Raw genomic sequence first — 53,556 nt, forward strand, 5'->3', positions numbered from 1 at the left:
TCAAGATGATGCGGAAGCGACCGGCATGACCGCCCGACTGCCCGAAGGCGGCGAGTCGAGCCAGCCTGCGGACGAATCGAGCACAAAGGGCGAATGAGAGCATCCGCCCCGGTCTTCAATCGGGGCGGCGCTTTTGTTATATTGTGGCCATGGATCGCCGCAATTTCACGAAGTTCGCTTTAAGCGGACTCGCTTTTTCGTTTCTGTCGGACAGCATGGGACGGGCCGCGCTACCGACCGTGCCTCAACCCGCCAGCCCGGCTCCGGTTCCGGCCGTGCCCGCCACGCCCAAATCGGTGGCCGCAAAGCCCTATGCGCCGCTGCTGGAGCGGGCCAAGGCGGCGCTGGACAACCATGCCCATCATTTCGAGCTGCGCGACCGGGTGGCGATCGTCGATTTCGACGCGCCGTCGAAGGACATGCGGATGCATATCGTCGACCTGATCGGCGGGCAGACCAGTTCCTACCTGGTGTCGCACGGTCGCGGGTCGGACCCCGCCCATTCGGGCTGGCTCCACAGTTTTTCCAACGAACCCAATTCTCTGGCGAGCAGCCAGGGCGCGTTCAAGACGGGCGACATGTATTTCGGCCAGCATGGGCGCTCCATGCGGCTGATCGGGCTGGACCCGCAGAACAACAATGCGGAAGCGCGCGCCATCGTGATCCACGGCGCGGACTATGTGAGCGAGGACCATGTCGCCGCATGGGGCAAGTGCGGGCGCAGCGAGGGCTGCTTCGCGGTCGCGCCGCACATCGTGCCGCAGGTACTGGGCATGATGGGGCCGGGGCGGATGCTCTACGCCGACAAGCTGGGCATGGCCTGAGGCTTAGCCGTTCGCCGCGACCATGGCTTCCACAGTCGGCCGGTTGGCGGCGTCGATGGTGCCGTCCGCGATCATCGCCTTGCCCATGGTCAGCGCTTCTTCCAGCATCCCTTCCTCGGTCGAGGTCTGACCCGCGCCGATCAGCGCGGAGAGCAGGAGGTTGCGGCTGATAGTGTCCTGCGGCGCTTCCTCCACGGACTTGCGCGCGAGTTTCAGCGCTTCGGCATAATAGGGGTCAGCGCCGCCCCGGTCCTGGATCGCGAGCTTGCCGTTGCCCACCTGCACCAGCGTGCCGGCCAGGATGTTGCGGACGGTGGCGTCTTCGGGCTTCGCCTCCACCACCGTGCGCCAATGGGGCAGCGATTCCTCGTAGAGCGGCGCGACCTTGTCCATCTGCCCCAGCGCGGCATAGGCGGACGCGGCGGAATAGAGCGCGTTGGCGAGGAAGCCGGCATTGTCGATCGACGCCGGATCGGCCTCGACCGCGGTACGGATGGCCGGAAGCGCGGCGTCATATTTCGCGACCGCGCCCTGATTGTCGCCCGCCTTCTGCGCTTCCTGCCCGGCGTTGAAGGCATCGACCGCTTTGTTGAAGGCGGCGATTTCCGCCTTTGTGAGTTCGCGGGCGGCGGGCGCGGTTTCGGGGGCCGGCGCTTCGGCGGGGGCCGGCGCTTCGGGCGGGGCCTGTGGCGGTTCGATATCGGCAATCTGGGCGTGGGCCGGAACCGCTGCGGTCAGGGCCAGCAGCGCGGGCAGAACGGCCTTGGTCAGCAACTGGGCCAACGTCGCATCTCCTCGTGAAAGACGAAAAAGAAGGGGGCGAATCCTGCGCCCTCTTCTTCGCCCGCGATAATGCACGAACCTGCGGGCTTGTTCCTAATCGTTTCGGATGCGGCTCATCGTGCAGAAGGCTCCGGCGACGGCGAAGTCGGCGCGGCGGCGCTCGCTGCGGCCGGCGGCTTCGGCATCCTCGCCCCATTGTTCCACTTGCCAGGCCTCATCGATCTCCGCCGCCTGCCAGACCGCGTCGAGGTCATGGCCGCCCTCGACCACGGCGAGGCCGCAGACCAGCGAGCCGCTGAGCGTCACCAGCGTCGAGAGGCCGGTGAGGGCGAAGGGATCGAGCGCCGCCACCGCTGCGCCCAGCCGCGCCAGCGTCTCATCGGGCTGCGGCACGGGGATGATGCCCCGCGTCACGGCGAAGGCGACATCGTAGCGCGCCCGCGCCCAGTCGAGCAGCGGATCCCAGGCCGCCGCCTGCCGCGCGACCAGCGCTTCGGGGCCGTCGGCGCGGTAGCAGAGCAGGTCCGATTGCGCATAGCGGGCGACGCCGGCGGCGAAGTCCGCATGGTTGGTCGCGACATGATCGATCGCGGCATTGGCAAGGCCGGTCATCGGCATGGAGGCGGGGTTCACGTCCTCCCCCTGCGCGCGCCATTCGTCCGCCACCGCTTCGGCAAGACGCTGCGTCGGCAGCGTCAGGAGCGCGCGGGCGGGGGTGCGGATCGGGCGGCCGTCCAGCGCGATCGACCAGCCATCCTCGCCCAAGACGACGGCGGCATCCTTGTAGAAGCGCTTCATTGCGGCGGCCTCTTGCGGAACAGCGCGAGCAGCAGGCGCGGCACCAGGACGAACTGGAACAGGCCGGTCAGCACCATGATCGTGCCGAACGCCTTGGCCTTCGTCCCCTGCACCCAGGAAAAACGCTGCATGATCGCGAGGAAGCCGAACATCACGATGAATGCGCCCGACAGGCGGAAGAGCGAGATGGCGAAGTGGCGCTGGCGCGCGACCTTGTCGGGATCGGACGGCGGAATCGGAGCAATCATGGCGCGCCGATATGGGCGCGAAGCTGCGCGCTGTCCATGGCGACGGCCTGCGCCCCGGAAGCGAGCAGCCTGTCCGGGCGGTGATAGCCCCAGCCGACGCCGATGGCGCGCACCCCGGCCGCCATCCCCATGTCCATGTCGAAGCTGGTGTCGCCGATCATGACGGTGGTTTCAGGCGCCGCGCCCGTTTCCGCCATCGCGGTCAGCAGCATGGAGGGGTGCGGCTTGGACGGGTGGCGATCGGCGGTCTGGAGCGTCAGGAAACGGTCGATGACGCCATGATGGGAAAGGCAGAGATCCAGGCCCCGGTCCGACTTGCCGGTGGCGACGCCCAGCAGCCAGCCCGCCGCGTCCAGTTCCACGATCAGGTCGGCGATGCCGGGATAGAGCGGCTCCTGCACGCCCTCGTCGCGGCGGAGCGCCTGAAAGGCAAGCTTGTAGCGGTCCGCCAGATGATGGTGGAAGTCGCTTTCCGCTTCGGGCAGCAGTTGCGCCATCGCGTTGGGCAAGGACAGTCCGACGACGGACAGGATCGCCAGCCGCTCGGGCGGAGTCAGCTTCACATCCTCAAAGGCGCGAGCCATGGCGGCGCAGATGCTGTGCTGGCTGTCGACCAGCGTGCCGTCGCAATCGAAGACGACGAGAGGATTGCTCATCCCTTGCGCGCACCGCCCCTGGCGCGCCGTTCGCCCTTGCGGCCCTTGCGGATCTGCTTGGCGTGCTGGCGGGCGGCCTTCTTCTCATCCTCGCGCGTGGGGGTCCGATCGATCTCGTCATCGAGCGGCAGGTCGCCGAGATTGAGGTCGAAGCCGAGTTCGGCAAGGCTGTTGGCGAAATGGGCGGGCAGCTGCGCCGTCACATCGACGCGGCCGCCATCGGGATGATCGACCCGGATGCGGCGGGCGTGGAGGTGCATCTTGCGGCTGATCGTGCCGGACAGGAACGCCTCCTTGCCGCCATATTTGCCGTCGCCCACGATGGGATGGCCGATCGCCGCCATATGGACGCGCAGCTGGTGCGTGCGCCCGGTATAGGGTTGCAGTTCCACCCAGGCGGCGCGGTTGCCCGCACGTTCGATCACGCGATAGCGCGACCGGGCAGGCAGCCCTTCCTCCTGATCGACATGCATCTTTTCCCCGCCGGTGCCGGGCTGCTTGGCAATCGGCAGTTCGATCATGCCGTCTTCGATGCTGGGCACGCCCATGACCAGCGCCCAATAGACCTTCCGCGCGGTGCGGCTGGAGAAGGTCTTGGCGAAATGGGCGGCGGCGCGGCTGGTGCGAGCGAGCAGCAGCGCGCCGGACGTATCCTTGTCCAGCCGGTGAACCAGCTTGGGGCGGCCTTCGAGATCGTAGAGCAGCGCGTCGAGCAGCTTGTCGACATGGGCGTCGGTCTTCGTCCCGCCCTGCGTGGCGAGGCCGGGCGGCTTGTTGATGACGATGGCCTGCCCGTCGCGGTGGATCACCATGTCCTGCGCATAGGCGATCTCGTCCGGCGTCAGATCGACGACGCGGACGCGCCTGGGCTTGTCGGCCCCTTCCGGCTTCTGCTCGGCGGGCGGGACTCGGATCAGCTGTCCTTCGGCGATGCGGTCGCCCGGCGCGGCGCGCGCGCCATCGACCCTCAGCTGGCCGGTACGCGACCAGCGCGACACGAGGTTGAAGCCGACATCGGGCAGATGCCGCTGGAACCAGCGGTCGAGGCGGATGCCGTCATCGTCCGCCCCGACGCGGAACTGGCGGACATCGAGCGAGACGCCCTTGGCGGGACTGGACTTGGCGGGCGCGGCGGCCTTGGCCGGAGCGGGCTTTGCGGCAGACTTGGTCGCGGCGGGCGCTCTGGGCTTGAAGGCGGGCTTGCCGTCCCTGCGCGGCGCCCCTTCCTTGCGCGGAGCCTCCTTGCGCGGACCGGACGGCTTGCGGGGGCCGGAGGGCTTTGCGCCGCGCGGGCCGGCGCTCTTGCCGGGTGGACGGCCCTTCATGCGAGCGCGCTCCGCATGAGCGCGAGGCCGAGCGCCACGCCGCCGACCGCACCGATCACCGACGCGGCGACATAGGCGAGTGCGAGCGTGGATTGGCCGCGCTGGAGCATCAGCATGGTTTCCAGGCTGAAGGCGGAAAAGGTGGTGAAACCGCCAAGCACGCCGACGCCCAGCAGCAGGCGCATCGGCTCGCCCGCGCCCTGCCCCCCGCGCGCCAGCCAGCCGGCAAGCAGGCCCATGGCGAAGCCGCCGACCAGATTGGCGGCGAAAGTGCCCCAGGGCCACGCCGCGCCCGGCGCGATGCCGCCGACGAAGCGCCCGAGCTGATAGCGCAGGGCCGCGCCCACCGCGCCCCCGCCCATCACGAGAAACATATTGGTCATGGGCCAGCCCCTATCGCGAATCCGCCGATGGGGAAAGGCCGCATTCCCGCCGCCTTCTCGCAGCAGGCCGGCGGCCCGGTCTAGCGGCCCTTGTCGGCGATGATGTCGACGCTGGTCCGGCCGCCGGGTGCGTCGGTCAGCAGGATGAAATAGGCCGCGCCGTCGGCGGCGCGATTGCCGCCCAGTACATGGTCGCCGCCCATCAGCTTATGCTCGCCATCATAGCCCGCGCGACGGGCCAGCGTGTAATAATAGTCCATGACGCCCTGCTTCGGCGCGGCGGTGACGAAGCTGGCCGCGCGGAGGGTGCAGCCGTCCTTGTCGGCACCGGCCGCTTCGGTCAGTTGCGCGCCGGGATAGAGGGTGAAGGCTTCGGGCAGGCGCTGCGCCCATTCCGGGCCATAGACGAGCTTCTTGGCGCAGCCCGCATTGCCGCTGCCGCGCGCCACGGCGCCCAGCGTGACGGTGGAGTCGAGCGCCGCGCCGGCCGTGGCGGCAGGCGCGGTCAGCAGCTTGCCGCCCGCGCGGCGCACCGCGTCCGCCTGCGCCTTTGCCGCATCGGCCGGAAGCACCGGCAGCGCGCCGTCCGCTGGTCGGGGCGTGGAGCGCACCGCGTTGCGGTTGGACTGGCCCACAAGCTGCGGATCGACGACGATCGGATCGCCCAGCGCCCCTTTCACCGCCGGATCGACGGCATTGTTGGTGAGCTGCGCATCAAGTGTGGCAAGATTGGCTTCCTTGTCGCCCTTGCCACAGGCCGCCAGCGCGAAAGCCAGCGACAAGGTGCCGATGGTGACGGCGACAGACGAGATAGAGGCCATTCTTCACTCCTTCGTAAAGGATCGATGAAGAGAGAAAGTTAAGATTGCGTTAGGATATGTGGTGAATCGCGGCTGTTTTTGGGGGCAAGGCCAGCTTTGCCCGGGTGGCCCCCTTCCCCCGTCTTGTCCTGGCCCGAAATGAAGGTCATTTACAGGACATGCTCAACATTCTTTCCGCCCTTATCGGCCTTTTCACGCTGATCCTGATGATCCCCGCAGTCTTTCCGCTGCTGGGAGCGCTCAACTGGATCCTGGTGCCCATGGCGCTGTTCGGCGCGTTCGTGGGGCTGATGTCGTCGAAGAAGGGGGGCCAGAATTTCTGCCTGATCGTCGCGGCGTTCGGCGCGTTGCGGCTGTTCCTGGGGGGAGGCATATTCTGACACGGGATCAAAACCGGGCGCGCGAAGGGTTGATCGCGGGGGCGGCGGCCTATGGCCTGTGGGGTCTGCTGCCGCTCTTCTTCCGGCTGCTGCACCATGTCGATCCGACCGAGATCGTGACCCAGCGCATCCTCTGGTCGCTGCTGCTGATCCTGTTCATCCTGATGGTGCGGCGCGACCTGCCGGCCTTTGCGACGGCGATGCGCGACCGCAAGCTGGTCGTGCCGCTGGCCGCGTCGGCCCTGCTGATCGGCATCAACTGGCTGACCTATGTCTGGGCGGTCAACCAGGGCCATGTGGTAGCGGCGAGCCTGGGCTATTTCCTCAATCCGCTGATCGTCGTCCTGCTGGGCATGGTGGTGCTGAAGGAACGGTTGCGGCCGATGCAGATGCTGGCCATCGGCGCGGCGGCGGCGGGCGTCGCGATCCTGGCCGCGGCCGCGCTGACGACGCTGTGGATCAGCCTCACCCTGGCGCTGAGCTTCGCCTTCTACGGCCTGGTGCGCAAGCTGACGCCGGTCGCACCGATGACCGGGCTGGGCGTGGAGACGGCGTTGCTGACGCCGCTCGCTCTCGCCTATCTGCTGTGGGAGGCGGGGCATGGCGGCATCGGCTTCGGCAAGGACGCGCCGACGACGGCGCTGTTGATCCTGTCGGGCGCGGTGACGACGGTGCCCTTGGTGCTGTTCGCGGTCGCAGCCCAGCGGCTGCCGATGGCGACGCTGGGCCTGCTGCAATATATGGCGCCCACGCTGCAGTTCCTGTCCGGCATCCTGCTGTTCGGCGAAACGCTGAGCCCAGGCCAGATGCTGAGCTTCGGCCTGATCTGGGTCGGCCTGATCCTCTTCGCCAGCGATGGCGTCGTCGCCGCCCGGCGGAACCGGGTGGCGACGGCCTGACGCCCCATCGTCAGTTGAATTCGGTCGCTTCAAAGCGGACGGGTTCGCCGATCGCCGCGTTGGCAAGGGCATCTTCCCACATCACGCGGTTGCCGCGGATGATGGTGCCGATCGCCTTGCCGGTCAGGTCCATCCCCTCGAACGGCGACCAGTCGCAGCGCGAGGCGAGCCAATCCTTGCCCACGGTCCAGCGCTTTTTCAGATCGACCACGGTGAAGTCGGCGTCATAACCGATCGCGATCCGCCCTTTGCCCACCAGGCCGAACACGCGCTGCGGACCCGATGAGGTCAGTTCGATGAAGCGCCGCAGCGACAGCCGCCCCTCCGCCACATGATTGAGCAGCAGCGGCACCAGCGTCTGGACGCCGGGCATGCCGCTGGGGCTGGCGGGATAGGTCTTCGCCTTCTCCTCGACCGTATGGGGCGCATGATCGCTGCCCAGCACGTCCGGCACGCCCTGGTTCAGCCAGAACCAGAGGCCGTCGCGATGCGCGCCCGACCGGATCGGCGGGTTCATCTGCGCATAGGTGCCAAGGCGCGGATAGGCGTCCTCCCCGGCAAGCGTCAGATGCTGGGGCGTCACTTCGCAGGTCGCGATGTCCTTGTTCTGGCCGATATAGTCGAGTTCGGCCGGCGTCGTCACATGCAGGATATGGATGCGGCGGCGCGCCTTCCGGGCAAGCGCGATGATCCGCCTGGTCGCGATCATCGCGCTTTCATCGTCGCGCCAGACGGGGTGGGACGAGGGATCGCCCTCGACTCGCATATCCTTGCGCGCGTTCATCCGCGCTTCGTCCTCGGCATGGATGGCGACCCGGCGGGTGCCCGACGCCAGCACGCGCGACAGCGCATCGTCATCGTCGACCAGCAGGCTGCCGGTCGAGGCGCCCATGAAGATCTTGACGCCCGACGTGCCGGGAATCCGCTCCAGTTCCCTGAGCTGCTCGGCATTGTCCGCTGTCGCGCCGACATAGAAGGCATGGTCGCACCACATGCGATGATGCGCGCGGGCGAGCTTGTCATGCACGCGCTCGGCGGTGTCGGTGTTGGGATTGGTGTTGGGCATTTCGAACACGGCGGTGATCCCGCCCAGCACGGCGGCACGGCTGCCCGATTCGAGGTCTTCCTTATGCTCAAGCCCCGGCTCGCGGAAATGGACCTGGCTGTCGATGCAGCCGGGCAGGACATCGAGCCCGGTGCAATCGATCACCTCGCCCGCATCACCAAGGCCGGTGCCGATCGCCGCGATCCGGCCACCGCGCACCCCCACATCCACGCTTTCGGCGCCGCCCGGCGTGTGGACGGTGCCGTTCTTGAGGATCAGGTCAAAGGTTTGGGGCATGGCAAACTCCTGTCGGCTGCGACTGCGCGAACCGCTTGGCTAAGTCGTGTCGCCGTCCTACCTAAAGGCGATGACCCGCACCACCCTCACCGATCGCGCGCTGCTGAGAATTTCGGGCGAAGAGGCCCGCCCCTTCCTGCAGGGGCTGCTGACGCGCGACGTGCTGATGCTGGCGGAAGGCCAGCCGCGCTGGACCGGGCTGCTGACGCCGCAGGGTAAGGCGCTGTTCGATTTCATCCTGTGGGCGGATGGCGACGACGTGCTGATCGATTGCGAGCGCGATCAGGCCGATGCGCTGGCGAAGCGGCTGACGCTCTATCGCCTGCGCCGCAAGGTGACGATCGCGCGGGAAGGGGCGCTGGCGGTGCATTGGGCGCTGGAGGCCCATGGGCGGCCGCTCGACCCGCGCCTGCCCGCCCTCGGTTATCGCTGGCTCGCCTCTGCGGCAGAGGGCGACGCATCCGCGGCCTTCCGCGCGCATCGCCTGTCGCTGGGGGTGTTCGAGGGCGTGGCGGAGCTGGGCCAGGACGCCGTGCTGTGGCTGGAGGCCAATGCCGGGGAACTGAACGGCGTCGATTATGACAAGGGCTGCTATGTCGGGCAGGAGAATACCGCGCGGATGCACTATCGCAACAAGGTGAGCCGGCGGCTGGTGGCGGTGCCGCTGGAGCAGGCCGACGAGAAACGGCAGCGGGCGGTGCTGGCGGACATGGACCTGTCGATCGAACTGCGGCGGGTGGAGGCGCTGGACCCGACGAATTTGCCGGGCTGGCTCGCCGCAGCGGTGACGGCCACGCAGGCGGCGGAATGAGGCGCCTGCTCGTCGCGCTGGCGGGCGCGCTGCTCCTGTCCTCCCCTGCCCGCGCCGACACGCCCTGGACGCTGGTCGCGACCTACCCCCACGATCCGGCGGCCTTCACCGAGGGGCTCTTCTACCTCGACGGCATGCTCTATGAGAGCACCGGGCTGGAGGGCCGGTCCGACATTCGCAAGGTGACGCTCAAGACCGGCAAGGTCGTGCAGCGGCGCGTGCTCGACAGCCGCTATTTCGGCGAGGGGATCGTCAACTGGAAGGACCGGCTGGTGAGCCTGACCTGGCGGCACCGGCAGGGGTTCGTCTGGTCACTCGGCGACTTCAAGCCGCTGTCCAGCTTCCGCTACGAGGGCGAGGGCTGGGCGCTGACGCAGGACGGCCGCCACATCATCATGAGCGACGGCACGGCGCAGTTGCGCTTCCTGGACCCGGAGAGCCTGGCCGAACAAAGGCGCGTCACCGTCACCTGGAACGGGCGACCGGTCGATCGGCTCAACGAGCTGGAATATGTGAAGGGCGAGGTGTGGGCCAATATCTGGTACGACACGAAGATCGCGCGGATCGATCCGGCGACGGGCGCGGTCAAGGACTGGATCGACGTCGCCGCGTTGCGCAAGGCGGCCGGCGTCACCGACACCGAAGCTGTGGCGAACGGCATCGCCTATGACGCGGCGAAGGATCGCGTGTTCATAACGGGGAAGAACTGGCCCAAATTGTTCGAGATCACGCTGAAGCGTTAAAGCTCCAGCCCGACCAGTGTGCCGCTGCCGATGCGGTCGACATAGCGCTTGCCGTCGATTTCCAGCCAGTCGGGCGTCACTTCCAGCCGGCGGCCGCGGATGGTGGTGCGCAGATGCTCCACCGCGATCCGGTTGCGCGCCACGATGCGCAGGACGCAGAGGCCATCGCCGCGCGAGGCCATCATCGAATAACGGTCGCCGCGCAGCAGGAAGTGCCAGCCGCCGTCCGCCGGCATCCATTCATTGCCATCGACGACCTGCATCGGTTCGCCGTCCGGCGCGCCCAGCCGCACGCTGATGCGCGTCGCGCCGTTGGAGCGGCGCGGCGGGGCGAAGATCAGGATCGGCTCGCCATTCAGCGCGATGGGAATCGGCGTGTCGCGCAACATGCGCGATCCGCCGACGATCAGTTGCGGCAGCTCCGCGGAGAAAGGCAGGCGATCGCGCGCGAAATGCCGCTGCCGCACGACGGGATTGGCGTGGAAACTGTGGACCTGCGTCGATGTCAGCCGCCCTTCCTCCACCAGGCCGTGGCAGGTGGGGCACAACAGGGTCGCGGCCGGCCCGTCAGGCAGGCGCAGATAGCGGTAGATGGTGACGCCGCAGCGCACGCAGGCGAAGCCGCAGGCCTGGCGCACGTCCGCGCGCTGCTCCGCCGTCAAGTCCGGCAAGGACGGCATCACTCGCAAGCCCACCATGGCGACACCCCTTTTCGCCCCCGCTCGCACCGTTGCGACCGGGTGATCCCGTCCTGGCGTCCTCCTGGATCGGGGCTCTGCGGCGCCCGCTGTGACTATCGTTGAAATATATGGACCAAAGTCAAGGGGCTGATGGAAATAGTGTGTCGCGGTGGGGCGTCCGCCGCTGCGCGACCCGTCAGCGTTGGGGCAGCAGGTCGAGATTGCGGGAGGCCGCAATGGCCCGGATACGGTCGGGGCGGGGCATGTTCTTGATGGCGATTTCAGCGATATCGCCCGCACTGAACAGCTCGACATGGCCGACGCCGAACAGCCGCTGACCCAGCGTCTGGGTGATGCGCACGGACCGGATTGACGAGAGGGCGATTTCCGTCCGCTGCTTGGCGAGCAGGCCCCGTTCCAGCAGCACTTCCCGGTCGGACAGGGCCAGCCGCTCGCCCTTGTGCATAACCCACCACACCCCGATGGCAAGGATGCCGACCACCGATACGAGCAACAGCAGGAAGAGGAAAGGATGCGCCCGGAACATCGCGGGATGTTCGTCATACAGCCAGGTGTCGCTCACGCCGCCTCCCACAGGTTGGTCATCCAGACATCATCATGCGCCGGCGGGGCCGTCAAGCCGCGAGGCGGTTCAGCTCTCGTCGCCCATGCGCAGCGCGGCGATGAAGGCTTCCTGCGGGATCTGCACGCTGCCATATTCGCGCATCCGCTTCTTGCCTTCCTTCTGCTTCTCCAGCAGCTTCTTCTTGCGCGTGATGTCGCCGCCATAGCATTTTGCCGTGACGTCCTTGCGCATGGCCGCGATCGTCTCGCGCGCGATCACCTTGCCGCCGATCGCTGCCTGGATCGGGATCTTGAAGAGGTGGCGGGGGATCAAGTCCTTGAGCCGTTCGCACATATGGCGGCCGCGCGCTTCCGCGGCGCTGCGGTGGACGATCATGCTGAGCGCATCGACGGGTTCGTTGTTGACGAGGATGCTCATCTTGACGAGATCGCCTTCGCGGGTGCCGATCTGGTGATAGTCGAAGCTGGCATAGCCGCGGCTGATCGACTTCAGCCGGTCATAGAAGTCGAACACCACTTCGTTCAAGGGCAGGTCGTACGTCACCTGCGCGCGGCCGCCGACATAGGTCAGGTTCTTCTGAATGCCGCGCCGGTCCTGGCAGAGCTTCAGGATAGAGCCGAGATATTCGTCGGGGCAGTAGATCACCGCCTCGATCCACGGCTCCTCGATCATCTCGATATGGTTGGGATCGGGCATATCGGCGGGATTGTGCAGATGCTTCACCGTCCCGTCCTTCATGTGCATGTCATAGACCACCGAAGGCGCGGTGGTGATGAGGTCGAGGTCGTACTCGCGGGTCAGCCGCTCCTGGATGATCTCCAGATGGAGGAGGCCGAGGAACCCGCAGCGGAAGCCGAAGCCGAGCGCGGCGGAGGTTTCCATCTCGAAGGAGAAGCTGGCGTCGTTCAGGCGCAGCTTGCTGATGCTGTCGCGCAGCTTCTCGAAATCATTGGCGTCCACCGGGAAGAGGCCGCAGAAGACGACCGGCTGCACTTCCTTGAAGCCGGGCAGCGGCGCAGCGGCCGGGTTCTTGACCGTGGTGATGGTGTCGCCGACGCGAGTCTGGCTGATGTCCTTGATCTGCGCGGTGATGAAGCCGATCTCGCCGGGGCCAAGCTCGGGCAGCGCCTCGATCTTGGGACGCATGCAGCCGACGCGGTCGATCAGATGCTCGGTGCCGCCGATCATGAACTTGATGTTCTGGCCCTTCTTGATGACGCCGTTGACGACGCGCACCAGGATGACGACGCCGAGATAGGGGTCGTACCAGCTGTCGACCAGCATCGCTTCGAGCGGCGCGTCACGGTCGCCCTTGGGCGGCGGGATCTTGGCGACGATGGCTTCCAGCACCTCGTCGATGCCGATGCCCGACTTGGCCGACGCCAGCACCGCTTCCGAAGCGTCCAGGCCGATCACCTCCTCGATTTCGGCGCGCACCTTTTCCGGCTCGGCGGCGGGCAGGTCGATCTTGTTGAGGACGGGCACGATCTCATGGTCATGCTCGATCGACTGATAGACGTTGGCGAGCGTCTGCGCCTCCACGCCCTGCGCCGCGTCCACGACCAGGAGCGCGCCTTCGCAGGCGGCAAGGCTGCGCGACACTTCATAGGCGAAGTCGACATGGCCCGGCGTGTCCATGAGGTTGAGTTCATAGGTCTCGCCATTCTTCGCGACATAGTCGAGGCGCACGGTCTGCGCCTTGATGGTGATGCCGCGTTCCTTCTCGATATCCATATTGTCCAGCACCTGCGCGCTCATCTCGCGGTCGGAAAGGCCGCCGGTGCGCTGGATCAGACGGTCGGCCAGGGTGGATTTGCCATGGTCGATATGCGCGATGATGGAAAAATTGCGGATATGGCTAAGGTCGGTCATCGCGCGCCGATAGCAGCGATTCCCGGCCCTGTCAGCAGGATCGCGCGCCTGCGCCATTGCACGGTGCGGACCGGCGCGCCGCTTGGAAGCGGAGCGGCTTTATGGTAGGTCGGCGTCATAACAAGGGACGCGTCAGATCATCCTTCTAAACAGGGAAATGGGGGTTTTTATCATGCGTGGATTGAAGATGCTGGCCGCGGCAGCGGTCTGCTTCGCTACGGCGACGTCGCCTGTACTGGCCGCCGAAAAAGGATCGTCGGGCCGGCAGGCGCAGGTCAAGAAGCAGATGGAAATCCCCCATTGCACCAAGCGGCTGGGCACCGTCGCGATCGTCGAGCCCGACAATCAGTGGTGGCGCGAATTCAACCTGGGCAGCCCGGAAGCGATCATCAAGCTGTTCGTCCAGCAGTCCGGCTGTTTCGGTATCGTCAATCGCGGCCGGTCGATGGCGAGCCGCAACATGGAACGCGCGATGGCCGATTCCGGCGAATTGCAGGCGGGATCGAACCTGGGCAAGGGCCAGGTCAAGGCGGCGGATTATTTCATTCAGCCCGACATCGTGACCACCAACAAGAATAGCGGCGGCAATGCGCTGGGCGGCCTGGTCGGCGGGTTCCTGGGCGGGCGCACGCTCGGCGCACTGGCCGGCGGCATTTCCATCAAGAAGAGCGAGGCCAACGTCATGCTCTCGGTAGTGAATGCCCGCACCACCGAGGAAGAGGTGATGGCCGAAGGCTATTTCCGCAAGTCCGACCTCAGCTTCGGCGGCGGCGGTGGCCTCGGCTGGATGGGCGGCCTCGCGGCGGTCGGCGGTGGCGGCTACCAGAATACCGACATCGGCCAGGTAATCGTGCTCGCCTATCTGGACGCCTATACCAAGATGGTGACGCAGATGGGCGGCCTGCCCGACAACGCCGCCGCGGCGGCACCCGTCGCGAAATAAGCAAGGATTTGAGGGCGCTGCCGGCTGGCGGCGCCCCACATCCTTCAGCCTCCGCTGGGCAGGGCATCCGCGACCGTCGGATGCGCATGGCGGCGGCGCTTCCACCAGCGGAGGATCGCGTCTGCCGCCGGACGCTCGACGAGCCGGTTGATCGCAAAGCCCAAAGCCAGCGCGACGATAAACGCTGCGGTGAAGCCGATCCAGGGGCTGTAGCCAGCCCGGGCGAGTTCCAGCATCACGACGAAGCCGACATGCTGGTGGATCAGGTAGAAGGAATAGCTGATCCCGCCGAGCCACAGCAGCGGGCGGACGGCAAGGAAGCGCAGCCGCCCCCGGATCAGCCCGAGGAAAGCGACGAGCAGCACGCCGCCCATCAGCGTCACGTCCCATGTCTCCATCGTCGCCAGCGACAGGAGCGCGAGAACGGCATAGGGTGCCTGCTGCCGTGCGGTGCGCTGGCCGGACCAGAGGCGGTAGGCGAGCATCCCCAGCATGAAGAAGGGTGCGTAGCGCAACACGAGCAGCATGATGAGCCGTTCCGGCATGTCGGGCCACAGCCACCAGAGCCAGCGCAGCGCCAGCCACCCCGCGAGCGCGGGTTCCAGGCGGCGCAGGCCGACGAATTTCCATAGCGCGATCATGCAGAAGTAGAAAGCGATCTCCACCGTCAGCGTCCAATAGGCGCCGTCCACTTCAGGCATGAAGGCAAAGCCCTGCAACATGGTGACGTTGGCGAGGATCGCCGCAGGCCCGATCAGAAGGCGGGTCGCGTGGGCGAGATATTCGATGCCCAGCGTCAGCATCATCGCGGTCAGATAGGCGGGATAGAGCCGGGCGAAGCGGTTGACGAAGAAGTCGCTGACGGTGCGGATGCGGTCGAGCGTGAAGAAGATCGCAAAGCCAGAAATGGTGAAGAAAAGCAGCACCCGGTAATTGCCGCCGGGAAAGCTGAAGGGCACATGGGCGGCCTGCGGGAAGAGTTCATGGAAGCGGGTCGAATAGTGGAAGATCAGCACGCACAGCGCGCCCAGGCCGCGCAAGGCGTCCAGTTCTGACAGGCGGCCATGACGATGGCGATACGCATCCATGAGACACGCCATAGCAACAGGACAGCAATGAAGCTGCCAGGATCGTGGTTAACATGAGGGCCTGCGGAAGGGCTTTTGTCCCGATATGGCGCGTCCTAGCGGGCCGGCCTTTCCGCGGCGCGCTTGAGACCCGCCAGCTGCGTCGCCAGCACCTGATCGACGAGCGGCGCAATCGCGGCCGGACCGCCACGGATATAGCCGCCCACGACATAGGTCATCACGACCTTTGCGCCTCCGGCCGACGGCGTGACGGCGAAATCGAGCGTGCCGACCGCGCCCTCGCCCTGGAGTGGCCCCAGCGCGCCGGACAGTCGCAGCCGCTGGCCCGGCATCGCCTGGACGACGCGCGCATGTTCGACGGTTCCGGCAGGCCCGGCCTTTGCCGGGATCGCCTCGCAGAAGCAGCCGCCTGCGTGGAGGGCGATCGTCATATTGGCTGCGTCGCCGCTATAGGTATGACTGCCCTCCCACCAGCGGCCGGGCTGCGCCAATAGCGCATAGACGGCATCCGGACCGGCGGCGATCTCCACGCTGCTCTCGGTCGAGAAGCCCCACTGGCTGCTGCCCGTCACGGCCGCAGGGGCCGGCGCGGCCATCGCCGCACCAACCCCTGCCAGAAACGCCATGATGCGCATATGTCCTCTCCCCCGTCTGCGGAGGGCAAGGATAGCTCAGGCCGCGCCGCCATCCAAGATGGCGGCGACCGCGGTCGTCACCTCATCGATGTCGGCCATGCCGTCGACCCGCGAGACGATGCCGCGCGCTTCGTAGATGGGCAGGATCGGCGCGGTCTTTGCGCGATATTCGGCCATGCGGGTGCGCACGGTTTCCTCATTGTCATCGGGCCGGCGCTTGAATTCGTGACCGTGACACTTGTCGCACTCGCCTTCTACCTTGGGCTTGTGGAAGCTGTCATGATAGCCTGCGCCGCAGGTGGCGCAGGTGAAGCGGCCGGTGATGCGTTCGACCAGCGCGTCCTCATCCACTTCCAGTTCGATCACATGATCGAGTGTGCGGCCGCGTTCGCCCAGGATCGTGTCGAGCGAATGGGCCTGCGCCTCGGTACGGGGATAGCCGTCGAAGATGACGCCGGTATCGGGCGACAACGCATCCAAAGCCTCGCCGATGATGCCGGACACGATCTCGTCCGAGACCAGTTCGCCCGCTTCCATCACTGCCTTCGCCTTGAGGCCGATCGGCGTACCCGCCTTCACGGCGGCGCGGAGCATGTCGCCCGTCGACAGCTGCGCCATGCCCCGGCTGTCCACCAGGCGCGTCGCCTGCGTACCCTTGCCAGCGCCCGGAGGTCCAAGCAGAATGATGTTCATCGCGCGCATACTCCCCTGTTCGTGCGCTGTATGGAAGGGCTGGCTTAGCGCAGCCGCCCTTTCAGCTTCGCTTTCTTGATGAGATCGCCATATTGGTGGGCGAGCAGGTGGCTCTGGATCTGCGTCACGGTGTCCACGGTCACGTTGACGACGATCAGCAGGCTGGTTCCGCCAAGGTAGAAGGGGATGCCCGCACGCGCGATCGCGAATTCCGGCACCAGGCAGATGAAGGCCAGATAGGCCGCGCCGATGACGGTGATGCGCGTCAGCACATAATCCAGATAATTTTCGGTGTTCTTGCCCGGGCGGATGCCGGGGATGAAGCCGCCGTTGCGCTTCAGGTTATCGGCCGTCTCTTCCGGATTGAACACCACGGCGGTGTAGAAGAAGCAGAAGAAGACGATGCCAAGGCCATAAAGCGCCATATAGAGCGGCGTGCCATGGGCCAGATACTGGTTCAGCGTCAGAACGAAATCGCCCAGCCTGCTCTCCCCGGCCACGGTGTTGCCGGCGAATTGCGAGATGGTGAGCGGCATCAGCAGCAGCGAACTGGCGAAGATCGGCGGGATGACGCCGGCGGTATTGACCTTGAGCGGCAGGTGGCTGCGGTCCGCCTGCATCAGGCCCTGGCGCGTCTGGCGCTTGGGATATTGGATGAGGACGCGCCGCTGCGCACGTTCCATGAAGCAGATCAGCAGCACCAGGCCAGCGAGCGCGGCCACGATCACGAAGATCAGCAGGCCGGAGATTGACCCTTCGCTGCCCGACTTGAAGAGGTTGCTGAGCGTCACCGGCAGCTGGGCGACAATGCCCGCCATGATGATGAGCGAGGTGCCGTTACCGATGCCGCGCGAGGTGATCTGCTCACCCAGCCACATCAGGAACATCGTCCCGCCGATCAGCGAGACGACGGCGGTCAGGCGGAACAGCAGGCCGGGATCAACCACTGCCTGAAGCCCCTGCTGCGCGCCGAAGCCTTCAAGACCCACGGCGATGAAATAGCCCTGCACGGCGGTCAGGCCGACGGTGCCGTAGCGGGTATATTGGTTGAGCTTCTTGCGGCCGCTTTCGCCTTCCTTCTTGATCGCCGCGAGCTGCGGCGAGAGGCTGGCGGCCAGCTGCACCACGATCGACGCGGTGATATAGGGCATGACGCCGAGCGCGATGAGGCTCATGCGCGACAGCGAACCGCCCGAGAAGGTATTGAAGATGTCGAGGATGCCGCCATTGGTCTGGCTGTAGAGCTGCGACAGGGCAGTCGGGTCGACGCCGGGCAGCGGCACGAAGCTGAGGAAACGGAACACGATCAGCGCACCCAGCGTGAACCACAGGCGCTTCTTGAGGTCGGTCGCCTGGCTGAACTTCGCCAGGCTGAGATTGGATGCGAGCTGGTCGGCTCTCGATGCCATGGTGGCTGCCCTTCAAATCACTCTGCCGGAAGCCGGGGGCTCCGGTCGGAATCGCTCATCCCCTTAGCGGGGCGCTTTAGCCATGTCGAACGGGAGTTGTCACATAAGCGACAAATGACGCCCCCTTAAAGCACATGACCCCGCCGACCCATATCGGGCAGCGGGGTCAGGCTTGCAAGTATCAGGCGTACGATCAGCCCTGCTTGGCGGCCTTCTTGGCGGCGAGGGCGGTGCCCTTCTTCGCCTTCGCCTTGTCGGCGGCAGCGACGACTTCGATCACCTCGACCTTGCCGCCTGCCTTTTCAACGGCCTCGATCGCGCCCTTCGACGCGCCGGCGACCAGCAGGTTGACCTTCGCCGTCAGTTCACCCTTGCCGAGCAGGCGCACGCCGTCCTTGCCGCCACGGGCGAGGGCAGCGGCCTTGAGCGCCGCATGGTCGATGGTGGCGCTGCTATCCAGCTTGCCGGCGTCGATCGCCTTCTGCACCGCGCCCAGGTTCACGATCGCGTAATCCTTGGCGAAGATGTTGTTGAAGCCGCGCTTCGGCAGACGCATGTGGAGCGGCATCTGGCCGCCTTCGAAGCCGTTGATGCTGACGCCCGAGCGCGCCTTCGCGCCCTTCTGGCCGCGACCGGCGGTCTTGCCCTTGCCCGAGCCGATACCACGGCCGACGCGCATCCGGCCCTTGCGGGCACCGGCATTATCGTTGAGTTCGTTGAGCTTCATATCGTGCACTCGCTTTCGCTATGTTCGCGCGAAGGCCCGATCCACCGGGATCGGGCCGTAGCCCCAGCGCAGGCCGGGGCCTCGTGAAGCTGGGTCTATCCCTACCGAGGATATACCCAGCGGCCTGAGATCCCAGCATTGGCCTTCGGCCGCCCTTCGGGTCGCTGGGATGACGGTCTTTAGTCGACCACTTCCACCATGTGGGGCAGCTTCTTGATGGCACCGCGGACTTCCGCGGTGTCTTCCAGCTCCACCACGCGGTGCATCTTGCCAAGGCCCAGGCCGATCAGAATCTTCTTCTGGTCGGCGGGGCGGCGGATCGGCGAACCGATCTGCTTGATCTTGATCTTCGCCATACCTGTTACTCCGCAATCGCTTCGGCGTCGGCCTGCGCGACATCGGCCGAGGCACCACCGCGACGCAGAAGGTCCGCGACCTTCTTGCCACGACGCTGCGCCACCGACTTGGGGCTGGTCTGTTCGCCCAGCGCCGCGAAGGTCGCACGGATCATGTTGTAGGGGTTCGACGTGCCGTTCGACTTGGTCACGACGTCCGCGACGCCGAGGCTTTCGAACACGGCGCGCATCGGACCGCCCGCGATGATGCCCGTACCGGCCGGAGCCGAACGAACCGTCACCTTGCCGGCACCGAAATGGCCGAGGCCGTCATGGTGCAGAGTGCGGCCTTCCTTCAGCGGCACGCGGACCATGGCCTTCTTGGCCGAAGCGGTCGCCTTGCTGATCGCCTCGGGCACTTCGCGCGCCTTGCCATGGCCGAAGCCCGCACGACCCTTGCCGTCGCCCACGACGACCAGAGCCGCGAAGCCGAAGCGCTTACCGCCCTTGACGGTCTTCGAGACGCGGTTGATGTGAACCAGCTTCTCGATCAGCTCTTCGCCCTGCTCCTCGTCACGGTTGCCGCCACGGCGGTCGTCGCGACGGCCACGGCCGCCACGCTCGCCGCGGTTGCGATCGCCACCGCCACGATTGCCACGACCACGGCCGGGACCACGGTTTTCCGTCGGCTGTTCGCCGCCTTCGACGGCAGCGGGAGCGCCCGCCTGCGACTGGATTTCGTTTTCGTCAGCCATAATCAGAACTCCAGCCCGCCTTCGCGGGCGGCATCGGCCAGCGCCTTGACGCGGCCATGGAACAGGAAGCCACCACGGTCGAACACGACCTTGGTGACGCCGGCGGCGGTTGCCGCAGCGGCGACGCGCTTGCCGACATCGGCAGCCGCATCGGCGGTGGCGCCGGTCTTGCCGCGCACATCCTTGTCCAGGGTCGAGGCGGCGGCGACGGTGGTGCCGGCGACGTCGTCAATGACCTGGGCGTAGATGTGACGGCCCGAACGGTGGACGCTGAGGCGCGGCTTGTGGCCGGCGACCGCCTTGAGCGCGGTGCGGACGCGGCGACGACGCCGCGCGAAGAGGGAAAGCTTTGCCATCTTACTTCTTCTTCCCTTCCTTGCGGAAGATGAACTCGCCGTCATACTTGATGCCCTTGCCCTTATAGGGTTCGGGCTTGCGCCAGCGACGGATTTCGGCGGCGACCTGGCCGACCTTCTGCTTGTCGATGCCCGTGATCTCCACCGTGGTGTTGTCCGGGGTCTTGATCTCGATGCCTTCCGGCACCGCGAAATCGACATCGTGCGAATAGCCGAGCTGCAGCTTCAGGGTCTTGCCCTGGGCGTTGGCGCGGTAACCGACGCCGGTGATGAGCAGCTTCTTCGAGAAGCCCTCGGTCACGCCGGTGATCAGGTTCTGGATCAGCGTGCGCTGCATGCCCCAGAAAGCGCGGGCGCGCTTCGTGTCGTTGGCAGGCTGTACGGCGATCTTGCCGTCCTCGACGCTATAGGTCACTTCGTCGGCCAGCGGCATGGCGAGGGTGCCCTTGGGGCCCTTCACCGACAGCTGCCCGTCAGCGATGGATGCGGTCACGCCCGAAGGCACGGTGACCGGCTTTTTACCGGTGCGGCTCATCAGAACACCTCCGCCAGCACTTCGCCGCCGACATTCTGCTCGCGCGCTTCGGCGTCGGACAGAACGCCCTTGGGCGTCGAGACGATCGTGATGCCAAGGCCGTTGCGGATCACCGGAAGTTCCTTGGAACCCGAATAGACGCGGCGGCCGGGCTTCGACACGCGGGCTACATGCTTGATCGCCGGCTGGCCCTCGAAATATTTCAGCTCGATGCGAAGGCCGGCATGCTTGCCAAGGGTTTCCTCGGAATAGCCGCGGATATAGCCTTCGCGCTGGAGCACGTCGAGCACGCGGGCGCGCAGCTTGGACGCGGGGGAAACCACGCTGTCCTTCTTCGCCTGCTGCCCGTTGCGGATGCGGGTGAGCATATCACCCAGGGGATCGGTCAATGCCATCTCAAATGATCCTTACCAGCTCGACTTGGTGACGCCGGGGATCAGGCCCTTGTTGGCCAGATCACGCAGCTGCACGCGGCAGAGACGGAATTTGCGGTAATAAGCGCGGGGACGCCCCGTCAGCTCGCAGCGGTTCCGAATACGGGTCGGGTTGCCGTTGCGGGGGATCTCCGCCATCCTCAGACGCGCGATCAGACGATCGCTGTCGTCGGCCGCGGTATCATTCGCGATCGCCTTGAGCTTCGCATAGCGGCCGGCATATTTCTTCACCAGCTTCTTGCGGCGCTCGTTCTTGTTGATCGAACTCAGTTTCGCCATGACTTAAGTTCTCTTCCTTAGCTTAAGCGTTGGGAGAGAAGCGGGGCCTGGATCAGGCCGCCTGCTTCTCTTCGATCGGGAAGGGGAAGCCGAAGAGGCGCAGCAGTTCGCGCGCTTCATCGTCCGTCTTCGCCGTGGTGGTCACGATGATGTCCATGCCGCGCACCTTGTCGATGCGGTCATAGTTGATCTCGGGGAAGATGATCTGCTCCTTGATGCCGAAGGCATAGTTGCCACGGCCGTCGAAGCTCTTCGGGTTGAGACCACGGAAGTCGCGCACGCGGGGGAGCGCGATGTTGATCAGGCGATCCAGGAACTCGTACATGCGCTCGCGGCGCAGCGTCACCTTGGCGCCGATCGGCATGCCTTCACGCAGCTTGAACTGCGCGATCGACTTGCGGGCCTTGGTGATGACCGGCTTCTGGCCGGCGATCAGTTCCATTTCCTCGGCGGCCGAGGTCACCTTCTTCTTGTCCTGGGTCGCTTCGCCTACGCCCATGTTGAGCGTGATCTTCTCGATCTTGGGGACTTCCATGACGTTCTTGTAACCGAACTTCTCGGTCATCGCCTTGGCGATTTCGGCGTCATAGAGCGCCTTGGAGCGCGGAGTATATTTGTCGGCCATTACAGCACCTCACCGGACTTGACGGCGACGCGGACCTTCTTGCCGTCGCGTTCCTCGAAACGGACGCGGGTCGGCTTGCCGTCGGCACCGGCCACGGCCACGTTCGAAATGTGGAGCGGCGCAGGCTTGCGATCGATGCCGCCCTGCGGGTTCGACTGGTCGGGCTTGCGGTGGCGCGCGTGGATGTTGATGCCCTCGACGAGCACCTTGTCATCCTTGGGCATCACCTGAAGGACGGAACCGGTGCGGCCCTTGTCCTTGCCGGCCAGGACGACGACCTTGTCGCCCTTCTTGATCTTGGCAGCGCTCATTACAGCACCTCGGGAGCAAGGCTGATGATCTTCATGTGCTGCTTCGCGCGCAGCTCACGAACGACCGGGCCAAAGATACGGGTGCCGATCGGCTCCTGGTTCTTGTTGATCAGCACGGCGGCATTGCCGTCGAAGCGGATCACCGAACCGTCGGCGCGACGGATGTCCTTGGCGGTGCGGACGATGACGGCGCGGTGCACGTCACCCTTCTTCACCTTGCCGCGCGGCGCGGCTTCCTTGATCGAGACGACGATGATGTCGCCCACGCCGGCGAAGCGGCGCTTCGACCCGCCCAGCACCTTGATGCACTGGACGCGCTTGGCGCCGCTGTTGTCAGCGACGTCAAGATTGGATTGCATCTGGATCATAGATCCGGTTCCTTCTCATTTGGCCTACCGGGACAATTCCCGGCGGTTCCGAATTTCATGCGCTCGACCCGGTGAATCGAAATGCGCGAAGCGCGGGCCTGTACCTTCTCCGGAGGGAAAAGGCCAGCCCGCGTCCGAACTTTTTCGATCCCGCAGGATCAGTGACTGGTCACAAGACCGAAAGGCCTGCCCTTAGTGGGAGACTTCCGGCGACTTGTGGGTGTCCACGCGCTCGATGACCTTCCAGGTCTTGAGCTTGGAAATCGGGGCGGTCTCCTCGATGCGAACCGTCTCGCCTTCCTTGTAGACATTGCCCTCGTCATGGGCGTGGTACTTTTTCGACAGGCGGATGATCTTGCCGTAGAGCGCATGCTTAACCTTGCGCTCCACGCGAACCACCACCGTCTTGTCGGTCTTGTCGGAAACCACCGTTCCCGTCAGCACGCGCTTGGGCATCGTGTGATTTCCTTCTTACTTCGCAGCCGAGCGCGAACGCTCGGACTGAAGGGTCTTGATCTGCGCGATCGACCGGCGGACTTCACGCACGCGGCTGGGCTTTTCCAGCTGGTTGGTGGCCGCCTGGAAACGCAGGTTGAACTGCTCGCGCTTCAGGTTGTTGAGTTCGGTCGACAGTTCGTCGTCCGTCTTGGTCTTGAGGTCTGCGACGTTCGCCACGGCTTAACCCTCCAGGTGCGAGGTGTCGCCGAGGCGGGCAACGACCTTCGTCTTGATGGGCAGCTTCATCGCGGCGCGCGAGAAGGCCTCTGCTGCGAGCGGACCGGGCACGCCGTCCAGTTCGAACAGGATGCGGCCGGGCTTCACGCGGGCCGCCCAATATTCGACCGAACCCTTGCCTTTACCCTGACGGACTTCGGCAGGCTTCTTCGAAACCGGCACGTCGGGGAACACGCGGATCCACAACCGGCCCTGACGGCGGATGTGACGCGTGATGGCGCGGCGGGCCGCCTCGATCTGGCGGGCGGTGACGCGCTCGGGTTCCAGGGCTTTCAGGCCATAAGAGCCGAAGTTCAAGGCCGAACCGCCCTTGGCGTCGCCCTTGATCTTGCCCTTGAAGGCCTTGCGGAACTTCATCTTCTTCGGTTGCAGCATGACGCTATACCTACCTTATTCTCAGCGCGCCGGGCGCACGCCGGAGGTCTGAGCCTCCAGCATCAGCCGGTCGGTGGCCATCGGATCGTGACCAAGGATTTCGCCCTTGAAGATCCAGACCTTGATGCCGCACACGCCATAGGCGGTGTGGGCTTCGGCTTCGGCGTAGTCGACGTTCGCACGCAGCGTGTGAAGCGGAACGCGGCCTTCGCGATACCATTCGACGCGCGCGATCTCCGCGCCGCCCAGACGGCCGCCGCAGGTGATCTTGATGCCTTCGGCACCCAGACGCAGCGCCGACTGCACAGCGCGCTTCATGGCGCGGCGGAACGCGACGCGGCGCTCCAGCTGGTCGGCGATGCCCTGCGCAACGAGCTTGGAGTCGATTTCCGGCTTGCGGATCTCGACAATGTTCAGGCTGACGTCCGAAGAGGTCAGGCTGCCCAGCTTCTTGCGCAGCTTCTCGATATCCGCGCCCTTCTTGCCGATGATGACACCGGGGCGGGCGGCATAGATCGACACGCGGCACAGCTTGGCCGGACGTTCGATCACGACCTTCGAGATCGCAGCCTGCGGCAGGGTCTTCATGATATACTGGCGGATCTTCAGATCCTCCAGCAGAAGCCGGCCATAGTCCTGGCCTTCCGCGAACCAGCGGCTGTCCCAGGTGCGGTTGATCTGCAGACGCAGACCGATGGGGTTGCTCTTGTGACCCATGTGTTTAAGCCTCCGCTTCTTCGCCAGCTTCACGCACGACGATGCGCACGCGGCTGAAGGGCTTGAGGATCCGGGTCGACTTGCCGCGGCCGCGGGCGTGGAAGCGCTTCATGGTGAAGCTCTTGCCGACCGATGCTTCCGCGACGACCAGTGCGTCGACGTCCAGATTGTGGTTGTTTTCCGCGTTGGCGATGGCCGAAGCCAGCACCTTGCGCACATCGACCGCCATCGCCTTCTTCGAGAAGGCGAGGATGTTCAGCGCGTCCTCGACCTTGCGGCCGCGGATCAGCGTGGCGACCAGGTTCAGCTTCTGGGCCGAACCACGGATCTGCGTGCCGACGGCGAGCGCTTCATTGTCGGCGACGCGACGGGGAGCCTTTTCCTTGCTCATCAGCGCTTGCCCTTCTTGTCGGCGGCGTGGCCGGGGAAGTAGCGGGTCGGGGCGAATTCGCCCAGCTTGTGACCCACCATGTCCTCGTTCACCGAAACCGGCACATGCTTGCGGCCATTATAGACGTTGAACGTCAGGCCGACGAACTGCGGCAGGATGGTGGAACGGCGCGACCAGGTCTTGATCGGACCCGAACGGCCACCGGCGTCCTGCGCCACTTCCGCCTTCTTCAGAAGGCTGAGGTCCACGAACGGACCTTTCCAGACGGAACGAGCCATCTCGCTTACCTCTTCTTCTTCGCGTGGCGGCTACGGATGATGAACTTGTCCGTCGCCTTGTTGTGGCGGGTGCGCGCACCCTTGGTCGGCTTGCCCCAGGGGGTGACCGGATGACGGCCGCCCGAGGTCCGGCCTTCACCACCGCCGTGCGGGTGATCGACCGGGTTCTTCGCCACGCCGCGCGTCAGCGGGCGCTTGCCGAGCCAGCGGTTGCGGCCGGCCTTGGCAAGGTTGGTGTTGGCGTTGTCGGGGTTCGACACAGCGCCCACGGTGCCCATGCAGTCCGAGCGGATGTAGCGCTGCTCGCCCGAGGACAGGCGCACCATCACCATGCCGCGATCGCGACCGACGAGCTGGGCGTAGGTGCCCGCCGAACGGCAGAACTGACCGCCCTTGCCCGGCTTCATCTCGATATTGTGGATGATCGTGCCGACCGGCATCTGACCCAGTTCCATCGCGTTGCCCGGCTTCACGTCGGTCTTCTTGCCCGCGATGATCTTATCACCCGGCGCAAGGCGCTGCGGCGCCAGCACATAGGTCTGGGTGCCGTCGGGATAGTTGACCAGCGCGATGAAGGCGGTGCGGTTGGGGTCATATTCCAGACGCTCCACCGTGCCTTCGACGTCCCACAGGCGACGCTTGAAGTCGATGATGCGGTACTTCTGCTTGTGACCGCCCGCGATGCCGCGCGAGGTCACATGGCCCTTGTTGTTGCGGCCGCCGGTCTTGCGCTTGCCCTCGGTCAGCGCCTTGACGGGCTTGCCCTTGTGCAGGCTCGACTTGTCGACGAGGATCAGGCCACGCTGGGCGGGGCTGGTCGGGTTGTAGCTCTTAAGCGCCATGATCAGCGCACTCCTTCGGTGATGTCGATCGACTGGCCGTCGGCCAGGCGAACGATCGCCTTCTTCACGTCGCTGCGCTTGTAGGGCTTGCCCTTCCAGCGCTTCGTCTTGCCCTTGGCGACCAGCGTGTTCACGCTCTTGACGGTCACGCCCCAGATGGCTTCGATCGCGGCCTTGATCTCCGGCTTGGACGCATCGTTCGCGACCTTGAAGACCACGGCGTTGTTCTCGGAGAGAAGCGTCGACTTCTCGGTGATGACCGGCGCGACAACGACGTCATAATGACGGTTGTCCACGGTCGCGGCTTCCTTCTTAGCCATTGAAACGCGCCTCCAGCTTTTCGACCGCGGCGCGCGTCAGCACCAGCGAATCCGCCTTAAGGATGTCGTAGACGTTGGCGCCGACGGCCGGCAGCAGGTCCACGCCGACGATGTTCGCCGAAGCCTTCGCGAAGCTGACGTTCACCGCGTCGCCGTCGATGAACAGCGCCTTGTTAAGGTTCAGCTTGGCGAGGTGCGCGACCAGAGCCTTGGTCTTGCCTTCCGCCACGTCGAGATTGTCGAGGACGATCAGCGAACCGTCCTTCGCCTTGGCCGACAGCGCCATCTTCAGGCCCAGCGCACGCACCTTCTTGTTGAGGTCGTGGCCGAAGTCGCGGGCGCGGGCGCCGTGCGCCTTACCACCGCCGATGAACACGGGCGCCTTGCGGTCGCCGTGACGAGCGGTGCCGCCACCTTTCTGGCGGCCGAACTTCTTGCCGGTACGGGCCACGTCCGAACGCTCGCGGGTGGCGCGAGCGGGGGCGCGGCGCTTTTCCAGCTGCCAGGTAACGACGCGGTGCAGGATGTCGGTGCGGGGCTCGATGCCGAACACGGCATCGTTCAGCTCCAGCTCACCGGCGGCTGCGGCGTCGAGGGTCTGTACATTGACCTTCATGGTTTAGCCCTCCTGGCCTTCGGTCGCTTCGGGAGCGGCTGCTTCTTCAGCAGGCGTCTCAGCCGGAGCATTGTTGCTGTTGGCAGCAGCCTTGAGGCTGGCCGGATACGGCACGTCGGCCGGGCGCTTCACCTTGACGGCGTCGCAGACGGTCAGCCAGGTGCCCTTGGCGCCCGGAACGCTGCCCTTGACGAACAGCAGGCCGCGCTCGACGTCGGTGCGCACGATTTCCAGGTTCTGCTGGGTCCGCTCACGGTCACCCATGTGGCCCGCCATCTTCTTGTTCTTGAAGACGCGGCCCGGATCCTGGCGGTTACCGGTCGAACCATGGGCACGGTGGCTGATCGACACGCCGTGCGTGGCGCGCATACCGCCGAAGCCCCAGCGCTTCATGGCGCCGGCAAAACCTTTACCCTGGGTGTGGCCGGCGACGTCGACCAACTGGCCGGCGATGAAATGATCGGCCGCGATCTCGGCGCCGACATCGAGGAGCGCATCCTCGGCGACGCGGAATTCGACCAGGCGCGCCTTCGGCTCCACTTCCGCCTTGGCGAAGTGGCCGCGCTGCGGCTTGGCGACATTCTTGACCTTCGCGACGCCCGCACCGAGCTGAACCGCGACATAGCCGTCGCGATCGCTTTCCTTGCGGGCCACGACCTGATTGCCCTCAAGGGCCAGAACCGTAACCGGTATATGACGTCCGTCCTCCTGGAACAGACGGGTCATCCCGACTTTCTTAGCGATCACGCCTGTGCGCATCACTGATTACTCCCACAGAGGCCCACCGTAGCAGCGGGCGTATCCAACGAAAAAACCGCTCGGGATTCCTCCCGCGCGGTCCAACCCAAATGTAGCGATCACCCCGTCAGGGTTGGATGCCGATCCCTCTCGGGAAAGGCGACGGGGGACCAGGACCATGGACCTTTCCGGTTTACCGGAGCGGCCATGCGGTATCCCTTGTGTCGTTTGAGCTTCCACCAGAAGGGGAATGCCCGATACCCTGCCCTCCTTGCGGTTGGCAGGGACTTGTCGGCCTCAGGCCAACTTGATCTCGACGTTCACGCCGGCAGCCAGATCCAGCTTCATCAGCGCGTCGACCGTCTGCGGCGTCGGCTGCACAATGTCAAGCATGCGCTTGTAGGTGCGGACCTCGAACTGCTCGCGCGACTTCTTGTCGATGTGCGGACCACGGTTGACCGTGAATTTTTCGATGCGCGTCGGAAGGGGAATCGGACCGCGAATGAGGGCGCCGGTGCGGCGGGCGGTGTCGGCGATGTCGCCGGTCGCCTGATCGAGCACGCGATGATCGAACGCCTTGAGGCGAATGCGGATATTGCTGTCCATAGTTCCTGTACCGATGCGAAAGAGCCAAAAACCCACGCATTTTCAAAAATCAGCCGGAGCAGCCGATGATTTGCGAAAATGCGCTCACAAAAAATATCCGCCTCTTCTTGCCCTTCTAGCTTTTAGAAAGCCGGAGAAAGGCGATCCGAGGCGGTGAAAAATGCCGAGCGGCGCGAATCAGGCGATTCGCGCCGCTGCGGTCCTATATTACTTCGAGATCGTGCCGACAACCCCTGCACCGACGGTGCGGCCGCCTTCGCGGATGGCGAAGCGCAGACCCGAGTCCATCGCAATGGGAGCGATCAGCTTGACGCCGAGCTTCACATTGTCGCCGGGCATGACCATCTCGGTGCCTTCGGGCAGAACGACTTCGCCGGTCACGTCGGTGGTGCGGAAGTAGAACTGCGGACGATAGTTGGCGAAGAACGGGGTGTGACGGCCACCTTCTTCCTTCGACAGGACATAGACTTCCGCGTCGAATTCGGTGTGGGGAGTGATGGTGCCGGGCTTGGCCAGAACCTGGCCGCGCTCGACTTCCTCACGCTTCGTGCCACGCACCAGCGCGCCGATGTTGTCGCCCGCACGACCTTCGTCGAGCAGCTTGCGGAACATTTCCACGCCGGTGACGGTGGTCTTGGCGGTGTTCTTCAGGCCGACGATCTCGACTTCTTCACCAACCTTGATGATGCCGGTTTCGACGCGGCCGGTGACGACGGTGCCGCGACCCGAGATCGAGAACACGTCTTCGATCGGCATCAGGAAGGGCTTGTCGACCGGACGCTCGGGCTGCGGGATGAATTCGTCGACGGCAGCCATCAGCTTCAGAACGGCCTGCTTGCCGATCTCGTCGTTCGAACCGTCCAGCGCCTTCACGGCCGAACCGGCGATGACGGGGATGTTGTCGCCATCGAAGTCGTACGAGCTCAGCAGCTCGCGGATTTCCAGCTCGACCAGCTCCAGGATTTCCGGATCGTCGACCAGGTCGACCTTGTTCATGAACACGACGAGCTGCGGCACGCCGACCTGGCGGGCGAGCAGGATGTGCTCACGGGTCTGCGGCATCGGGCCGTCGGTGGCAGAAACGACCAGAATCGCGCCGTCCATCTGGGCGGCACCGGTGATCATGTTCTTGACGTAGTCGGCGTGGCCCGGGCAATCGACGTGCGCATAGTGACGCGCTTCGGTCTCATATTCGACGTGCGCGGTCGAAATGGTGATGCCGCGCTCGCGCTCTTCGGGAGCCTTGTCGATGTTGGCATAGTCGACGAAGGTCGCGCCGCCGGTTTCGGCCAGCACCTTGGTGATCGCCGCGGTCAGCGAGGTCTTGCCATGGTCGACGTGACCGATGGTGCCGATGTTGCAGTGCGGCTTGGTCCGCTCAAACTTAGCCTTAGCCATTTTTTCCTACCTTCTAATCAAATCCGTGTGGTTTGACCGCTCGGCCGCGCCTTGCGAAGGCGCGTCCATAGCAGCAAATTTCGATATTACCAGCCCCTAACCGAGCCGTTTTCACGGCCCGGCAGGAGAAAGTCGTCAGGCCATCTTCGCCTTGACTTCGTCCGCCACATTCTGCGGCACTTCGTCATAGTGCGAGAAGATCATCGAGTAGTTCGCACGCCCCTGGGTGAAGGACCGCAGCGAGTTCACATAGCCGAACATGTTGGCCAGCGGGACCATGGCCTCGACCACCTGCGCGTTGCCGCGGGTGTCGGTGCCCTGGATCTGGCCGCGACGGCTGTTCATGTCGCCGATGACGTCGCCCAGATATTCCTCCGGGGTGACGACCTCGACCTTCATGACCGGTTCGAGCAGCGTGATGCCCGCCTTCTGCGCCGCTTCACGCATCGCGGCGCGACCAGTGATTTCGAACGCCAGCGCCGACGAGTCGACGTCGTGATACGCGCCGTCATAGAGCAGGATTTCGAAGTCGATGATCGGGAAGCCGATCAGCGAACCGGTGGCCGCAGTCTCGCGCATGCCCTTTTCGATCGCGGGGATATATTCCTTGGGAATGTTACCGCCCTTGATCTCGTCCTTGAAGATGATGCCAGCGCCACGCTCGCCCGGCGTCAGCTTAACCTTGATGCGGCCGAACTGGCCGGTGCCGCCCGACTGCTTCTTGTGGGTGTAGTCGACGTCGACCGGCTTCTTGAGATATTCGCGATAGGCCACCTGCGGCGCGCCGACATTCGCCTCGACCTTGAACTCGCGCTTCATGCGGTCGACCAGGATTTCGAGGTGAAGTTCGCCCATGCCCTTGATAATGGTCTGGCCCGATTCATGATCGGTCGAGACGCGGAAGGACGGATCCTCGGCGGCCAGGCGGTTGAGCGCGACGCCCATCTTTTCCTGGTCGGCCTTGGTCTTGGGTTCCACCGACAGTTCGATGACCGGCTCGGGGAATTCCATCCGCTCCAGGATGATCGGCTGGCGCTCGGCGCACAGCGTGTCACCGGTGGTGGTTTCCTTCATGCCGGCCAGCGCGACGATGTCGCCGGCATAGGCCGTGTCAATGTCTTCGCGGCTGTTCGCATGCATCAGCAGCATGCGGCCAACCTTTTCCTTCTTGTCCTTGACCGAGTTCAGATAGGTGCCCTTGGTCAGCGTGCCCGAATAGACGCGCAGGAAGGTCAGCGAACCCACGAACGGGTCGTTCATGATCTTGAACGCGAGGCCCGAGAAGGGGGCGTCGTCAGCCGTGGCGCGGCTGTCGGGTTCCTCGGTGTCGGGGTTGATGCCCTGCACGTCGGGAATGTCGAGCGGCGAAGGCAGATAGTCGACGACCGCGTCGAGCAGCGGCTGCACGCCCTTGTTCTTGAACGCCGAGCCGCACAGCACCGGCACGAACGACTGGTTCAGCGTGCCCTTGCGGATCAGCTTCTTGAGCGTCGCGGTGTCGGGCAGGTTGCCTTCCAGATAGGCTTCCATCGCCTCGTCGTCCTGCTCGACGGCGAGTTCGATCAGCTTTTCGCGATATTCGGCGGCCTTGTCGGCCAGATCGTCGGGGATCGCCTCATAGGTGAACTCGGCGCCGAGATTCTCATCCTTCCAGATGATCGCGCGATCGTTGACCAGGTCGACCAGGCCCTTGAAGTCGCTTTCCGCGCCGATGGGCAGATAGAGGACAGCCGGGGTCGCGCCCAGACGGTCGATGATCGTCTGCACGCAATAATAGAAGTTGGCGCCGGTGCGGTCGAGCTTGTTGATGAAGCACATCCGCGGAACTTTGTACTTGTCCGCCTGACGCCACACGGTTTCCGACTGCGGCTCCACGCCCGCGACGCCGTCGAACGCGGCGACCGCGCCGTCAAGCACGCGCAGCGAACGCTCGACTTCGATGGTGAAGTCGACGTGGCCGGGGGTGTCGATGATATTCAGCCGGTGCTCAAGGCCCTTGCCCTCATCGGCTTTCCACACGCAGGTCGTCGCAGCCGAGGTGATGGTGATACCACGCTCCTGCTCCTGCTCCATCCAGTCCATGGTGGCGGCGCCGTCATGGACTTCGCCGATCTTGTAGGACTTGCCGGTGTAGTAAAGGATACGCTCGGTCGTGGTGGTCTTGCCGGCGTCAATGTGGGCCATGATGCCGAAGTTACGATAGCGTTCGAGCGGATGGCTGCGGGCCATGATGCTTCTCCGTTGCCGGCGCGCCGGCGGTTGGGGATTCGTTTAGGATGTGCGCGAGGCCCCTAAACCAATCCGTTCGCCATGGGTAGCACCCCTGGCGAACGGACCGATCTTCAGAAACCTGGTTGAGAGGCGGGCATATAGGTGCCCGCCCGCTCTTTTACCAACGATAGTGCGAGAAGGCGCGGTTCGCTTCCGCCATGCGGTGCGTGTCTTCGCGCTTCTTGACCGCATTGCCGCGGTTGTTGGCGGCGTCCAGCAGCTCGCCCGACAGGCGCGCGGCCATCGTGGTTTCGCTGCGGTTGCGCGCGGCGGTGATCAGCCAGCGGATGGCCAGCGCCTGCGCACGTTCCGGACGCACTTCGACGGGAACCTGGTAGGTCGCACCGCCGACGCGGCGGCTGCGGACCTCGATGCCCGGCTTCACATTGTTGAGCGCATCGTGGAACATGCCGATCGGATCCTTCTTGGCGCGGGTCTCGACGGTTTCGAGAGCGCCATAAACGATCGATTCGGCAACGGCCTTCTTGCCGTCCTGCATGATGCTGTTCATGAACTTCGACAGCACGATATCGCCGAACTTGGGATCCGGCAGGATGACGCGCTTTTCGGGGCGACGACGACGTGACATATTTCTGGTCTCCCCTTCTTACTTCGGACGCTTCGCGCCGTACTTGGAACGGCTCTGCTTGCGGTCCTTGACGCCCTGGGTATCCAGAACGCCGCGCAGCACGTGGTAACGCACACCGGGAAGGTCGCGTACGCGGCCGCCGCGGATCAGCACGACCGAGTGCTCCTGAAGATTGTGGCCTTCACCCGGAATATAGGTGATGACTTCGCGCTGGTTGACCAGACGCACCTTCGCCACCTTGCGGAGCGCCGAGTTCGGCTTCTTCGGGGTCGTCGTATAGACGCGGGTGCAAACGCCGCGCTTCTGCGGGTTCGCTTCCATGGCAGGGACCTTGGACTTGGTCTTCTGCAGTTCGCGGCCCTTGCGGACCAGCTGGTTGATCGTTGGCATGAAGCCCTTCACCTTTTCAGTTACTTTACCGGCATTCCCGTGTTCCAAGCCGCCTGCGAGGACGAAGATTCCTCCAAACGGCAAAGGCCCCGGTGGGCGTAAGCCCCCTGGAGCCGCAAGAGCACCCGGCAATGTTCAGCTCTAATGTCGCTCAGCCGATAGTCGCAGGGAGACGAGTCTTCGCACGCCAGGCCGCTGGGCAGCCGCGCCTATAGCGATGCGCGGGCGGACGGTCAAGCGACGGCGCGGAAGGCGCGCCAAGCTGCGAAAAATGCAAGGATTTAAGGAAATGATAACCATGTCGGCCTAGCCTTCGCCCCACCATAGGACAGGCGGCGCGTGACCCAGACTTCTTCCCTTACCGGCGAGTTTCGCAATCCCGCGCGGGAATCGGCATTCCAGGCCGATCACCTGCCGGAATCCCGTCGCAACGCGCGGCTGCTCTTCCTGCTGTCGGCGCTGCTGAACGCCCTCTTCCTGATCAGCGACTGGCGCTTTGCCGGCACGCCGCATTTCTGGGTGGCCATACCCGCACGCGTGGCCGTGGTGTTGTGGTCGCTCTTCTGCCTGTCCCTCACCCACCGGATGACCAGTTTCCGCGCGGTGGAACGCATCTGCTTTGCCTGGCAGCTGGTCACGGCGATCGGCGTCGCCTTCCTCGTCAGTTCGCGCAGCGACATCGCCATCTTCGTGCTCGTCATGCTGCCGCTCGTCTTCTACCTTGTGGTTCCGACCAGCTTTCGCGGCAATGTGTGGGGCGGCCTTGGCTGCGGCGTGTTACTGCTGATCGGATATGCGGCGCCTGCGCCCCTGTCCGCCACCATGCCGGGCATGGTGCTGGCCGTGGCGATCCTGCATTGCGGCATGTGGATAGCCATCGCGCGCGGCAATCGCCTGCAGCGCAAGGCCTGGACCGCCGGGCGGATAGCGCGGGAAGCGCAGGCGGCTCTCGCCAACAGCCGCGACACGTTGGAGCGCATGTTCATGGCTGTGCCCGTGCCGCTGCTGGTCACGCGTCAGGACGGGAAGGTGATCCGGCAGAACCGCGCCGCCGTGGACGCCTATGCGGCAGGCGGCACTGCCGTGCTGGACAATGTCGGCGAAACCTATGTCGACATGGCCGCGCGCGACGCCCTGTTCGCCCGGCTGAAGCAGGGCGAGGCGATCGATGCATTCGAATGCCGCGTCCGGCGCGGTGACGGGCTCGCGCGCAGCGTGCTGCTGTCCGCGCGCGCCATCCAGATCGACGGCGAACCCTGCGTGATGAGCAGCGTGGTGGACATAACCGAGCGCAAGGAGGGCGAGCGGCATCTGGAGCGGCTGGCCCTGTCCGACGCGCTGACCGGCCTTCCCAACCGCGCCCATTTCCTGCGCGCCCTGACCCGCGCCTGCCATCCGGCGGGCAAAGGGAGCGATCGTCCGCCGCGCTTCGCGGTGCTGGTGATCGACCTGGACGAATTCAAACGGGTCAACGACACCGCCGGCCATGATGCGGGCGACGCCTTGCTCTGCGCTGTCGCCGAACGCTTGCAACAGGCGGTGCGGCCCGGCGACATGGTCGCGCGCATGGGCGGCGACGAGTTTGCGGTGCTGCTCACATCCCTTCCCGGCGACGACGCCGTGGCCCGGATATTGACCCGGATTTCCGACCTGCTTCACGCGCCGCTGCAATATCGCGGCCGGTCGATCGACAGCAGGGTGAGCGTGGGCGTTGCACTGTATCCCGATCATGGCGGTGACGTCGAGACGCTGGTCAAACATGCTGATATCGCCCTGTATGACGCGAAAAATAACGGCCGCGGGCGCGCCACCCTGTTCAACGACGCGCTACTCGACAATTGGAACCGGGAAGCGGCGATGCTGGACCGGGCGCGCCAGGTCATCGCGCAGGAGAAGCCCTGCCCCTGGTATCAGCCCAAGGTCGCGCTCGACACCGGCAGGATCGTCGGGTTCGAGGCGCTGTTTCGGTGCCCGACGGAAGACGGCAGCGTCATCATGCCCGGCGACATCGCAGCGGCGTTCGAACACCCCGAACTGGGTCCGGCCATCACCCGGCTGATGATCGAGGGCATGCTGGCCGACTGCGCCCGCTGGCGGCGCGCGGGACTGGGTTTCGGGCATGTCGCCGTGAACGTGTCGGGCGCCGACCTCAATGACGAAGGCTTCGCCGGCTGGTGGCTGGAACGACTGGCGAGCGCGGGGCTGACGCCGTCCATGATGGAATTGGAAGTGACGGAATCGGTGTTCCTGGGCCGCAACGCCGACCGGGTCGCCCGCACGCTCCACCGTTTCAGCGAGGCGGGCTTCACCATCGCGCTCGACGATTTCGGGACGGGCTATGCCTCCCTGTCCCATCTCAAGCAGTTTCCGATCGACGTAATCAAGATCGACCGGCAGTTCGTCCGCGACCTGCATACCGATCCGGAGGACGCAGCGATCGTCCGGACGGTGCTGAACCTTGCCTACAGCCTTGGCATCCGCACCGTCGCGGAAGGGGTGGAGACGTCCACGCAGCTCGACTATCTGCGCGCGGGGGGATGCCATGTCGGCCAGGGCTATCATTTCGGCGCGGCGGTGCCGGCCGCGCAGGCGGAAGCCGCTCTGCGCGCCGACGCGCGCCGCCGCCGGGCCTGACGGATTTTTTTCATCGCGCGGGAACAAAAAGGCCGCATCTTCATTTCATCGCGCCAGTGATCCCGTTCGTCACGAGTCCGCGCAGGCGGATTCGCGCAGGCGGCCGCGCTTTGCTAGCGCCCCGACTCGTCGAATAAGAGTCGTGGGGTCGCTTTGTCGCAGCAGAAGAATAAGGGCCTGGCCGGCCTTCGGGACCGGCTGAACGCCCTTTGCCCTGAGCGGGAAATCTTCCTGCGGTCCGGTGGCGAGGTCAGATTCATCCGCATATCGCGCCGCGCGCAGATCGTCGGCGCCGGGATGCTGTCCGCCGCGCTGATCGGTTGGGGCGGCATGACCGTCGCGATGCTGGCGAACAATGCGCAGGTCGAGGCACAGCGCGTCGCGCTGGCGAAGGAGGGCAAGTCCGTTGCGAAGGCGGCGGACAAGGTGGCCGGCTATCGCAAGTCCGTCGAGGCGCTGGCGCAGGATCTGGAAGCGCGGCAGGATTTCATGGATGATCTCTACCGCGCCCATTTCGGGGACGATGGCAAGGACGCCGGCGCGGACCTGATCGGATCCGATAAGGATGAAGCGGCCGGGGCAAAGAAAAGCCCGGCTCTCCACGCCAAGATCAGCATTGCCCCGGAAGCCGCGCCGCTGGTGCGGCTGGAGCAAAGGCAGCGGCGCTTCGCGCAACTGCTGACCCGCGCGGTCGAACGCCGGTCCGACAAGGCGGCGGCCGCGATCCGCAGCTTCGGCCTCAATCCCGACACGCTCGCCCGGACGGCGGCGCGGGCGCAGGGCGGTCCCTTCGTGCCCTGGAAGGGCGAGAAGGGCACGATGTCGGGCGAGCTGGAGCATCTGGCGGACGCCATGAGCCGGATGGAATTTCTGGAGCGCAGCCTGCTCACCATTCCATCGGGCCAGCCCACCGCCGCGCCGATGATGACCAGTTCCTACGGTTATCGCCGCGATCCCTTCAACGGCCATGCCGCCTTCCACGCCGGTATCGACTTTCCCGGCCGTTATGGCCAGCCGATCAACGCTGCGGCGGCCGGGCGCGTCACCTATGTCGGCCAGCGGCAGGGCTATGGGAAGGTCGTGGAAGTCGAGCATGGCAACGGCCTCATGACCCGCTATGCCCACCTGTCCGGCTTCGTCGCCCACAGCGGCGACAGAATCGCGCGGGGCGACACGATCGGGCGCATGGGCTCGACCGGCCGGTCGACCGGCACCCACCTCCATTTCGAAGTCCGGCTGAACGGCCAGGCCATCAACCCCCGCCGTTTCCTGGAGGCGCGCACGGACGCGCTGCAAACCCAGCGGATCGCGACAGCGCGCGTGGCGGACCTTCGCGGCCGGGGCTGAAAGGCGGCGGTGAGCTGCCTTTAACGATCCAGCCGCTTATAGGCGCGCACCAGCCACAGCCCGACAAGCACCGCCACCGTAATGGCGCGCGCCGGCAGTTCGTACAGCGCATGACGCGGAGTCCAGAACGCTGCGTCACCCACCGTCAGCAGCGTCAGGACGACAAGGCCGAACATTACGGGCGGCAGGATGAGGCGGGCTGGCATCGCCGGAATCTACCATGCCGGTTTGCCGCGCGCCAATGTCCCTCCGGGCAGCCCGTCAGTTCACCGGCGCGCGTCGGCGATAGCTGAGCGCTTCGGCGACATGGACGCGGCCGACCCGGTCCGCGCCCGCCAAGTCCGCAATGGTCCGCGCGACTCGCAACACGCGCGTATAGCCGCGCGCCGACAGCTTCATCGCGGCGGCTGCCTGCGCCAGCAACTGCCGTCCCGCTTCGTCCGGCCCGGCGACCTCCTCCAGCCGCTCTCCGTCGACTTCCGCATTGGTCCGGGTCGCGCTGCCGGCATAGCGCGCATGCTGCACCGACCGGGCAGCGGCCACCCGCGCCGCGACTTCGGCGGACCCTTCCGCAGGAGGCGGCAGGACGAGATCGGCGGCCGTCACTGCCTGCACCTCCACATGCAGGTCGATGCGGTCGAGCAGCGGCCCCGACACCTTCGCCTGATAGTCCGCGGCGCAGCGCGGCGCGCGCGAACAGGCCAGCGCCGGATCGCCCAGATGGCCGCAGCGGCACGGGTTCATCGCCGCGATCAACTGCACCCGCGCCGGAAAGGTTACATGCGCATTGGCCCGCGCCACCGTCACCTCGCCGGTTTCCAGCGGCTGGCGCAGCGAATCCAGCACCGTGCGCTGGAATTCCGGCAGTTCGTCCAGGAACAGCACGCCCAGATGCGCCATGCTGACCTCGCCCGGCCGGGCCTTCAGCCCGCCACCGACCAGCGCTGCCATCGACGCGCTGTGATGCGGATTGCGGAAGGGCCGCGCCCGGCTGATCCGGCCTCCCTCCAGTGTGCCGGCGACGCTCGCCACCATGGAGCTTTCCAGCGCTTCGGCCGGCGTCATGTCCGGCAGGATGCCGGGCAGGCAGCTCGCCATCAGCGACTTGCCCGCGCCGGGCGGCCCCACCATCAGCAGGTTGTGGCCGCCCGCCGCCGCGATCTCCAGGGCGCGCTTGGCGACTTCCTGGCCCTTCACCTGACGCAAGTCCGTCGTCCGCACCGGAGCCTCCACCGCGCCCGGCTGCGGCGGCGAGAGGGCGGCCGTGCCTTTGAAATGGTTGAGCAGGCTTAGAAGATCGGGCGCGGCGACGACCTCCACCTGGCCCGCCCAAGCCGCTTCACTGCCCTGCGCCGCCGGGCAGACCAGCCCCTTCTCCTGGCCCCCCGCATGCAGCGCGGCAAGCAGGACGCCGGGCGACGGCGCGGTGCGGCCATCCAAACCCAGTTCGCCTACGACGATATAGCCGGCCAGCGTCTCCGCATCGATCACGCCCATCGCGCCGAGCAGCGCCAACGCGATCGGCAGGTCGAAATGCGATCCTTCCTTGGGCAGGTCGGCCGGCGACAGGTTCACCGTGATGCGCTTGGGCGGCAGCGACAGCCCGATGGCGGCGATGGCGTTGCGCACCCGCTCGCGGCTTTCGGCGACCGCCTTGTCCGGCAATCCGACCAGGATGAAATTGGGAAGGCCGGGGACCAGCTGGCACTGCACCTCGACCCCGCGCGCCTCCAGCCCGAGATAGGCGACCGTCGAAACCGTTGCGACCAAATGCCCCCTGCCCCCTAATCGTCAGCCCGGATCGGCCGGTGCCTCTGGCCTGCCCTTGAACCCCTGCGCCACCACATACCATTCGACGCTGCCCTTGCGGCTTGCCGGGGGCTTCGCATGTTTGATGGTGGTGAAATGCCTTTTGAGCAGCGCCAGCAATTCCGCATCGGTGCCGCCCGCGAAAACCTTCGCGACGAAGGCGCCGCCCTTGCGCAGATTTTCGACCGCGAACCAGGCCGCCGCCTCGACCAGCGCCATGGTGCGCAAATGGTCGGTCTGGGCATGACCCACGGTATTGGCGGCCATGTCGGATATGACGAGGTCCGGTTGCTGCCCCAGCGCCTCGCGCAGCAGGTCGGGTGCCTTGTCGTCCATGAAGTCCATTTCGAACAGGGTGACGCCCGGGATCGGATCGGTCGGAAGCAGGTCGATGCCCACCACCGCCGCCTTGGGCGCCATCTTGCGCACGACCTGCGCCCAGCCGCCCGGTGCGACCCCCAAGTCCACGACCGCCTTCGATCCCTTTACGAAATGGAATTTTTCGTCCAGCTCGATCAGCTTGAAGGCGGCGCGGCTGCGCCATCCTTCCGCCTTGGCCTTGCGGACATAGGGATCGTTCAGGTGCCGCTCCAGCCAGCGCACCGATTGCGCGGTGCGGCCCTTGGCGGACTTGACCCGGACCTTGCCCGCGCCCGCCTCTCTCACATCACCCTCCCGTCGCGGTCCATCAGGCCGCGCAATATGCCTTCGCGGATGCCCCGATCGGCGACGCCCAGCCGCTCCGCCGGCCAGATGTCGAGGATGGATTCCAATATGGCGCAGCCCGCCACGACCAGGTCGGCGCGCTCGGTGCCGATGCAGGGCAGCTTCTGCCGGTCGGCAAGGCTCATGCCCGATAGCCGATCCGATATGGCACGCATCGATTCGCATGGCACGATCAGGCCGTCGATCGCCTGCCGATCGTAGCGCGGCAGGCCAAGGTGCAGGCTGGCAAGCGTGGTGACGGTCCCCGACGTTCCGAGCAGGCGGATGCCCTCCGCATCGCGCGGCAGGCGACGGGCGAGCGGCAGGAAGGCTTCGGCCACGCGCGCGCGCATCCGGCCATAGGCGGCGAGCCGCTCCGCCGCATCGCCATGGTCGAACGCCTCGCTCTCCGTCAGCGACACGACGCCCCAGGGTGCGCTCACCCAATCGACGATATGCGGCGCGCCGTCGCCATGCGCGTCCACCAGCACCAGTTCGGTCGATCCGCCGCCAATGTCGAAGATCAGCGCCGGGCCGTCCCCCGGCTCCAGCAGAGCGTGGCAGCCGAGCACGGCAAGCCGCGCTTCTTCCTGCGCGCTGATGATGTCGAGCGCGATGCCGGTTTCCCGATAGACGCGCTGGATGAAGTCCGCGCCGTTGGACGCCCGGCGGCAGGCTTCGGTCGCGACCGACCGGGCCAGTGTGACATGGCGGCGGCGCAGCTTGTCGGCGCACACCGACAGGGCGGCGATGGCGCGATCGATCGCCGCGTCGCTGATCCGCCCGGTCGCAGCCAGCCCTTCGCCCAGGCGGACGATCCGGGAAAAGGCGTCGATGACGATGAAGCCGTCGGAGGAAGGCTTAGCGATCAGCAGGCGGCAATTGTTGGTGCCAAGGTCGATGGCGGCGTAGGAGCGCCGATCGCGCGGGCCATGCGCGCCAAGGCCCCGCTTCGACGGGGGAGGACTGGCCGCAGCCTTGCTCCCACTGTCCGGACCGGAACGGGCGTGCTTTCCCGCGTTGAGGCCGGATGGGCCGGAACTCTGCGGCGATGGGCGGCTATGCTGCACCAGGGCCGTAACTTTCTGTTATCGCCAGGCCCGAGACGGGACCGGAACTTGCCCTCTGTCTTAGGCAGATATGCAGGCGTGCGCAAGGCTGGCGCGCGATGGCGGGACCAGCGATCGATGTGGCGCTTATGTAACAGTCGTAAAGTTTCGCAGCACCCGGATTGTCTTGCCCCTTTCGTCTGTTAGCCTCGCCGCCGGGTCTTTGGGGAGAGTTTTACATGCACATTCGCAAGAATGGTGCGGGCCTGTTGGCGCGCATCGGTCGTCCTGCACTTCTGGCATCTGCGGCGATGGGGGCTCTTGTGGCTCCTGCGGCGCAGGCGGTGGTTCCGAACGACAGCAAGACGCCGGCGCAGATAGTGGACAGCGGCGTCAACGGCGTCGGCATCATGTATCGCGCGGACGGCTTCGTCTGCACCGGCACGCTCGTGAACCCGCGCACGGTCATCTTCGCCGCGCACTGCGTCAACGATCTCGATACGCCAGACTATTCGACCGTCAACGGCGGCGTTCCGGTGGCCTTTGCCTTTCAGACGGATGCGCGGCCCGGCCTCATCAATTGGCTGAACAACAATTACCGCACCAACACCGCGCTCAGCGTCTACAACGTCAACAACATCGCCTATCATCCGGAATCGCTCGATCCCAACGCCTTGAGCTTCCTGTTCGGCGACGTTGCCATGGCGACGCTGGACACGCCGGCCAAGAATGTGCCGACCTGGACGATGCTGTTTTCCGCGCTGCCCGCGCCTTCGAGCATCAGCGACACGACCGGCAGCAATTACCATGTGACGATCACCGGCTACGGCCGGACCGGCAGCGGCACGTTGGGGCAGAATGTCGGCATCGATTTCCGCCGCCGGGTGGCGGAGAATTTCCTCGGGATGCTGGGGTCGCTGGACGACATCGACAGCTTCCTGTTCGGCGCGCCGAGCGGACTGCCGCAAAATCTCTACCAGCTCGACTTCGACGATCCCAACCGCACCAATCCTTATGACTTCAACGTCTTCAAGGATGACGCCCTGCCCAATGAAGGCGTGACGGCAAGCGGCGATTCGGGCGGTCCGCTGATCCTAGACCGCACCTTTGCCGAAAAGACGGTGATCGGCGTCCTGTCGGGCGGCAGCCGCTATTTCCTGGGCCAGCCGCAAAGCTCCTATGGCGGCTCCTCCTTCTACCAGCCGCTCTACCTCTTCTGGGACTGGATCGCGGCCAACAATCCCTATCGCTATGCCACCGCCAAGGCAGGCGATGGCAAATGGAGCGACCCCAATCACTGGGTGACGGCGCTCGACCCCAATTATCGGGTGATCGACAACACGGGCAAGCTGGTGAACGGCGTGCCCACCACGACGGGCGCAGGCGCCTATGGGGCCGACGCCGCCAGCAAGTTCGGCCAGATCTGCTACGATCCCGACGGCATCTGCTATGACGTGCGCACCGGCGAACTGGTCCCGAGCGGCGCAACCGTCTCCAGCGAGGGGCAGGCTGCGGCGAAGGGCGGGGCTTCGACCGTCAGCGACAACAAGGGCAAGGTCGAGATCGCCGACCGCAGCGCGACGCCTGAAAATGTGAGCCTGAGCGGCGAAGCGAGCGCCACCAGCGCCGCCACCCCCAGCGGCAGCATCAAGGAGGCGCAGGCGAGCGGCCCGCTTCCCGTCGCGACCGTCGCCAACGGGCTGCCGGGCGCGAGCAACTTCATCCCCAACAATATCGCGCCGCTCGCTTCGGCCGGGGTCGTGGGCCGCTATTATGACGTGACCCTGTCCGCCAACGGCCGCACGACGCTCGACACCAGCGCCACCGTCGATCGCTTCGGCATTGCGGGGACGGGCGCGACCCTGGACGTGACCTCGACCGGATCGCTCACCAGCCTCATGGAAATCTCGCAGCTTGCGGGCACGGTGAACGTCAACGGCACGGTATCGACGCCAGGCGACTATTTCCTGCTGACCGGCCTGCTTTCGGGCAGCGGCACGGTGCGCACGCCGTTCCTGACCAACGTGCGCGGCGCAATCGCGCCCGGCGGTGTGGGCAGCATCGGCACGCTGACGGTCGAAGGCAACGCCATCCTCTCGTCGGGCAGTCTGCTTGCGATCGACCTTGGCAACAACGGCGTGTCGGACGTGCTGGCGGTGCGCGGCACGGGCGCGGGCCAGGCCAATGTCGGCGGCACGGTCGCCTTCTCGGCGGCGAGCGGCGCGCGGGTGCGGTTCGGCAACCGCTACACCTTCCTGACCGCGACCGGCGGCGTCACCGGCACCTTCGCCGCGCCCACCGCGCTCAGCGCGATCCTGCGCCCGGTGCTCAGCTACTCGGCGAACGCCGTGTCGGTGACGATCGACGCGGGCCGTTACGCCGACGTCGTCAACGGCGCGTCGCAGACGCAGGTGTCGTTTGCTCGCCTGCTCGACCAGAATCGCGGCAACTACAGCCGCCTTGCCGGTCTTTACGGCGAAACCGACCTGCTCTCGGTCGCCGGCATCCAGGCCGCGTTCGAGGCGATGGCCCCGCGTACCGAAACGCTCAAGACTTCGATGGGCGAAACGCTCAATGACAATATGGCGCGTTTCTATCGCGATCGCCTGACCAAGATCGACGGCGGGGCGATGGGCGGCACGCTGACCATGGTGGGCCAGCCGCTCCAGCTTGCCGCCGCCAGCCTCGACAATATGGACCTCGGCCTCGATCAGGGCGGCGACGGAGCCACCCAGACGCGCGAGGGCGTGTTGCCCGAGGATGTCAGCGCCTTCCTGGCGGGCGGCTATATCGACGGCAGCGCCCGTCCGATGCGCTCGATCACGCCGCTCGGCCGCGACCAGTTCGACGGCTGGTACGCGGCGGCGGGCGTCGAGAAGGCGTTCAACGACAGCGGCGTCATCGGCCTGTCGGCGTCCTTCAGCCAATTGAAGGGCAACACGGCGGTCAACGACACGGCGCGCGCGCGCCTCTATCAGGCCACGGTCTATGGCGCGTTCGACCTTGGCGGGCTGAAGCTCGACGCGGTCGGCAGCGCAGGCACGCTCGCGACGAAGTCGCGCCGGGCCTTCACCGTTGGCGCGACGCCCTACACGCTCAACGGATCGGATCAGGAACTGGCGCTTTCGGGCGAACTGGGCCTCAGCAAGACGCTGGGCACCGACGCCTTCGCCATCGTGCCGCGTGCGTCGATCCGGGGTGCGTATATCAGCGGCGGCAACTTGGCCGAATATGGCGGGGACGCGGCGCTGGTCATCAAGCGGCACGCGATCCAGAGCGCGCAGGGCCGGCTCGGCGCCACGGTCAAGGCGAACGGCAGCGGCTTCAAGCCCTATGTCACCGCCAACTATGTCCATGAGTTCCGCGATCAGCCGGCGTTCCTGCTGGCCAATCTGGTCGGCGGCTCCGGCCCGCTCGCGCCCTTTGCGCTGGGCGGTCAGGACCGGAACTGGGGCGAAATCGGCGGCGGCCTCACCATCGCGACGGGCAATGTCGACCTCAGCCTGTCGGCCGACACGACCGCCTGGCGCAAGGACGTCAAATATCAGAGCTATCGCGCGTCGGCGAAGATCCGCTTCTGATCTCCACGACCCCCGCCGGAACAAGGAAGGGCCGCTCCACCGGGCGGCCCTTTTTCTTTGGGCGAAGATCGCCTGCTGCCCCTTAACTTCGCATATGTCCCGCAGATTTTGAGAGAGAATTGCGCGAGTGGGACATTTGCTTTCCTACTCCACCCTTACGATCCTGTGCGTACCCTGCCCTCCGGAAGGGCGATAGGACAGGTCGCTCAGAGCGGCAGCAGCGCCGCCACGATCCAGCGATCCTCGGCGCGCAGCACGCCCCATGCGCGCGCGGCGGCGCGGCTGTCCATCGCTTCCACGCCGATGCCTCGACCCTCCAGCGCCCGGATGAAGGCGCGGGGCGGCTGGCGCAAGCCGCCGCCGGTGCCCAGCAGCAGGAATTCAGGCGCGGGACCGAGCAGCAGCAGATCGCCCAGTGCGTCGGGCGTCAACGCATCCACCGCCGGCGCGTCGACCCAGGCCAGCGCGCGGACGGGGCTGAGCAGCAGGCCGTCGGGGAACACATCGTCGCGTACCCGGAAGCCCCGACCCTGAAAGCCGGTGACGATCGGCCCCTGCCCGCTGTCGTCGCGGCGGACCTGGATGCCGATATCCGTCAGGGCCGCGCCCCGTCATCGCGGGGGCCGACGCGCTCGGCATTGCCGGCATAGCCCTTCTTCGACGCCTTCTTCTCCGCCGCCGCCGGGGTCAGGCCCAGCGAGATCAGCAGCGAGGAGGAGACATAGATGGACGAATAGGTGCCCACCACCACGCCCAGCATCATCGCGGCAGTGAAGCCGCGCAGCACATGGCCGCCGAACAGCAGCAGCGCGCCAAGCGCCAGCAGGATGGTGACGGAGGTCATGACCGTGCGCGGCAGCGTTTCGTTGACGGACAGGTCGATCAGCGCCTTCATGTCCATCTTGCGATATTTGCGCATATTTTCACGGATACGATCGTCGATCACCATCTTGTCGTTGATCGAATAGCCAACGATCGTCAGCACGGCAGCCACGATGTTCAGGTCGAATTCCAGCTGCGTCACCGCGAAGAAGCCCAGCGTCATCAACACGTCGTGCATGATAGCGACGAAGGTCGAGACGCCGAACTGCCATTCGTAGCGGAACCAGGAAAAGATCGCGATGCCGATCACCGCCAGCATGACCGCCAGCACGCCCGTCTGGATCAGCTCGCCCGACACCTTGCCCGACACGGTGTCGTAGCGGGAGAAGGTGACGCCGGGAAACTCCGCTTCCATCGCCTTCCGAGTCTTTTCGACCACGGCGTTGGATGCGCCCGCGCCGCCCTGTTCTGGCAGGGGCAGGCGGATCTGCACCGTCTTGGGATCGCCGAACTGTTGCAGCGAGCTTTCGCCGACATTCAGGGCAGCGATGGTCGAGCGGACCTTGTCCGTTTCCACATTCTGCGGAAACTTCGCCTCGATCATCAGGCCGCCGACGAAATCGACGCCCATGTTGAGGCCCCGGTGCAGGGTCGCGCCGATCGCCAGTACCGTCAGCAGCGCGGTGAGCGCGAACGCCCATTTGCGCATCGCGACGAAGCCGATGTTGGTGTTGTCGGGGACGAGTTTGAGCAGTTTCATGACGTTTCTCTCCCGCCCCGTCAGATGACGATTTCGGTCGGGCGCTTGGTACGGACCCAATGGGCCACCAGCAGGCGCGTGAAGGTGACGGCCGTGAACACGCTGGTCGCGATGCCGATCAGCAGCACGATCGCGAAGCCCTTGACCGGTCCCGATCCCAGCGCCAGCATGATGCCGCCAGCGATAGCGTGGGTGACGTTCGCTTCGAAGATGGTGCGGCTGGCTTCCTTATAGCCATGTTCGATCGACGCGACGATGTTACGGCCCCGCCGCCTTTCCTCCCGGATGCGTTCGTAGATCAGCACGTTGGCGTCCACTGCCGTGCCGATGGTCAGCACGAAGCCGGCGATGCCGGGCAGGGTCAGCGTCGCCCCCAGCATCCCCATCACGCCCAGGATCACCAGCACGTTGATGGTGACGGCGATGTTGGCATAGACGCCGAAGCGGCCGTAGCTCACGAACATGAAGGCGGCAACCGCGACGACGGCAATGATCGATGCGATCAGGCCGGCGCGAATGGAGTCGGCGCCAAGGCCCGGACCCACGGTCCGTTCCTCCACCACCGTCAGGTCGACCGGCAGCTTGCCCGATCGCAGCGCGATGGCGAGCTGGTTGGCGCTTTCCACCGTGAAGTTGCCGCTCACCTGCGCGCTGCCGCCCAGGATCGGCTCGTTGATGTTGGGGGCGGACAGCACTTTGCCGTCCAGGATGATCGCGAAGGGGCGGTTGACGTTCTGCGACGTCACCTGGCCGAACTTGCGGCCGCCCGACCCGTTGAAGCGGATGTTGACGATCGGCTGGTTGTTCTGGTCATAGCCTTGCGTGGCGTCGGTCAGATCCTCGCCCGACACCATCACCTGCCGCTTGACCGCGATCACCGGTACGCCCGCGGGATTGCCAGGATAGGGCAGCACTTCGCTGCCCACCGGTGCGCGGCCCTGCGCTACTTCGGCCGGGTTGGCGTTGACGTCAACCAGCTTGAATTCCAGCTTCGCCGTCTGGCCCAGCAAATCCTTGAGCGCCTTGGGATCCTGAAGGCCGGGCACCTGCACGACGATGCGGTTGCTGCCCTGCTGCTGGATGGTGGGTTCGCGCGTACCCATTTCGTCGATGCGCTTGCGGATCACCTCGGTCGCGACTTCCATAGCGCTCTTGACCGCATTGTTGATGCCCGCATCGGTCGGGGTGACGACGATGGTCGTGCTGTTCACCACCTCGACATTGAAGTCGCGCTGTCCGGTAAGGCCCGCGCCCTGCGTCAACGGACGAATGCGTTCCACCGCGGCATCGACCTGGCTGGCGTCGCGCACCATGAAGCTGAGCTTGCCATCTCGGGCGGAAATGTCGCCAATCGCGATCCGGGGATCGGTTCGCCGCAGCTCCGTGCGGATCTGCTCCTCCATGTTGGCGAGCCGCTGCTTCGCCACGTCCTGCGTGGATGCTTCCAGCAGCAGGTGGCTACCGCCCGCAAGGTCGAGGCCGAGGTTGACGCGCGTCTGCATGAAGCCGGGCAGCTTCGCCACGGTCGCTTCGGGCAGGAAGGTCGGGATGGCGCACAGCGCGCCGATCGCCAGCGGCAGGAGGATCGCGAAGATCGCCCAGCGGGAAAAGTTCAGCATGGGTGCGTTCAGTCGTTCGCAGGCTTGGCGGTGGCCGGATCGATCACCTCGGCAAGGGTCGACTTGACCGCCTTCACCTTCATGCCGGGCGCCAGTTCGATGTCGACATAGATGTCGTCCACGCGCGCCACCTTGCCGACCAGCCCGCCGCCTGTGACGACCTGATCGCCCTTTTTCACCGCATCGATCTTGGCCTTATGCTCCTTCATCTTTTTCTGCTGCGGACGGATCAGCAGAAAATAGAAGACGACGAAGATCAGGACCAGCGGCGCCATCTGCACCAGGATACCGGCACCGGACGCTTGCCCGCCCGCAGTCTGGGCCAAGGCTGGGGTAATGAACATGGGTGGACTTTCGCCTTGTTTTCTGTCGGGCGCGGACGGCCTTGCGGCATCCACGCATCAAGCGCGGGCGGCTAACACAGACAGGGGGCAAGAGGCAATATGATTAGGGCACGGGACCAGTTGCGCGTCGCGGCGAGAACAGCCCTTGCAACTTCGTCCCGCTGCTTCTAAAGGGCGCCCTCCGGTCGGGACGTAGCGCAGCCTGGTAGCGCATCACACTGGGGGTGTGGGGGTCGGAGGTTCGAATCCTCTCGTCCCGACCAAGGAAAACCGCCGTTCCTTAGCATCATGCAAGGGACGGCGTTTTCGTTTTCGAGCCTTATGCGGGGCCGGTCAGCATCTTCTGCGCGCTCGTGCGGATGAAGTCGGAAATCGGGCCGGACATCATCTTCAGCATCATCGGCACATCGACCGTGGCGCGGATGTTGGCATCCTCGATCAGCAGCCGGGTGGGAATGGACTGGCCCATCACGTCGATGCGCATGTCGAGCACATCGTCCGATGGCCAGTGCGCCGTTACCGTGCCACCGCCGGGAATATGCTTCTCCAGCTTGGGCAGCCCCGCCTCAACGCGGCGCTTCGCCTCGGCCTTGCCCAGCTGATGCGGTATGTCGATGTCCATGGCGGTCCTTCCTGTTACTGCGTCCAGCCTTAGCGGCGGCCTGACTTGACCGGAAGAGAAAGTGATCCATGGAACCCGCTGTCCTACAGATAACCATATGGGATAAATGATCCGCCTCATCATCCACACCGGAGGCACGGCATATGGACATTCACGATCTGATCGACGAGGTCATCGCCCGCGAAGGCGGCTATAGCGATCACCGCGCCGACCGGGGCGGGCCGACGAACATGGGCATCACCCGCGATGTCGCCCGCGACAATGGCTATTTCGACGATATGAAGGCGCTGCCACGCAGCTTTGCCGAGTCGGTGTACCGGCGACTTTACTGGGATCAGCCCGGCTTTACCTTTGTCGCGGAGATCAGCTGGGCAGTGGCGGCGGAACTGTTCGACACCGCAGTGAATATGGGCCCGGCGACCGCCATCGGCTTCCTCCAGCGCGCGCTCAATGCGCTCAACCGCAACCAGCAGGACTATCCCGACCTGAAGCTGGACCGGCAGATCGGCGCGCGGACGCTGGGCGCGTTGCGGCGCTTCAGAGCATTGCGCGGCCCCGGCGGCGACAAGGTGATGCTGAAGGCAATGGAGGCGTTGCAGGGGGAACGCTATATCGCGCTGGCAGAGAGCCGGCCCGGCAACGAAGCCTTTCTATACGGCTGGCTCGCGAACCGAATCGGTTAGGATGGCCATCCCTCCACCCGACCCGCCGGACGAAAGCGACCCGTGGACGCGGCGCGCCCGTCCCGCCTTCCTCTACCTCATCTATGCGCTGCTGCTCTGGTCGATCCCCGTCGGCCTGCTCGGCGGATGGCGGCCGGCGCTGGCGGCGGCGATCACCGCAGCGATGCGCGCCTATCTCAATGCCCTGCCCGAACCGCTCTACGCGCTCTTTGGCACCGGCTATCTCGGCTACACCGCCGCCCGCGCGTGGGACAAGGCGAAGGGCGGAAAGTCTTAGCGGCTTCGTGTGGCCGTTGCGCCCTAATGTTCGGCGCAGCGCGGTAGCCCTTCTCCCCTCGGGGGAGAAGGATAAGGAGCCTTATGAGCGGAGCGAATTAGGCGGAGTTGGAAGAGGGGGCGGTGCGTCGATCCCTCTCTCCTAGCTGCGACTAACTTCGCTTCGCTCAGCAAGTCTCGCTACCTCTCCCAAAGGAGGAGAGGGAATATCAGCCGACAGGCACGCACCACGCTCCCACCTCCCAAAAAATGAGAGGGGCCGCCGGGTGCGAAAGCCCCGACGGCCCATCATTGACATGGTCAGCGGCCGGAAGTGCCGCCCAAGGAGAATGTCTGTTCGCGCTATCCTGTCCTGCGACGAGCGACGGCCTGTGTGCCGGCTCTCACATCGTCATCGTCATGGAAAGGATCGACGCAGCGGCGTCGCTCAGCGGCGCATTCCCCGAATGGACTTGACCGACCCCATTGCTGAACCATGAGACATCGGATCACCTCCTTTCGCTATGTTGAAGCCCGCGTGGCCGTCGCCGGTTTCAAGCCTTTGTTCGGCCACGACATCATAGTGAATCAGACGCAGGCGGCGATCAAGGCTTGTAATTTTCTTTTTTCGAATCATACTTTCGCGTCCGCGAAGCGCAGCGAAACGGCTCAGCCGCGACAATCCTCGATCACTCGACCGATTTCCGCCCAAGCGGGCAGGATCAGCGCAGGCTGACCGGCGCTTTCCAGCGCGAATTTGCCGCGGCTATAGGCCAGTTGATCCAGAACCGCGTCGGATGCCGTCCGCGTGGCGACCATTTGCGGCGACGCCCCGCCCATGAAGGTTGCGGGCCAGACAACCGCGCCATAGCTGGTGCGCAGCGTGATCGCATTGGCATTGCCCAACGCCTGCCCCGATGCCGCCCGTCCAAGGCTGATCCGCCGGCTGGCCCGATCGCACCGAAGCGTGACGGTCTCAGCCCCGGACCCGAAGGTCGCCACCGAACCATTCCCTTCCACCCGATAGGTCCAGGAACCGGGCACGACCGGACGATATTGCCATTCCGTGAGGCCAGCATCGCTTGCCTGTTCAGCGACAGACGCGGGCGGTGGAGCCGGACGCGCGGGTTGGGGCGTGGCCCGAGCAGGCGCGGGCGCGGGCGCGGCCCTGTCGGCCGGCGGCCCGACGCAGGCGGAGAGGAGCAACGGAACGGGCGAGAGCATCGTCCATGAAAGGGTGAAACCCCGTGTCCGCCGATCTCTCACATCCATGCTCCCAAGCCTGCCGCCGCGCGCCTGCATCTATACCGCGATCAGCGCATAGGGCCGGCCGAACTGTTCCGACACCACGAACTGCGCGCAGTTATAGACCGGCACGCCGCGCGGCGTCTTCCCCTCGAAGGTGCCGCGATGGGCATGGCCATGGACCGCGAAGCGCACATTGTCAAAACGGTCGATCGCGTCTGCAAGGCGCGATGACCCCAGAAAGGGGAAGATTTCCGCCGGTTCCCCTTCCACCGTCTGGGCAATCGGCGCATAGTGAAGCACCGCCACCACGCGCTCGGTACGCAGCGTGCGCAGCGCATTTTCCAGCTTGCGCGCCTCGTTGATGGATTCCTCGACGAAACCCTTGATGGCGCGCTCTCCGAACGCGCCCAGCTCGCCCCGGCCGAAGCCGCCGACGAAACCCTTGACCCCCGCAAAGCCCACCCCCTTTATCTCGACCGCCTGCTCGTCCAGCACGGTGACCCCCGCGCAGTTCAGGATGCGGGCCACTTCCTCGGGCTGGCCGCATTCATGGTCGTGATTGCCCAGCACGGCGACGATGGGAATGGAACAGGCGCGCAGATCCTCCGCCAATATCTCCGCCTCGCGCGTCTTGCCGAAATTGGTGAGGTCGCCGCACAGCGCCAGCACATCGGCCTTGTCGGAAATTTCAGCGAACAGATCGCGATATTTATGCTCCTGCTGGTCGGTCACATGCAGGTCGCCGATGGCGGCGACGGTCAGGCTGCCCGGTGGGCCAAACCTCGCTGCGTTCTCACTTGTTGCGATCATGGCTTTCCTCCAGTCCCTTGCCGACCACGTCGGCGAAGCCCCATTCGGTGATGTCGACCAGATAGTCGCGTGGAGAGAGCAGCCTGCCCCTGCATACGCGGATATTGGGCACCGGCAATTCGGCCCGCGTCTGCAACCGGCCCAGCAGTTCCTCGAACAGCCAGAGCGGGATGCAATGCCGCTCGGTCGGATAGATGAAGCGGAAGTTGAGCAGGTGGATGAGCAGCACCTCCCAGTGCAGCTCCACCGCATCGAGCAGCTTCTGCCAGTCGATCGCCTCATGCTGTTTCAGGATCATGTGCGCGACATCCGCGCCATCATAGCGATAGCGATCCTGGATGAATATCTTCGACAGGATGAATTCGGTCGGCGGCGTGATGCGCACGCGGATGCCATAGACATCGGCGTGGGACGCGTCGCGGAACCATTCCTCCGTCACCGGCAGGCTGGCCGAGGAGATGTTGTAGATGACGTCGAAGAAATTACCGTCCTTCCACACCTTGCCGATCCAGCGCTCGTCCTCGAACTCGACCTCATGGCCCAGATGCCGGAAATGGGCGAGGATGCGGGGCGCGTCGCCCGCCTTGCAGAACACGTCCAGATCCTTGGTCGGGCGAACTATGCCCGTGTGGCAGCCGAGCGCATAGGTGCCCGACAGCATGAACGGGATGCCGGACGACACCAGTTCCCTAAGGCTGTCGGCATAGAATTGCTTCGCCTCTGGCGGCGGATCGAAGGCGGTTGGATCGCAGGTCATCGGGCACTCTGGTTGCGGCGGGAAGGAAGCAACGGGCGGCGGGCGGGTTGCGTTCCGTTTTGACGGGGCGAGCGGTTGTCTTTCGGGTCGGGCGGCTTAGGGTGACAACCGAGCTAATTTCGGAGCTGGCCATCTGCTCGGCCGTGCACGGCCGTTCGGGGCCAGGTCTTCCAGCATCTAGTGAGGCGACATGATCCGACACCTGCCCTGGATATTGACGGCGATCGTCGGCGCGGTGGCGCTCGCGGTATTGGCGATTTCGCGCGGGGAGAATGTGAACGCGCTCTGGATCGTGGTCGCGGCGGTCAGCTGTTTCCTGGTCGCCTACCGCTATTATGCGCTGTTCATTGCGCGCCATGTGATGCGGCTCGATCCCGCGCGGCCGACGCCGGCCATCCGCCGCGCCGACGGGCTTGACTATGTCGCGACCGACCGCACCGTGCTGTTCGGCCATCATTTCGCGGCGATCGCAGGTGCGGGGCCGCTGGTGGGACCGGTGCTCGCGGCGCAGATGGGCTATCTGCCCGGCACGTTCTGGATCATCGCCGGCGTCGTGCTGGCCGGCGCGGTGCAGGACTTCATGGTCCTCTTCATCTCCATGCGCCGCGACGGCAAGTCGCTGGGCGAACTCATCCGCATGGAAATGGGGCAGGCGGCCGGCGCCATCGCGCTGTTCGGGGCCTTCATGATCATGGTCATCATCCTGGCGGTGCTGGCATTGATCGTGGTCAAGGCGCTGGCCGAAAGCCCCTGGGGCATGTTCACCGTCGCCGCCACCGTGCCGCTCGCGATTGCGATGGGTGCTTACACGCGCTGGATCAGGCCGGGCCGCATCGGCGAAGTATCCTTGCTCGGCCTGGTCGGCCTGCTCGCCGCGATCGTCTATGGGCAGGCGGTCGCCGCCTCGCCCGTCTGGGGGCCGGCCTTCACCTTCACGCCGGTCCGGCTTTGCTGGATCCTGATCGGCTATGGCGCGGTCGCCTCCGTCCTCCCCGTCTGGCTGCTGCTGGCGCCGCGCGACTATCTCTCGACCTTCCTCAAGATCGGCGCGATCGCGGCGCTCGCGATCGGCATCGTCATCATGGCCCCGCCCTTGAAGATGCACGCCGTCACCCCCTTCGTGAACGGCAACGGCCCGGTCTGGGCGGGCGGACTTTTCCCCTTCCTCTTCATCACCATCGCTTGTGGAGCCGTGTCGGGCTTCCATGCCCTGATCGCCAGCGGCACCACGCCCAAGCTGATCGCCAGCGAAGCCGACGCCCCGCTGATCGGCTATGGCGCGATGCTGATGGAAGCGTTCGTGGCGATCATGGCGCTGGTGGGCGCGTCGATCCTCGATCCCGGCATCTATTTCACGATGAACAGTCCCGCCGCGCTGATCGGCACCGACGCGGCGAGCGCGTCCGCCGCCGTCACCGCCATGGGCTTCCCAATCTCGCCCGACCTGATCGCACAAACGGCCAAGGACGTGGGCGAACATACGATCATCAGCCGCGCGGGCGGCGCGCCGACGCTGGCGGTCGCGATGGCGGAAATCTTCAGCCATGTCGTCGGTGGGCCGGCGATGAAGGCCTTCTGGTATCATTTCGCCATCCTGTTCG

At 65.5% G+C, this 53,556-nt stretch carries 66 protein-coding genes and 1 tRNA gene (2 of these 67 cut by a window edge); 14 read left to right on the forward strand and 53 right to left on the reverse strand.

Annotated features, from left to right (window positions below):
• Together ACFQ24_RS18460 and ACFQ24_RS18465 are read left to right on the forward strand one after the other, a co-directional pair.
• A protein-coding gene (locus ACFQ24_RS18460) for a hypothetical protein (RefSeq protein ID WP_380913917.1) crosses the window boundary here: on the forward strand, positions 1–97 show its final stretch. 215 nt of this gene lie to the left of the window's left edge; the window shows 97 of its 312 coding nt (coding positions 216–312); the start codon falls outside the window, past its left edge; it ends in the stop codon at positions 95–97.
• Between the two features lie 52 nt (positions 98–149).
• Positions 150–824 (forward strand): murein L,D-transpeptidase catalytic domain family protein, encoded by a 675-nt coding sequence (locus tag ACFQ24_RS18465; protein ID WP_380913919.1) that lies wholly within the window; start codon positions 150–152, stop codon positions 822–824.
• A 3-nt stretch (positions 825–827) separates the two neighbouring features.
• Here ACFQ24_RS18465 and ACFQ24_RS18470 read toward each other — a convergent pair whose 3' ends face one another.
• The 7 genes from ACFQ24_RS18470 to ACFQ24_RS18500 form a co-directional block, all read right to left on the reverse strand.
• Positions 828–1,598, reverse strand: a complete 771-nt coding sequence (locus ACFQ24_RS18470; protein ID WP_380914373.1) for a hypothetical protein — start codon at positions 1,596–1,598, stop codon at positions 828–830.
• Between the two features lie 102 nt (positions 1,599–1,700).
• Positions 1,701–2,405 carry an ATP12 family chaperone protein gene (locus ACFQ24_RS18475; RefSeq protein WP_380913921.1) on the reverse strand — a complete coding sequence of 235 codons (705 nt, stop codon included), beginning with the start codon at positions 2,403–2,405 and terminating at the stop codon, positions 1,701–1,703.
• Positions 2,402–2,653, reverse strand: coding sequence for a hypothetical protein (locus ACFQ24_RS18480; protein WP_380913923.1), 252 nt, complete (start codon positions 2,651–2,653; stop codon positions 2,402–2,404). The genes ACFQ24_RS18475 and ACFQ24_RS18480 overlap by 4 nt, the downstream gene beginning before the upstream one ends.
• A complete protein-coding gene (locus tag ACFQ24_RS18485) occupies positions 2,650–3,309 on the reverse strand; it encodes an HAD-IA family hydrolase (protein ID WP_380913925.1) in 660 nt (219 codons plus the stop codon). The genes ACFQ24_RS18480 and ACFQ24_RS18485 overlap by 4 nt, the downstream gene beginning before the upstream one ends.
• Positions 3,306–4,634, reverse strand: a complete 1,329-nt coding sequence (locus ACFQ24_RS18490) for an RluA family pseudouridine synthase (protein WP_380913927.1) — start codon at positions 4,632–4,634, stop codon at positions 3,306–3,308. The genes ACFQ24_RS18485 and ACFQ24_RS18490 overlap by 4 nt, the downstream gene beginning before the upstream one ends.
• Positions 4,631–5,017: a fluoride efflux transporter CrcB gene (gene crcB / locus ACFQ24_RS18495; protein WP_380913929.1), complete on the reverse strand. Its 387-nt coding sequence runs from the start codon at positions 5,015–5,017 to the stop codon at positions 4,631–4,633. The genes ACFQ24_RS18490 and crcB overlap by 4 nt, the downstream gene beginning before the upstream one ends.
• Positions 5,018–5,097: 80 nt before the next feature.
• Positions 5,098–5,838 carry a hypothetical protein gene (locus ACFQ24_RS18500; protein WP_380913931.1) on the reverse strand — a complete coding sequence of 247 codons (741 nt, stop codon included), beginning with the start codon at positions 5,836–5,838 and terminating at the stop codon, positions 5,098–5,100.
• A 158-nt stretch (positions 5,839–5,996) separates the two neighbouring features.
• On the opposite strand from ACFQ24_RS18500, the gene ACFQ24_RS18505 reads away from it, so the two are divergent.
• Together ACFQ24_RS18505 and rarD are read left to right on the forward strand one after the other, a co-directional pair.
• Complete coding sequence (locus ACFQ24_RS18505) at positions 5,997–6,218, forward strand: hypothetical protein (RefSeq protein WP_380913932.1); 222 nt, start codon at positions 5,997–5,999, stop codon at positions 6,216–6,218.
• Between the two features lie 29 nt (positions 6,219–6,247).
• Positions 6,248–7,117 carry an EamA family transporter RarD gene (rarD, locus tag ACFQ24_RS18510; RefSeq protein ID WP_380913934.1) on the forward strand — a complete coding sequence of 290 codons (870 nt, stop codon included), beginning with the start codon at positions 6,248–6,250 and terminating at the stop codon, positions 7,115–7,117.
• Between the two features lie 10 nt (positions 7,118–7,127).
• Here rarD and ACFQ24_RS18515 read toward each other — a convergent pair whose 3' ends face one another.
• The gene (locus ACFQ24_RS18515) at positions 7,128–8,459 is read right to left on the reverse strand and encodes a dihydroorotase (RefSeq protein ID WP_380913936.1); all 1,332 of its coding nucleotides are present in this window, start codon (positions 8,457–8,459) and stop codon (positions 7,128–7,130) included.
• A gap of 70 nt (positions 8,460–8,529) precedes the next feature.
• On the opposite strand from ACFQ24_RS18515, the gene ygfZ reads away from it, so the two are divergent.
• Positions 8,530–9,270 (forward strand): CAF17-like 4Fe-4S cluster assembly/insertion protein YgfZ, encoded by a 741-nt coding sequence (gene ygfZ / locus ACFQ24_RS18520; RefSeq protein WP_380913938.1) that lies wholly within the window; start codon positions 8,530–8,532, stop codon positions 9,268–9,270.
• A complete protein-coding gene (locus ACFQ24_RS18525; protein ID WP_380913940.1) occupies positions 9,267–10,013 on the forward strand; it encodes a glutaminyl-peptide cyclotransferase in 747 nt (248 codons plus the stop codon). The genes ygfZ and ACFQ24_RS18525 overlap by 4 nt, the downstream gene beginning before the upstream one ends.
• Here the strand turns inward: ACFQ24_RS18525 and ACFQ24_RS18530 are convergent.
• The 3 genes from ACFQ24_RS18530 to lepA all read right to left on the reverse strand — a co-directional run bounded on the left by ACFQ24_RS18530 (position 10,010) and on the right by lepA (position 13,151).
• Entirely contained in the window at positions 10,010–10,693 is a 684-nt protein-coding gene (locus ACFQ24_RS18530; protein WP_380914375.1) for a hypothetical protein, read from the reverse strand. The genes ACFQ24_RS18525 and ACFQ24_RS18530 overlap by 4 nt on opposite strands.
• Before the next feature lie 196 nt (positions 10,694–10,889).
• The gene (locus tag ACFQ24_RS18535) at positions 10,890–11,276 is read right to left on the reverse strand and encodes a PH domain-containing protein (protein WP_380913942.1); all 387 of its coding nucleotides are present in this window, start codon (positions 11,274–11,276) and stop codon (positions 10,890–10,892) included.
• 69 nt (positions 11,277–11,345) lie between these two features.
• On the reverse strand, positions 11,346–13,151 hold the full coding sequence (gene lepA, locus ACFQ24_RS18540; protein WP_380913944.1) for a translation elongation factor 4: 1,806 nt from the start codon (positions 13,149–13,151) through the stop codon (positions 11,346–11,348).
• Positions 13,152–13,323: 172 nt separating this feature from the next.
• Here lepA and ACFQ24_RS18545 point away from each other — a divergent pair, with 172 nt between their 5' ends.
• Positions 13,324–14,094 (forward strand): penicillin-binding protein activator LpoB, encoded by a 771-nt coding sequence (locus ACFQ24_RS18545; RefSeq protein WP_380913946.1) that lies wholly within the window; start codon positions 13,324–13,326, stop codon positions 14,092–14,094.
• A 44-nt stretch (positions 14,095–14,138) separates the two neighbouring features.
• Here the strand turns inward: ACFQ24_RS18545 and ACFQ24_RS18550 are convergent, their stop codons facing one another.
• From ACFQ24_RS18550 to rpsL, 29 genes are all read right to left on the reverse strand, one after another.
• A complete protein-coding gene (locus ACFQ24_RS18550; protein ID WP_380913948.1) occupies positions 14,139–15,182 on the reverse strand; it encodes an acyltransferase family protein in 1,044 nt (347 codons plus the stop codon).
• Between the two features lie 95 nt (positions 15,183–15,277).
• The gene (locus ACFQ24_RS18555) at positions 15,278–15,817 is read right to left on the reverse strand and encodes an SRPBCC family protein (RefSeq protein WP_380913950.1); all 540 of its coding nucleotides are present in this window, start codon (positions 15,815–15,817) and stop codon (positions 15,278–15,280) included.
• Positions 15,818–15,853: 36 nt separating this feature from the next.
• Positions 15,854–16,510, reverse strand: coding sequence for an adenylate kinase (locus ACFQ24_RS18560; RefSeq protein WP_380913952.1), 657 nt, complete (start codon positions 16,508–16,510; stop codon positions 15,854–15,856).
• A gap of 44 nt (positions 16,511–16,554) precedes the next feature.
• Entirely contained in the window at positions 16,555–17,919 is a 1,365-nt protein-coding gene (gene secY / locus ACFQ24_RS18565) for a preprotein translocase subunit SecY (RefSeq protein ID WP_380913954.1), read from the reverse strand.
• Positions 17,920–18,112: 193 nt separating this feature from the next.
• On the reverse strand, positions 18,113–18,646 hold the full coding sequence (gene rplO / locus ACFQ24_RS18570; RefSeq protein ID WP_380914376.1) for a 50S ribosomal protein L15: 534 nt from the start codon (positions 18,644–18,646) through the stop codon (positions 18,113–18,115).
• Positions 18,647–18,825: 179 nt separating this feature from the next.
• Positions 18,826–19,002, reverse strand: a complete 177-nt coding sequence (gene rpmD / locus ACFQ24_RS18575; RefSeq protein WP_066769602.1) for a 50S ribosomal protein L30 — start codon at positions 19,000–19,002, stop codon at positions 18,826–18,828.
• A 5-nt stretch (positions 19,003–19,007) separates the two neighbouring features.
• The gene (gene rpsE / locus ACFQ24_RS18580; protein ID WP_380913957.1) at positions 19,008–19,736 is read right to left on the reverse strand and encodes a 30S ribosomal protein S5; all 729 of its coding nucleotides are present in this window, start codon (positions 19,734–19,736) and stop codon (positions 19,008–19,010) included.
• Positions 19,737–19,738: 2 nt separating this feature from the next.
• A complete protein-coding gene (rplR, locus tag ACFQ24_RS18585) occupies positions 19,739–20,092 on the reverse strand; it encodes a 50S ribosomal protein L18 (RefSeq protein WP_066769608.1) in 354 nt (117 codons plus the stop codon).
• Between the two features lies 1 nt (position 20,093).
• A complete protein-coding gene (rplF, locus tag ACFQ24_RS18590) occupies positions 20,094–20,627 on the reverse strand; it encodes a 50S ribosomal protein L6 (RefSeq protein ID WP_066769611.1) in 534 nt (177 codons plus the stop codon).
• The gene (rpsH, locus tag ACFQ24_RS18595) at positions 20,627–21,022 is read right to left on the reverse strand and encodes a 30S ribosomal protein S8 (protein WP_380913959.1); all 396 of its coding nucleotides are present in this window, start codon (positions 21,020–21,022) and stop codon (positions 20,627–20,629) included. Before rpsH ends, rplF begins: the two co-directional genes overlap by 1 nt.
• Before the next feature lie 12 nt (positions 21,023–21,034).
• The gene (gene rpsN / locus ACFQ24_RS18600; RefSeq protein ID WP_380913961.1) at positions 21,035–21,340 is read right to left on the reverse strand and encodes a 30S ribosomal protein S14; all 306 of its coding nucleotides are present in this window, start codon (positions 21,338–21,340) and stop codon (positions 21,035–21,037) included.
• Positions 21,341–21,392: 52 nt separating this feature from the next.
• The gene (rplE, locus tag ACFQ24_RS18605; RefSeq protein ID WP_380913963.1) at positions 21,393–21,965 is read right to left on the reverse strand and encodes a 50S ribosomal protein L5; all 573 of its coding nucleotides are present in this window, start codon (positions 21,963–21,965) and stop codon (positions 21,393–21,395) included.
• The gene (rplX, locus tag ACFQ24_RS18610) at positions 21,965–22,276 is read right to left on the reverse strand and encodes a 50S ribosomal protein L24 (protein ID WP_380913965.1); all 312 of its coding nucleotides are present in this window, start codon (positions 22,274–22,276) and stop codon (positions 21,965–21,967) included. Before rplX ends, rplE begins: the two co-directional genes overlap by 1 nt.
• The gene (gene rplN, locus ACFQ24_RS18615) at positions 22,276–22,644 is read right to left on the reverse strand and encodes a 50S ribosomal protein L14 (protein ID WP_066700946.1); all 369 of its coding nucleotides are present in this window, start codon (positions 22,642–22,644) and stop codon (positions 22,276–22,278) included. Before rplN ends, rplX begins: the two co-directional genes overlap by 1 nt.
• 192 nt (positions 22,645–22,836) lie before the next feature.
• Positions 22,837–23,100, reverse strand: a complete 264-nt coding sequence (gene rpsQ / locus ACFQ24_RS18620; RefSeq protein WP_066700947.1) for a 30S ribosomal protein S17 — start codon at positions 23,098–23,100, stop codon at positions 22,837–22,839.
• 15 nt (positions 23,101–23,115) lie between these two features.
• Positions 23,116–23,319, reverse strand: coding sequence for a 50S ribosomal protein L29 (rpmC, locus tag ACFQ24_RS18625; RefSeq protein WP_013847759.1), 204 nt, complete (start codon positions 23,317–23,319; stop codon positions 23,116–23,118).
• Positions 23,320–23,322: 3 nt separating this feature from the next.
• Positions 23,323–23,754: a 50S ribosomal protein L16 gene (gene rplP / locus ACFQ24_RS18630; RefSeq protein ID WP_066769627.1), complete on the reverse strand. Its 432-nt coding sequence runs from the start codon at positions 23,752–23,754 to the stop codon at positions 23,323–23,325.
• A gap of 21 nt (positions 23,755–23,775) precedes the next feature.
• Positions 23,776–24,471 carry a 30S ribosomal protein S3 gene (rpsC, locus tag ACFQ24_RS18635; RefSeq protein ID WP_380913968.1) on the reverse strand — a complete coding sequence of 232 codons (696 nt, stop codon included), beginning with the start codon at positions 24,469–24,471 and terminating at the stop codon, positions 23,776–23,778.
• 4 nt (positions 24,472–24,475) lie between these two features.
• Positions 24,476–24,862: a 50S ribosomal protein L22 gene (gene rplV, locus ACFQ24_RS18640; RefSeq protein ID WP_009820636.1), complete on the reverse strand. Its 387-nt coding sequence runs from the start codon at positions 24,860–24,862 to the stop codon at positions 24,476–24,478.
• Complete coding sequence (gene rpsS / locus ACFQ24_RS18645) at positions 24,862–25,140, reverse strand: 30S ribosomal protein S19 (protein ID WP_007686576.1); 279 nt, start codon at positions 25,138–25,140, stop codon at positions 24,862–24,864. Before rpsS ends, rplV begins: the two co-directional genes overlap by 1 nt.
• Before the next feature lie 5 nt (positions 25,141–25,145).
• Positions 25,146–25,982, reverse strand: coding sequence for a 50S ribosomal protein L2 (gene rplB / locus ACFQ24_RS18650; RefSeq protein WP_380913971.1), 837 nt, complete (start codon positions 25,980–25,982; stop codon positions 25,146–25,148).
• A 2-nt stretch (positions 25,983–25,984) separates the two neighbouring features.
• Positions 25,985–26,302 (reverse strand): 50S ribosomal protein L23, encoded by a 318-nt coding sequence (locus tag ACFQ24_RS18655; RefSeq protein ID WP_066769640.1) that lies wholly within the window; start codon positions 26,300–26,302, stop codon positions 25,985–25,987.
• A complete protein-coding gene (rplD, locus tag ACFQ24_RS18660) occupies positions 26,295–26,918 on the reverse strand; it encodes a 50S ribosomal protein L4 (RefSeq protein WP_380913973.1) in 624 nt (207 codons plus the stop codon). The genes ACFQ24_RS18655 and rplD overlap by 8 nt, the downstream gene beginning before the upstream one ends.
• Before the next feature lie 3 nt (positions 26,919–26,921).
• Complete coding sequence (rplC, locus tag ACFQ24_RS18665) at positions 26,922–27,677, reverse strand: 50S ribosomal protein L3 (RefSeq protein ID WP_380914378.1); 756 nt, start codon at positions 27,675–27,677, stop codon at positions 26,922–26,924.
• 276 nt (positions 27,678–27,953) lie between these two features.
• Positions 27,954–28,262 (reverse strand): 30S ribosomal protein S10, encoded by a 309-nt coding sequence (rpsJ, locus tag ACFQ24_RS18670; RefSeq protein WP_007686587.1) that lies wholly within the window; start codon positions 28,260–28,262, stop codon positions 27,954–27,956.
• Between the two features lie 207 nt (positions 28,263–28,469).
• Complete coding sequence (gene tuf / locus ACFQ24_RS18675; protein WP_380913975.1) at positions 28,470–29,660, reverse strand: elongation factor Tu; 1,191 nt, start codon at positions 29,658–29,660, stop codon at positions 28,470–28,472.
• A 135-nt stretch (positions 29,661–29,795) separates the two neighbouring features.
• The gene (gene fusA / locus ACFQ24_RS18680) at positions 29,796–31,889 is read right to left on the reverse strand and encodes an elongation factor G (protein WP_380913977.1); all 2,094 of its coding nucleotides are present in this window, start codon (positions 31,887–31,889) and stop codon (positions 29,796–29,798) included.
• Between the two features lie 160 nt (positions 31,890–32,049).
• The gene (gene rpsG / locus ACFQ24_RS18685; protein ID WP_021227559.1) at positions 32,050–32,520 is read right to left on the reverse strand and encodes a 30S ribosomal protein S7; all 471 of its coding nucleotides are present in this window, start codon (positions 32,518–32,520) and stop codon (positions 32,050–32,052) included.
• An 18-nt stretch (positions 32,521–32,538) separates the two neighbouring features.
• Positions 32,539–32,910: a 30S ribosomal protein S12 gene (gene rpsL, locus ACFQ24_RS18690; RefSeq protein WP_007686591.1), complete on the reverse strand. Its 372-nt coding sequence runs from the start codon at positions 32,908–32,910 to the stop codon at positions 32,539–32,541.
• Positions 32,911–33,249: 339 nt separating this feature from the next.
• Between rpsL and ACFQ24_RS18695 the strand changes: the two genes are divergently transcribed.
• The gene (locus tag ACFQ24_RS18695; protein WP_380913979.1) at positions 33,250–35,544 is read left to right on the forward strand and encodes a putative bifunctional diguanylate cyclase/phosphodiesterase; all 2,295 of its coding nucleotides are present in this window, start codon (positions 33,250–33,252) and stop codon (positions 35,542–35,544) included.
• Between the two features lie 153 nt (positions 35,545–35,697).
• Entirely contained in the window at positions 35,698–36,891 is a 1,194-nt protein-coding gene (locus ACFQ24_RS18700; protein ID WP_380913981.1) for a M23 family metallopeptidase, read from the forward strand.
• Positions 36,892–36,911: 20 nt separating this feature from the next.
• Here ACFQ24_RS18700 and ACFQ24_RS18705 read toward each other — a convergent pair whose 3' ends face one another.
• Genes ACFQ24_RS18705 through ACFQ24_RS18720 form a run of 4 tightly spaced genes read right to left on the reverse strand, consistent with a single transcriptional unit; the run spans position 36,912 to position 40,478 of the window.
• Positions 36,912–37,097: a hypothetical protein gene (locus tag ACFQ24_RS18705; RefSeq protein WP_380913983.1), complete on the reverse strand. Its 186-nt coding sequence runs from the start codon at positions 37,095–37,097 to the stop codon at positions 36,912–36,914.
• Between the two features lie 55 nt (positions 37,098–37,152).
• Positions 37,153–38,661: a YifB family Mg chelatase-like AAA ATPase gene (locus ACFQ24_RS18710; protein WP_380913985.1), complete on the reverse strand. Its 1,509-nt coding sequence runs from the start codon at positions 38,659–38,661 to the stop codon at positions 37,153–37,155.
• Positions 38,662–38,682: 21 nt separating this feature from the next.
• A complete protein-coding gene (locus ACFQ24_RS18715) occupies positions 38,683–39,366 on the reverse strand; it encodes an RlmE family RNA methyltransferase (RefSeq protein ID WP_380913987.1) in 684 nt (227 codons plus the stop codon).
• Positions 39,363–40,478, reverse strand: coding sequence for a Ppx/GppA phosphatase family protein (locus ACFQ24_RS18720; protein ID WP_380914380.1), 1,116 nt, complete (start codon positions 40,476–40,478; stop codon positions 39,363–39,365). The genes ACFQ24_RS18715 and ACFQ24_RS18720 overlap by 4 nt, the downstream gene beginning before the upstream one ends.
• Before the next feature lie 215 nt (positions 40,479–40,693).
• Here ACFQ24_RS18720 and ACFQ24_RS18725 point away from each other — a divergent pair, with 215 nt between their 5' ends.
• Positions 40,694–44,035, forward strand: a complete 3,342-nt coding sequence (locus ACFQ24_RS18725) for an autotransporter domain-containing protein (protein WP_380913989.1) — start codon at positions 40,694–40,696, stop codon at positions 44,033–44,035.
• Between the two features lie 206 nt (positions 44,036–44,241).
• Here the strand turns inward: ACFQ24_RS18725 and ACFQ24_RS18730 are convergent, their stop codons facing one another.
• Genes ACFQ24_RS18730 through yajC form a run of 4 tightly spaced genes read right to left on the reverse strand, consistent with a single transcriptional unit; the run spans position 44,242 to position 47,580 of the window.
• On the reverse strand, positions 44,242–44,583 hold the full coding sequence (locus ACFQ24_RS18730; RefSeq protein ID WP_380914382.1) for an MTH938/NDUFAF3 family protein: 342 nt from the start codon (positions 44,581–44,583) through the stop codon (positions 44,242–44,244).
• Between the two features lie 47 nt (positions 44,584–44,630).
• Complete coding sequence (gene secF, locus ACFQ24_RS18735; protein WP_380913991.1) at positions 44,631–45,617, reverse strand: protein translocase subunit SecF; 987 nt, start codon at positions 45,615–45,617, stop codon at positions 44,631–44,633.
• A 20-nt stretch (positions 45,618–45,637) separates the two neighbouring features.
• A complete protein-coding gene (gene secD, locus ACFQ24_RS18740; RefSeq protein ID WP_380913993.1) occupies positions 45,638–47,236 on the reverse strand; it encodes a protein translocase subunit SecD in 1,599 nt (532 codons plus the stop codon).
• An 8-nt stretch (positions 47,237–47,244) separates the two neighbouring features.
• Positions 47,245–47,580: a preprotein translocase subunit YajC gene (gene yajC / locus ACFQ24_RS18745; RefSeq protein ID WP_380913995.1), complete on the reverse strand. Its 336-nt coding sequence runs from the start codon at positions 47,578–47,580 to the stop codon at positions 47,245–47,247.
• A 186-nt stretch (positions 47,581–47,766) separates the two neighbouring features.
• Here yajC and ACFQ24_RS18750 point away from each other — a divergent pair.
• A tRNA-Pro gene (locus ACFQ24_RS18750) sits at positions 47,767–47,843 on the forward strand.
• A 56-nt stretch (positions 47,844–47,899) separates the two neighbouring features.
• Here ACFQ24_RS18750 and ACFQ24_RS18755 read toward each other — a convergent pair.
• Entirely contained in the window at positions 47,900–48,202 is a 303-nt protein-coding gene (locus tag ACFQ24_RS18755; RefSeq protein WP_380913997.1) for a polyhydroxyalkanoic acid system family protein, read from the reverse strand.
• Between the two features lie 143 nt (positions 48,203–48,345).
• Between ACFQ24_RS18755 and ACFQ24_RS18760 the strand changes: the two genes are divergently transcribed.
• Positions 48,346–48,885 (forward strand): glycoside hydrolase family 108 protein, encoded by a 540-nt coding sequence (locus ACFQ24_RS18760; RefSeq protein WP_380913999.1) that lies wholly within the window; start codon positions 48,346–48,348, stop codon positions 48,883–48,885.
• 1 nt (position 48,886) lies between these two features.
• Entirely contained in the window at positions 48,887–49,162 is a 276-nt protein-coding gene (locus tag ACFQ24_RS18765; protein WP_380914001.1) for a 3TM-type holin, read from the forward strand.
• A 426-nt stretch (positions 49,163–49,588) separates the two neighbouring features.
• Here ACFQ24_RS18765 and ACFQ24_RS18770 read toward each other — a convergent pair whose 3' ends face one another.
• Genes ACFQ24_RS18770 through ACFQ24_RS18785 form a run of 4 tightly spaced genes read right to left on the reverse strand, consistent with a single transcriptional unit; the run spans position 49,589 to position 51,955 of the window.
• Positions 49,589–49,777: a hypothetical protein gene (locus ACFQ24_RS18770; protein ID WP_380914003.1), complete on the reverse strand. Its 189-nt coding sequence runs from the start codon at positions 49,775–49,777 to the stop codon at positions 49,589–49,591.
• A 32-nt stretch (positions 49,778–49,809) separates the two neighbouring features.
• Positions 49,810–50,412, reverse strand: coding sequence for a hypothetical protein (locus tag ACFQ24_RS18775; RefSeq protein ID WP_380914005.1), 603 nt, complete (start codon positions 50,410–50,412; stop codon positions 49,810–49,812).
• A 30-nt stretch (positions 50,413–50,442) separates the two neighbouring features.
• Positions 50,443–51,198 carry a metallophosphoesterase family protein gene (locus ACFQ24_RS18780; protein WP_380914007.1) on the reverse strand — a complete coding sequence of 252 codons (756 nt, stop codon included), beginning with the start codon at positions 51,196–51,198 and terminating at the stop codon, positions 50,443–50,445.
• Complete coding sequence (locus tag ACFQ24_RS18785) at positions 51,182–51,955, reverse strand: nucleotidyltransferase (RefSeq protein WP_380914009.1); 774 nt, start codon at positions 51,953–51,955, stop codon at positions 51,182–51,184. Before ACFQ24_RS18785 ends, ACFQ24_RS18780 begins: the two co-directional genes overlap by 17 nt.
• A gap of 190 nt (positions 51,956–52,145) precedes the next feature.
• On the opposite strand from ACFQ24_RS18785, the gene ACFQ24_RS18790 reads away from it, so the two are divergent.
• Positions 52,146–53,556: the 5' portion of a carbon starvation CstA family protein gene (locus tag ACFQ24_RS18790; protein WP_380914011.1), read on the forward strand. The gene runs 638 nt beyond the window's last position; only the first 1,411 of its 2,049 coding nucleotides appear in the window; the start codon lies at positions 52,146–52,148; its stop codon lies off the right edge, out of view.

It is taken from the genome of Sphingobium olei, assembly GCF_042678845.1.
Taxonomy (GTDB): domain Bacteria; phylum Pseudomonadota; class Alphaproteobacteria; order Sphingomonadales; family Sphingomonadaceae; genus Sphingobium; species Sphingobium olei.

Bases quoted from the DNA above. Each gene is read 5' to 3' on its own strand.
- ACFQ24_RS18465 (WP_380913919.1), top strand. From the start codon at position 150: ATGGATCGCCGCAATTTCACGAAGTTCGCTTTAAGCGGACTCGCTTTT.
- ACFQ24_RS18475 (WP_380913921.1), bottom strand. From the start codon at position 2,405: ATGAAGCGCTTCTACAAGGATGCCGCCGTCGTCTTGGGCGAGGATGGC.
- ACFQ24_RS18480 (WP_380913923.1), bottom strand. From the start codon at position 2,653: ATGATTGCTCCGATTCCGCCGTCCGATCCCGACAAGGTCGCGCGCCAG.
- ACFQ24_RS18485 (WP_380913925.1), bottom strand. From the start codon at position 3,309: ATGAGCAATCCTCTCGTCGTCTTCGATTGCGACGGCACGCTGGTCGAC.
- ACFQ24_RS18490 (WP_380913927.1), bottom strand. From the start codon at position 4,634: ATGAAGGGCCGTCCACCCGGCAAGAGCGCCGGCCCGCGCGGCGCAAAG.
- crcB (WP_380913929.1), bottom strand. From the start codon at position 5,017: ATGACCAATATGTTTCTCGTGATGGGCGGGGGCGCGGTGGGCGCGGCC.
- ACFQ24_RS18500 (WP_380913931.1), bottom strand. From the start codon at position 5,838: ATGGCCTCTATCTCGTCTGTCGCCGTCACCATCGGCACCTTGTCGCTG.
- ACFQ24_RS18505 (WP_380913932.1), top strand. From the start codon at position 5,997: ATGCTCAACATTCTTTCCGCCCTTATCGGCCTTTTCACGCTGATCCTG.
- ACFQ24_RS18515 (WP_380913936.1), bottom strand. From the start codon at position 8,459: ATGCCCCAAACCTTTGACCTGATCCTCAAGAACGGCACCGTCCACACG.
- ygfZ (WP_380913938.1), top strand. From the start codon at position 8,530: ATGACCCGCACCACCCTCACCGATCGCGCGCTGCTGAGAATTTCGGGC.
- ACFQ24_RS18525 (WP_380913940.1), top strand. From the start codon at position 9,267: ATGAGGCGCCTGCTCGTCGCGCTGGCGGGCGCGCTGCTCCTGTCCTCC.
- ACFQ24_RS18530 (WP_380914375.1), bottom strand. From the start codon at position 10,693: ATGCCGTCCTTGCCGGACTTGACGGCGGAGCAGCGCGCGGACGTGCGC.
- lepA (WP_380913944.1), bottom strand. From the start codon at position 13,151: ATGACCGACCTTAGCCATATCCGCAATTTTTCCATCATCGCGCATATC.
- ACFQ24_RS18545 (WP_380913946.1), top strand. From the start codon at position 13,324: ATGCGTGGATTGAAGATGCTGGCCGCGGCAGCGGTCTGCTTCGCTACG.
- ACFQ24_RS18550 (WP_380913948.1), bottom strand. From the start codon at position 15,182: ATGGATGCGTATCGCCATCGTCATGGCCGCCTGTCAGAACTGGACGCC.
- ACFQ24_RS18555 (WP_380913950.1), bottom strand. From the start codon at position 15,817: ATGCGCATCATGGCGTTTCTGGCAGGGGTTGGTGCGGCGATGGCCGCG.
- ACFQ24_RS18560 (WP_380913952.1), bottom strand. From the start codon at position 16,510: ATGAACATCATTCTGCTTGGACCTCCGGGCGCTGGCAAGGGTACGCAG.
- secY (WP_380913954.1), bottom strand. From the start codon at position 17,919: ATGGCATCGAGAGCCGACCAGCTCGCATCCAATCTCAGCCTGGCGAAG.
- rplO (WP_380914376.1), bottom strand. From the start codon at position 18,646: ATGAAGCTCAACGAACTCAACGATAATGCCGGTGCCCGCAAGGGCCGG.
- rpmD (WP_066769602.1), bottom strand. From the start codon at position 19,002: ATGGCGAAGATCAAGATCAAGCAGATCGGTTCGCCGATCCGCCGCCCC.
- rpsE (WP_380913957.1), bottom strand. From the start codon at position 19,736: ATGGCTGACGAAAACGAAATCCAGTCGCAGGCGGGCGCTCCCGCTGCC.
- rplR (WP_066769608.1), bottom strand. From the start codon at position 20,092: ATGGCAAAGCTTTCCCTCTTCGCGCGGCGTCGTCGCCGCGTCCGCACC.
- rplF (WP_066769611.1), bottom strand. From the start codon at position 20,627: ATGAGCCGCACCGGTAAAAAGCCGGTCACCGTGCCTTCGGGCGTGACC.
- rpsH (WP_380913959.1), bottom strand. From the start codon at position 21,022: ATGGCATTGACCGATCCCCTGGGTGATATGCTCACCCGCATCCGCAAC.
- rpsN (WP_380913961.1), bottom strand. From the start codon at position 21,340: ATGGCGAAACTGAGTTCGATCAACAAGAACGAGCGCCGCAAGAAGCTG.
- rplE (WP_380913963.1), bottom strand. From the start codon at position 21,965: ATGGCCGACAAATATACTCCGCGCTCCAAGGCGCTCTATGACGCCGAA.
- rplX (WP_380913965.1), bottom strand. From the start codon at position 22,276: ATGAGCGCTGCCAAGATCAAGAAGGGCGACAAGGTCGTCGTCCTGGCC.
- rplN (WP_066700946.1), bottom strand. From the start codon at position 22,644: ATGATCCAGATGCAATCCAATCTTGACGTCGCTGACAACAGCGGCGCC.
- rpsQ (WP_066700947.1), bottom strand. From the start codon at position 23,100: ATGCCCAAGCGCGTGCTGACGGGAACGGTGGTTTCCGACAAGACCGAC.
- rplP (WP_066769627.1), bottom strand. From the start codon at position 23,754: ATGCTGCAACCGAAGAAGATGAAGTTCCGCAAGGCCTTCAAGGGCAAG.
- rpsC (WP_380913968.1), bottom strand. From the start codon at position 24,471: ATGGGTCACAAGAGCAACCCCATCGGTCTGCGTCTGCAGATCAACCGC.
- rplV (WP_009820636.1), bottom strand. From the start codon at position 24,862: ATGAGCAAGGAAAAGGCTCCCCGTCGCGTCGCCGACAATGAAGCGCTC.
- rpsS (WP_007686576.1), bottom strand. From the start codon at position 25,140: ATGGCTCGTTCCGTCTGGAAAGGTCCGTTCGTGGACCTCAGCCTTCTG.
- rplB (WP_380913971.1), bottom strand. From the start codon at position 25,982: ATGGCGCTTAAGAGCTACAACCCGACCAGCCCCGCCCAGCGTGGCCTG.
- ACFQ24_RS18655 (WP_066769640.1), bottom strand. From the start codon at position 26,302: ATGGCTAAGAAGGAAGCCGCGACCGTGGACAACCGTCATTATGACGTC.
- rplD (WP_380913973.1), bottom strand. From the start codon at position 26,918: ATGAAGGTCAATGTACAGACCCTCGACGCCGCAGCCGCCGGTGAGCTG.
- rplC (WP_380914378.1), bottom strand. From the start codon at position 27,677: ATGCGCACAGGCGTGATCGCTAAGAAAGTCGGGATGACCCGTCTGTTC.
- rpsJ (WP_007686587.1), bottom strand. From the start codon at position 28,262: ATGGACAGCAATATCCGCATTCGCCTCAAGGCGTTCGATCATCGCGTG.
- tuf (WP_380913975.1), bottom strand. From the start codon at position 29,660: ATGGCTAAGGCTAAGTTTGAGCGGACCAAGCCGCACTGCAACATCGGC.
- fusA (WP_380913977.1), bottom strand. From the start codon at position 31,889: ATGGCCCGCAGCCATCCGCTCGAACGCTATCGTAACTTCGGCATCATG.
- rpsG (WP_021227559.1), bottom strand. From the start codon at position 32,520: ATGTCACGTCGTCGTCGCCCCGAAAAGCGCGTCATCCTGCCGGATCCC.
- rpsL (WP_007686591.1), bottom strand. From the start codon at position 32,910: ATGCCAACGATCAACCAGCTGGTCCGCAAGGGCCGCGAACTGCAGAAG.
- ACFQ24_RS18705 (WP_380913983.1), bottom strand. From the start codon at position 37,097: ATGCCAGCCCGCCTCATCCTGCCGCCCGTAATGTTCGGCCTTGTCGTC.
- ACFQ24_RS18725 (WP_380913989.1), top strand. From the start codon at position 40,694: ATGCACATTCGCAAGAATGGTGCGGGCCTGTTGGCGCGCATCGGTCGT.
- secF (WP_380913991.1), bottom strand. From the start codon at position 45,617: ATGAAACTGCTCAAACTCGTCCCCGACAACACCAACATCGGCTTCGTC.
- secD (WP_380913993.1), bottom strand. From the start codon at position 47,236: ATGCTGAACTTTTCCCGCTGGGCGATCTTCGCGATCCTCCTGCCGCTG.
- yajC (WP_380913995.1), bottom strand. From the start codon at position 47,580: ATGTTCATTACCCCAGCCTTGGCCCAGACTGCGGGCGGGCAAGCGTCC.
- ACFQ24_RS18755 (WP_380913997.1), bottom strand. From the start codon at position 48,202: ATGGACATCGACATACCGCATCAGCTGGGCAAGGCCGAGGCGAAGCGC.
- ACFQ24_RS18760 (WP_380913999.1), top strand. From the start codon at position 48,346: ATGGACATTCACGATCTGATCGACGAGGTCATCGCCCGCGAAGGCGGC.
- ACFQ24_RS18765 (WP_380914001.1), top strand. From the start codon at position 48,887: ATGGCCATCCCTCCACCCGACCCGCCGGACGAAAGCGACCCGTGGACG.
- ACFQ24_RS18770 (WP_380914003.1), bottom strand. From the start codon at position 49,777: ATGATTCGAAAAAAGAAAATTACAAGCCTTGATCGCCGCCTGCGTCTG.
- ACFQ24_RS18775 (WP_380914005.1), bottom strand. From the start codon at position 50,412: ATGGATGTGAGAGATCGGCGGACACGGGGTTTCACCCTTTCATGGACG.
- ACFQ24_RS18780 (WP_380914007.1), bottom strand. From the start codon at position 51,198: ATGATCGCAACAAGTGAGAACGCAGCGAGGTTTGGCCCACCGGGCAGC.
- ACFQ24_RS18785 (WP_380914009.1), bottom strand. From the start codon at position 51,955: ATGACCTGCGATCCAACCGCCTTCGATCCGCCGCCAGAGGCGAAGCAA.